50 protein-coding genes (2 of these 50 running past the window's edge) are annotated in these 57,671 nt (G+C 56.9%); 32 read left to right on the top strand and 18 right to left on the bottom strand.

Annotation, left to right across the window (positions count from 1 at the left end):
• The 4 genes from KTT_RS20580 to KTT_RS20595 form a co-directional block, all read left to right on the top strand.
• Positions 1–639 carry the 3' portion of an energy-coupling factor transporter ATPase gene (locus KTT_RS20580; RefSeq protein WP_126597775.1) on the top strand. Its footprint begins 270 nt before the window's first position, so 639 of the gene's 909 nt are visible here — the last part of the coding sequence; its start codon lies off the left edge, out of view; its stop codon occupies positions 637–639.
• A 300-nt stretch (positions 640–939) separates the two neighbouring features.
• On the top strand, positions 940–1,233 hold the full coding sequence (locus KTT_RS20585) for a helix-turn-helix domain-containing protein (RefSeq protein ID WP_126597776.1): 294 nt from the start codon (positions 940–942) through the stop codon (positions 1,231–1,233).
• A 33-nt stretch (positions 1,234–1,266) separates the two neighbouring features.
• Positions 1,267–1,788 carry a peptide deformylase gene (gene def, locus KTT_RS20590; protein ID WP_126597777.1) on the top strand — a complete coding sequence of 174 codons (522 nt, stop codon included), beginning with the start codon at positions 1,267–1,269 and terminating at the stop codon, positions 1,786–1,788.
• 35 nt (positions 1,789–1,823) lie between these two features.
• Complete coding sequence (locus KTT_RS20595; RefSeq protein WP_218030943.1) at positions 1,824–2,603, top strand: TIGR01458 family HAD-type hydrolase; 780 nt, start codon at positions 1,824–1,826, stop codon at positions 2,601–2,603.
• 41 nt (positions 2,604–2,644) lie between these two features.
• On the opposite strand, the gene KTT_RS20600 is transcribed toward KTT_RS20595, so the two are convergent.
• Entirely contained in the window at positions 2,645–2,974 is a 330-nt protein-coding gene (locus KTT_RS20600) for a hypothetical protein (RefSeq protein WP_126597778.1), read from the bottom strand.
• Positions 2,975–3,770: 796 nt separating this feature from the next.
• Here KTT_RS20600 and KTT_RS20605 point away from each other — a divergent pair.
• Entirely contained in the window at positions 3,771–4,805 is a 1,035-nt protein-coding gene (locus KTT_RS20605) for an energy-coupling factor transporter transmembrane component T family protein (RefSeq protein WP_126597779.1), read from the top strand.
• Positions 4,806–4,826: 21 nt separating this feature from the next.
• On the opposite strand, the gene KTT_RS20610 is transcribed toward KTT_RS20605, so the two are convergent.
• Positions 4,827–5,156: a LysR family transcriptional regulator gene (locus tag KTT_RS20610; protein WP_126597780.1), complete on the bottom strand. Its 330-nt coding sequence runs from the start codon at positions 5,154–5,156 to the stop codon at positions 4,827–4,829.
• A 112-nt stretch (positions 5,157–5,268) separates the two neighbouring features.
• Between KTT_RS20610 and KTT_RS20615 the strand changes: the two genes are divergently transcribed.
• From KTT_RS20615 to KTT_RS20635, 5 genes are all read left to right on the top strand, one after another.
• The gene (locus KTT_RS20615) at positions 5,269–5,613 is read left to right on the top strand and encodes an antibiotic biosynthesis monooxygenase family protein (protein ID WP_126597781.1); all 345 of its coding nucleotides are present in this window, start codon (positions 5,269–5,271) and stop codon (positions 5,611–5,613) included.
• Between the two features lie 538 nt (positions 5,614–6,151).
• A complete protein-coding gene (locus KTT_RS20620) occupies positions 6,152–7,126 on the top strand; it encodes a homoserine kinase (protein ID WP_126597782.1) in 975 nt (324 codons plus the stop codon).
• A 303-nt stretch (positions 7,127–7,429) separates the two neighbouring features.
• The gene (locus KTT_RS20625) at positions 7,430–9,097 is read left to right on the top strand and encodes a WD40/YVTN/BNR-like repeat-containing protein (RefSeq protein WP_126597783.1); all 1,668 of its coding nucleotides are present in this window, start codon (positions 7,430–7,432) and stop codon (positions 9,095–9,097) included.
• A gap of 136 nt (positions 9,098–9,233) precedes the next feature.
• Positions 9,234–9,830: an HD domain-containing protein gene (locus KTT_RS20630; protein ID WP_126597784.1), complete on the top strand. Its 597-nt coding sequence runs from the start codon at positions 9,234–9,236 to the stop codon at positions 9,828–9,830.
• A gap of 203 nt (positions 9,831–10,033) precedes the next feature.
• Positions 10,034–12,328 carry a glycosyltransferase family 39 protein gene (locus KTT_RS20635; protein WP_126597785.1) on the top strand — a complete coding sequence of 765 codons (2,295 nt, stop codon included), beginning with the start codon at positions 10,034–10,036 and terminating at the stop codon, positions 12,326–12,328.
• 384 nt (positions 12,329–12,712) lie between these two features.
• On the opposite strand, the gene KTT_RS20640 is transcribed toward KTT_RS20635, so the two are convergent.
• Positions 12,713–14,089, bottom strand: a complete 1,377-nt coding sequence (locus KTT_RS20640; protein WP_160146005.1) for a glycoside hydrolase family 32 protein — start codon at positions 14,087–14,089, stop codon at positions 12,713–12,715.
• A gap of 347 nt (positions 14,090–14,436) precedes the next feature.
• On the opposite strand from KTT_RS20640, the gene KTT_RS20645 reads away from it, so the two are divergent.
• The 3 genes from KTT_RS20645 (at position 14,437) to KTT_RS20655 (ending at position 19,686) form a co-directional block, all read left to right on the top strand.
• Entirely contained in the window at positions 14,437–16,155 is a 1,719-nt protein-coding gene (locus KTT_RS20645) for a glycosyltransferase family protein (RefSeq protein WP_126597787.1), read from the top strand.
• Between the two features lie 859 nt (positions 16,156–17,014).
• Positions 17,015–18,532 carry a cache domain-containing protein gene (locus KTT_RS20650; protein WP_126597788.1) on the top strand — a complete coding sequence of 506 codons (1,518 nt, stop codon included), beginning with the start codon at positions 17,015–17,017 and terminating at the stop codon, positions 18,530–18,532.
• Entirely contained in the window at positions 18,532–19,686 is a 1,155-nt protein-coding gene (locus KTT_RS20655) for a sugar ABC transporter substrate-binding protein (RefSeq protein WP_126597789.1), read from the top strand. The genes KTT_RS20650 and KTT_RS20655 overlap by 1 nt, the downstream gene beginning before the upstream one ends.
• A gap of 167 nt (positions 19,687–19,853) precedes the next feature.
• Here the strand turns inward: KTT_RS20655 and KTT_RS20660 are convergent, their stop codons facing one another.
• Positions 19,854–20,651, bottom strand: coding sequence for an alpha/beta fold hydrolase (locus KTT_RS20660; RefSeq protein ID WP_160146006.1), 798 nt, complete (start codon positions 20,649–20,651; stop codon positions 19,854–19,856).
• Positions 20,652–21,627: 976 nt separating this feature from the next.
• On the opposite strand from KTT_RS20660, the gene KTT_RS20665 reads away from it, so the two are divergent.
• Positions 21,628–22,887, top strand: coding sequence for a glycosyltransferase family 4 protein (locus tag KTT_RS20665; RefSeq protein ID WP_126597791.1), 1,260 nt, complete (start codon positions 21,628–21,630; stop codon positions 22,885–22,887).
• Between the two features lie 60 nt (positions 22,888–22,947).
• Here KTT_RS20665 and KTT_RS20670 read toward each other — a convergent pair whose 3' ends face one another.
• Positions 22,948–24,045, bottom strand: coding sequence for a serine hydrolase domain-containing protein (locus tag KTT_RS20670; RefSeq protein WP_126597792.1), 1,098 nt, complete (start codon positions 24,043–24,045; stop codon positions 22,948–22,950).
• A 432-nt stretch (positions 24,046–24,477) separates the two neighbouring features.
• On the opposite strand from KTT_RS20670, the gene KTT_RS20675 reads away from it, so the two are divergent.
• The 3 genes from KTT_RS20675 to KTT_RS20685 all read left to right on the top strand — a co-directional run bounded on the left by KTT_RS20675 (position 24,478) and on the right by KTT_RS20685 (position 29,477).
• Entirely contained in the window at positions 24,478–26,670 is a 2,193-nt protein-coding gene (locus KTT_RS20675) for a sensor histidine kinase (RefSeq protein ID WP_126597793.1), read from the top strand.
• A 45-nt stretch (positions 26,671–26,715) separates the two neighbouring features.
• Positions 26,716–27,195: a response regulator gene (locus KTT_RS20680; protein WP_126597794.1), complete on the top strand. Its 480-nt coding sequence runs from the start codon at positions 26,716–26,718 to the stop codon at positions 27,193–27,195.
• 293 nt (positions 27,196–27,488) lie between these two features.
• On the top strand, positions 27,489–29,477 hold the full coding sequence (locus KTT_RS20685) for a YjhG/YagF family D-xylonate dehydratase (RefSeq protein ID WP_126597795.1): 1,989 nt from the start codon (positions 27,489–27,491) through the stop codon (positions 29,475–29,477).
• Positions 29,478–29,617: 140 nt separating this feature from the next.
• Here KTT_RS20685 and KTT_RS20690 read toward each other — a convergent pair whose 3' ends face one another.
• The 3 genes from KTT_RS20690 to KTT_RS20700 all read right to left on the bottom strand — a co-directional run bounded on the left by KTT_RS20690 (position 29,618) and on the right by KTT_RS20700 (position 33,285).
• On the bottom strand, positions 29,618–31,198 hold the full coding sequence (locus KTT_RS20690) for a WD40 repeat domain-containing protein (RefSeq protein WP_126597796.1): 1,581 nt from the start codon (positions 31,196–31,198) through the stop codon (positions 29,618–29,620).
• Positions 31,195–31,740, bottom strand: coding sequence for an RNA polymerase sigma factor (locus KTT_RS20695; protein ID WP_126597797.1), 546 nt, complete (start codon positions 31,738–31,740; stop codon positions 31,195–31,197). Before KTT_RS20695 ends, KTT_RS20690 begins: the two co-directional genes overlap by 4 nt.
• Before the next feature lie 354 nt (positions 31,741–32,094).
• Entirely contained in the window at positions 32,095–33,285 is a 1,191-nt protein-coding gene (locus KTT_RS20700; RefSeq protein ID WP_126597798.1) for a sensor histidine kinase, read from the bottom strand.
• A 246-nt stretch (positions 33,286–33,531) separates the two neighbouring features.
• Between KTT_RS20700 and KTT_RS20705 the strand changes: the two genes are divergently transcribed.
• The 4 genes from KTT_RS20705 to KTT_RS20720 all read left to right on the top strand — a co-directional run bounded on the left by KTT_RS20705 (position 33,532) and on the right by KTT_RS20720 (position 36,524).
• On the top strand, positions 33,532–34,467 hold the full coding sequence (locus tag KTT_RS20705; RefSeq protein ID WP_126597799.1) for a helix-turn-helix transcriptional regulator: 936 nt from the start codon (positions 33,532–33,534) through the stop codon (positions 34,465–34,467).
• A gap of 96 nt (positions 34,468–34,563) precedes the next feature.
• Positions 34,564–35,355: an AlkZ-related protein gene (locus KTT_RS20710; RefSeq protein WP_126597800.1), complete on the top strand. Its 792-nt coding sequence runs from the start codon at positions 34,564–34,566 to the stop codon at positions 35,353–35,355.
• Between the two features lie 43 nt (positions 35,356–35,398).
• A complete protein-coding gene (locus KTT_RS20715; protein ID WP_126597801.1) occupies positions 35,399–35,818 on the top strand; it encodes a VOC family protein in 420 nt (139 codons plus the stop codon).
• Between the two features lie 289 nt (positions 35,819–36,107).
• Positions 36,108–36,524 (top strand): cupin domain-containing protein, encoded by a 417-nt coding sequence (locus tag KTT_RS20720; RefSeq protein ID WP_126597802.1) that lies wholly within the window; start codon positions 36,108–36,110, stop codon positions 36,522–36,524.
• A gap of 5 nt (positions 36,525–36,529) precedes the next feature.
• On the opposite strand, the gene KTT_RS20725 is transcribed toward KTT_RS20720, so the two are convergent.
• The gene (locus KTT_RS20725) at positions 36,530–37,132 is read right to left on the bottom strand and encodes a PadR family transcriptional regulator (RefSeq protein ID WP_126597803.1); all 603 of its coding nucleotides are present in this window, start codon (positions 37,130–37,132) and stop codon (positions 36,530–36,532) included.
• A 149-nt stretch (positions 37,133–37,281) separates the two neighbouring features.
• On the opposite strand from KTT_RS20725, the gene KTT_RS20730 reads away from it, so the two are divergent.
• Positions 37,282–38,100 (top strand): alpha/beta fold hydrolase, encoded by an 819-nt coding sequence (locus KTT_RS20730; protein WP_126597804.1) that lies wholly within the window; start codon positions 37,282–37,284, stop codon positions 38,098–38,100.
• On the opposite strand, the gene KTT_RS20735 is transcribed toward KTT_RS20730, so the two are convergent.
• Together KTT_RS20735 and KTT_RS20740 are read right to left on the bottom strand one after the other, a co-directional pair.
• Positions 38,079–38,672 carry an HNH endonuclease gene (locus KTT_RS20735; RefSeq protein WP_126597805.1) on the bottom strand — a complete coding sequence of 198 codons (594 nt, stop codon included), beginning with the start codon at positions 38,670–38,672 and terminating at the stop codon, positions 38,079–38,081. The two genes, KTT_RS20730 and KTT_RS20735, sit on opposite strands and share 22 nt — an antisense overlap.
• A 51-nt stretch (positions 38,673–38,723) precedes the next feature.
• Positions 38,724–39,950, bottom strand: a complete 1,227-nt coding sequence (locus KTT_RS20740) for a hypothetical protein (protein WP_126597806.1) — start codon at positions 39,948–39,950, stop codon at positions 38,724–38,726.
• 303 nt (positions 39,951–40,253) lie between these two features.
• On the opposite strand from KTT_RS20740, the gene KTT_RS20745 reads away from it, so the two are divergent.
• From KTT_RS20745 to KTT_RS20755, 3 genes are all read left to right on the top strand, one after another.
• Positions 40,254–41,732, top strand: coding sequence for an MFS transporter (locus KTT_RS20745; RefSeq protein ID WP_126597807.1), 1,479 nt, complete (start codon positions 40,254–40,256; stop codon positions 41,730–41,732).
• Positions 41,733–41,882: 150 nt separating this feature from the next.
• Entirely contained in the window at positions 41,883–42,494 is a 612-nt protein-coding gene (locus KTT_RS20750) for a hypothetical protein (protein WP_126597808.1), read from the top strand.
• Between the two features lie 19 nt (positions 42,495–42,513).
• Positions 42,514–43,659: an FAD-dependent oxidoreductase gene (locus tag KTT_RS20755; RefSeq protein WP_126597809.1), complete on the top strand. Its 1,146-nt coding sequence runs from the start codon at positions 42,514–42,516 to the stop codon at positions 43,657–43,659.
• A 138-nt stretch (positions 43,660–43,797) separates the two neighbouring features.
• Here KTT_RS20755 and KTT_RS20760 read toward each other — a convergent pair whose 3' ends face one another.
• Complete coding sequence (locus KTT_RS20760) at positions 43,798–44,205, bottom strand: DUF2267 domain-containing protein (RefSeq protein WP_126597810.1); 408 nt, start codon at positions 44,203–44,205, stop codon at positions 43,798–43,800.
• A 638-nt stretch (positions 44,206–44,843) separates the two neighbouring features.
• On the opposite strand from KTT_RS20760, the gene KTT_RS20765 reads away from it, so the two are divergent.
• The gene (locus KTT_RS20765) at positions 44,844–45,485 is read left to right on the top strand and encodes an acetate uptake transporter family protein (RefSeq protein ID WP_160146007.1); all 642 of its coding nucleotides are present in this window, start codon (positions 44,844–44,846) and stop codon (positions 45,483–45,485) included.
• A 101-nt stretch (positions 45,486–45,586) separates the two neighbouring features.
• Here KTT_RS20765 and KTT_RS20770 read toward each other — a convergent pair whose 3' ends face one another.
• From KTT_RS20770 to KTT_RS20785, 4 genes are all read right to left on the bottom strand, one after another.
• Positions 45,587–46,039: a cupredoxin domain-containing protein gene (locus KTT_RS20770; RefSeq protein WP_126597812.1), complete on the bottom strand. Its 453-nt coding sequence runs from the start codon at positions 46,037–46,039 to the stop codon at positions 45,587–45,589.
• Between the two features lie 719 nt (positions 46,040–46,758).
• Positions 46,759–48,279, bottom strand: a complete 1,521-nt coding sequence (locus KTT_RS20775; RefSeq protein WP_126597813.1) for a PDC sensor domain-containing protein — start codon at positions 48,277–48,279, stop codon at positions 46,759–46,761.
• Between the two features lie 17 nt (positions 48,280–48,296).
• A complete protein-coding gene (locus tag KTT_RS20780) occupies positions 48,297–48,896 on the bottom strand; it encodes a DUF4388 domain-containing protein (protein ID WP_160146008.1) in 600 nt (199 codons plus the stop codon).
• A 309-nt stretch (positions 48,897–49,205) separates the two neighbouring features.
• Complete coding sequence (locus tag KTT_RS20785; protein WP_126597816.1) at positions 49,206–50,402, bottom strand: MFS transporter; 1,197 nt, start codon at positions 50,400–50,402, stop codon at positions 49,206–49,208.
• 472 nt (positions 50,403–50,874) lie between these two features.
• Between KTT_RS20785 and KTT_RS20790 the strand changes: the two genes are divergently transcribed.
• The 6 genes from KTT_RS20790 to KTT_RS20815 all read left to right on the top strand — a co-directional run bounded on the left by KTT_RS20790 (position 50,875) and on the right by KTT_RS20815 (position 57,060).
• Positions 50,875–51,597, top strand: coding sequence for an SDR family NAD(P)-dependent oxidoreductase (locus KTT_RS20790; RefSeq protein WP_126597818.1), 723 nt, complete (start codon positions 50,875–50,877; stop codon positions 51,595–51,597).
• Positions 51,581–52,072 carry a RidA family protein gene (locus KTT_RS20795; RefSeq protein WP_126597821.1) on the top strand — a complete coding sequence of 164 codons (492 nt, stop codon included), beginning with the start codon at positions 51,581–51,583 and terminating at the stop codon, positions 52,070–52,072. The genes KTT_RS20790 and KTT_RS20795 overlap by 17 nt, the downstream gene beginning before the upstream one ends.
• A 384-nt stretch (positions 52,073–52,456) precedes the next feature.
• The gene (locus tag KTT_RS20800) at positions 52,457–53,338 is read left to right on the top strand and encodes a helix-turn-helix domain-containing protein (RefSeq protein ID WP_126597823.1); all 882 of its coding nucleotides are present in this window, start codon (positions 52,457–52,459) and stop codon (positions 53,336–53,338) included.
• A 534-nt stretch (positions 53,339–53,872) separates the two neighbouring features.
• A complete protein-coding gene (locus KTT_RS20805) occupies positions 53,873–55,270 on the top strand; it encodes an MFS transporter (protein WP_126597825.1) in 1,398 nt (465 codons plus the stop codon).
• 59 nt (positions 55,271–55,329) lie between these two features.
• Complete coding sequence (locus KTT_RS20810) at positions 55,330–56,196, top strand: alpha/beta fold hydrolase (RefSeq protein WP_126597827.1); 867 nt, start codon at positions 55,330–55,332, stop codon at positions 56,194–56,196.
• Positions 56,197–56,529: 333 nt separating this feature from the next.
• Complete coding sequence (locus tag KTT_RS20815) at positions 56,530–57,060, top strand: hypothetical protein (protein WP_126597829.1); 531 nt, start codon at positions 56,530–56,532, stop codon at positions 57,058–57,060.
• 12 nt (positions 57,061–57,072) lie between these two features.
• Here the strand turns inward: KTT_RS20815 and KTT_RS20820 are convergent, their stop codons facing one another.
• Positions 57,073–57,306, bottom strand: a complete 234-nt coding sequence (locus KTT_RS20820) for a hypothetical protein (RefSeq protein WP_126597831.1) — start codon at positions 57,304–57,306, stop codon at positions 57,073–57,075.
• Positions 57,307–57,500: 194 nt separating this feature from the next.
• On the bottom strand, positions 57,501–57,671 hold the end of the coding sequence (locus tag KTT_RS20825; protein ID WP_126597833.1) for a hypothetical protein. 804 nt of this gene lie beyond the right edge of the window; the window shows 171 of its 975 coding nt (coding positions 805–975); the start codon falls outside the window, past its right edge; it ends in the stop codon at positions 57,501–57,503.

Consider the following 57,671-nt stretch of genomic DNA (forward strand, 5'->3'; position numbering starts at 1 on the left):
TTTCAATTTCCCGAGTCGCAGCTGTTCGCACCGACGGTCTACGCGGATGTCGCCTTTGGCCCCCAGCGCATGAAGCTGGGCCGCCACGAGATCCGCGCGCGCGTGAAGGGGGCCCTGCGCAGCGTGGGCCTGCCGCCCGAAGAGTACGGCCACCGTTCGCCGTTCGCCCTCAGCGGCGGGCAGCGCAGGCGCGTCGCCCTGGCCGGCGTGCTGGCAATGTCGCCGCGCATTCTGATCCTGGACGAGCCAACCGTGGGACTCGATGGTGAGGGGCGCGCGGAGTTCTATTCTTATCTGCAGAAAGTGCGCAGCGAGCATGGCGTGACCATCATCCTGGTCTCCCACGACATGTCGGAGGTGGCGAGCATGGCCGGCTGGCTGTATGTCTTGCATCACGGGCGCATCGTCATGCAGGGGGAGCCGCGCCACGTCTTCGCGCGCGGCGAACAGTTGCGGGAATGGGACCTGGCTGTACCACCGCTGCACGATCTACTGACCCATCTGCGTCGCCAGGGGATCGCGCTCCCCGTGGAGATCTCCACGGTCGATGAGGCCTTCGACTTCCTGCAGGCACACAGACAAAAAAGCAGCTTCCAGGTTGTTTGCCCGGAAGCTGAGGCAGATCAACCTCGTCGTTAGAGTCGGTCGACCTGTAAGGATTGCTGCTCGTATGCCGCTCTTCTCCCTGGTGGAAGGCCACATGGCGGTGCGAACGAACTGGAACGCACCGGCCCCGTCGGCCAACGACCACAGGACGCGACAGGTGAACAGACAACAGCATCGTTCGAACAATTCGAACATTTGTATTATACAACATACTTATTCCTATTTCTATGTTGTCTCGCAAAGCCACACCAATGCATTGACATGTCAGTGCAGTAATCATAAAATGACGCCGTATACGGGCTACCAATCGCGATCCAAAAAGGAGAGGGGATCATGACTGTTTCATGTCGTCTTCGTATCTTGCTTGCGCAGTTGAATCTAGAGCGGGCGCAGCAGGGGCAGTCGGCTCTCAGCCTGCGGCGCCTGGCTCAAGAGAGCGGCGTCTCTCAAAGCGTGCTTGTCTCGCTGCATACCGGGCGTAGCCAGCGTATCGATTACGCGACCATTGATCGCTTGCTCTCCTATTTTAACCTTTTTATGCCCGTCACAATCGATGATTTATTGACCTGGGAGCCAGAAGTCGAGACGAACCGGGGGCATACCCTCCCGGCGGCCTTGCTTATGTGAGGCTTTTTTGAGATATAGAGGAGTGACTTCACCATGGCGGTACGTGATCTAATCTATTATGGAAATCCGCTGTTGCGGCAGAAGGCGAAGAAGATCCATCGCTTCGATGCTTCGTTGCCCAGGCTGGCTCAGGATATGTTTGAAACGATGCACGCCAATAACGGTGCGGGCCTGGCTGCGCCGCAGATCGCGCTATCTATCCGCTTCTTCGTGGTCGAACTGACCGATCCGGAGACCGAGAAGCATTATAAGGTGGCGATGGCCAATCCAGATATCGTCAAGTCCGAGGGCGAGCAGATCGGCCTGGATGGCTGTCTGAGCATCCCTGGCTACTATGGTGTCAACGTGCGGCGCGCGAACCGCGTGGTGGTCAAGGGCCAGGATGTGCGCGGTAAGCCTATGCGCGTCGATGCTCAGGGCTATTTTGCCTGGGCCTTGCAGCATGAGATCGATCACCTGGACGGGATTCTCTATCTTGATCTGTTAGAGCGGCCAGAGGATCTGCGCGAGATAGCTTCGAGCGAGGTTGAAGAGGCGCCCACCGCGCGTTCGTAGCGCGCTGGTGTGGACGAATCGAAAGGATTGATGTCATGCGGCCGATACGTGGAGTGTTGCTAGATATTGATGGTGTGCTACACGTAAGCATGCAACCCTTGCCTGGCGCCGCCGAGGTGTTACGCTGGCTAGAGGTGCAGGGTTACGCCACCTGTTTCGTCAGCAATACGACGACGATGGCGCGCGCCACGCTGGCCCGGCAGCTGCAGCGGATCGGCCTGCCGGTCTCTGAGCAGCGCATGGTCACGGCCCCGGTGGCGGCGGCGCAATATATCCGTCAGCATTTTCCCGGCAAGCGCTGCTGGCTTCTGACCAAAGGCGATACGGCGGCTGATTTCGCGGGTATCGAACTGGTGGAACATGATGCCGAGGTGGTGGTGATCGGCGGCGCCGAAGAGTTGCTGACCTATGAAGCGATGAACGAGGCGTTCCGCTGCATCATGGCCGGGGCTCCCTTGCTGGCCCTGCATAAGAATATGTACTGGAAGACAAAACATGGCCTGCAGCTGGATAGCGGACCCTTTGTGCGGGCGCTGGAGATCGCTAGCGGGAAGGAGGCGATTGTGCTCGGCAAGCCTACGGCCGCCTTCTTTGAGCAGGCGCTGCGTGCCATCGGCTGCGCGGCTAACGAGACCGTGATGGTCGGTGATGATATCGAGAATGACGTTGGAGGAGCTCAGAAAGACGGGCTACGTGGCATACTGGTCTGCACCGGCAAGCACCGGGCTGACTCTCCATTGCTGGAGCATGTTCAGCCAGAGGCAATTCTGCCCGCGCTGGCCGACCTTCCACAATGGCTGCAAAAGCAGTCCTGATGTGTTGCCGTGGCTTTATTGAGTGCGCGGTCTTGCGCGCCTCAGCCTTGTCTGGCGGGGTGCGCCGAAAAAAAAGCGAAGCGATGAAAGATGCGTTCGCCCAGCGGCTTGCGTGGTGTCTGACCAACCACTGCCGGTGCATCCGTATTCCACACCTGCTCGTGTAGCGAGATCACCTCTTCTACCTGTTTTTGAACAGACTCGGGGAGCAACTCAGAGACCAGCGACAATGTAACAACGGTGGCCGCGTCAACCTCGATCCGATTTAACGTAACATCGCTGCTGATTGCCAGGTCCCGTTCAAGACTTGCCCTGGTATCATCCAACTGTCGCCGAATGCGCTCTAATCGTTGTGATTGTGTTTCTACCATAGCAAAACGCTTCCTCCTCAATCTCGAAATGCGTGGCGTATCTCTTATAAAGTATACGTTTAAAAAGCGAATTTGGATAGCGCTTCCCATCCATGACCCTGAGTCTTCGTACCCGCGATGCTCACACGTCCGTTGTGTGTTGGTGCCTGGGGGCGCATTAGCGCCCCTTCAAGTATAGGTTTTCAAGGCTTTGCCCCTTGAACCCGCTTGTGCCGCCTGACGGCGGCACAAGGAGAGGGAAAATCAGGGGACACCCCTGAAACCCCGCCATGGGCTGCCGCCCCTGGACCCCGCTCCAAAAAACCTATACCTGTAAGGCATTAGCGCCCCCAGGCACCAACACACAAAATCGATGCGACCACCCAAAGATTTCTGTCTGGTTAGTCCGGCAGGGGCGCCCCTGCGCCCCACATACACCGACACACAAAACTAATGCGGCCCCCTAAAGATCTCTGCCCGGTTAGTCCGGCAGGGGCGCATTAGCGCCCCACATACACCAACACACAAAACCGATGCGGTCACCCCAAGACCTTTGTCTGATTAGTCCGGCAGGGGCGCATTAGCGCCCCAGGCACCAACACACAAAACTGATGCGGTCACCCCAAGATCTCTGTCTGGTTAGTCCGGCAGGGGCGCATTAGCGCCCCTGCCGGACTAACCAAAAAAACAGCGCGTCCGCGTAGCGGACGCGCGTGTGGGGGCGCTCGCACCCACGTCCCTCTTCTAGAGGTTTCAGGTGCTGACTCGCAATAGTATACTATTAGCGAAACAAAATAGAAGGATACACGCTACAGCTATGTTGGAAAAAATCTCTCTGGGCATCTTTTATCCAGGCACCAGTGTCATTCATCGCCTGCAGGCCCGTACCAAAGTGTTGATGATCGCCTGGCTGATCGGGACCTTACTGATCGCCAACCATCGGCAGTGGCACTTTATCCCTTATATCGTGGCGATCGCGCTGATGCTTGCGGGCGTGCTCATCTCTGGCATCTCGCTACGGGACTTTGGGAAGCGGCTCTGGTTTCTGGTGTTGATCGTTTTTTCGAGTCTGTTCATCTCGATTTTCGGCGCGGTCGGCGAGAGTCGGGTAATCTGGAGCCTGGGACCCTGGCGGCCCGGCTACGCGAGTCTGAAACAGGATCTGTTGTGGCTGTGTGTCGCTTCGCTGGTCTTTTTTGTGCTGGCCCTGCTGCCACCATTGCGCGGCTGGCGTAAGCGCCATTTCTGGTTGCGCTTCCCGCACCGGCTAGCGCTGCTGGCTGTGCTCGGCTCCTTGCTGTTTTTCTGGCTCACCAATGGCTATGCCGCCAATCGCCCCATGCAGGTTGGACCGCTGATCATTACCCAGCAGGGGGCCTGGCTGACGGTCGTTACCTTTGTGGCCTTCTGTGTGCTCTTTATCTCATCCACCCTGCTTACTATGACGACGCGGCCCGTCGCGCTGATCGAGGGCCTGACCCTGCTACTCGCGCCGCTGCGCCGCCTGAAGTTGCCCGTGGATGATTTCGCTCTCATGCTCCTGCTGGCTCTGCGCTTCATCCCTACCTTGCTGGAAGAGGCGGATCAACTCATGAAGGCCCAGGCCGCGCGGGGCGCCGATATCATGCATGGGACGGCGCGTGAGCGCTTCCAGAGCCTGGCCATGTTCTTTGTGCCTCTGGTGCAGGGGGTGCTGCGCCGTGCCTCCGAACTGGCTACCGCCCTTGACGCTCGTGGCTACCAGAGCGACGGGCAGCGCACCCTGCTGTATGAACAACCCCTTGGTCGCCTGGACTACCTGGCCCTCGGCCTCGTCATCCTTGTCACCACCGTCCCCCTTTTCCTGCCGTAGGTGCCGGGCTTGCTCGTTCCTCTATATCTCCTGTCTATCCTGCTCATCCCTTAGCTTCTCGATCAGCAAGCGGACCGCGTGGCCATCTTCAATGGCGGCCAGCACTTGCCGTGCATGGGGGAGAAATGCGCGCCCCACCTCACTCAGGCGGATACCGCTGGAGAGGCGCTCAAACAGCGGCACTCCCAGTTTACGCTCCAGCAACTCAATCCGCCGGCTGATGGCCGGTTGCGACAGGTGCATCGCCTCGGCTGCCTTCGTGCAGCTCCCGACCAGCTGAATGGTCATAAATGCTTCGATCTCGCTCAATTCCATGCCATCAGTATAACTGATGGCGATGATAAGTTCCATCTATTGGACATATGGGCACGGCCCACTTATACTTGTGCTGTGCCCGTGGCAGGCTTTCTATGTGAAAATGATCAGTAAGAGGGTTGTCTGACATTCAGAAAGGACAAACAGTATGATCGCCGTTATCTTCGAAGTCTTTCCCAGGAACGAGCGCAAGCAAGAATACCTCGATATCGCCGCGCACTTGCGGCCTTATCTTGCTGATATCGATGGATTTATCTCAATTGAGCGTTTTGAAAGCCTCACCAATCCCGGAAAGATTCTCTCGCTCTCCTACTGGAGAGACGAGGAGGCAATTGCGCGATGGCGGCAACTCGGTGCACATCGGGCCGCTCAGAGCAAGGGACGCCAGTCTATCTTTCAGGACTACCGCCTGAGAATCGCCGGGGTTGTGCGCGATTATGGCATGTTCGATCGCGAACAAGCACCGGTAGACAGCCAGGCCTTTCATCACTAGTAGCTGCCCATGCGTTCCCGATGGCCAGGAAAAAGCCGAAATCGAGCGTGATGTGTTTTTCTCAACCTTGTAATCAGCGCTCAGAAGAAATCTTCACGCCATCTCAACAAATTATCAACTGCATCTCAGTTGCCATCCTGTATCATCATGTACGGGGAAAGCGCTACCGGAAATGCGGTCTGGGGGGGCTTATATTTTGCGCGTAGCGTGGGCATGGTGCAGTGTCTGTTCCGCTGCTAACCAACGCCTGTGGGGGAGATCTGCTTGTTTGGTGCACAGGCACAGATCTCGCTTTCACAGTTTGGAGGCAAACTCTGCGGCCAGGTCTGCCTGTCAGCAGCCTTGCTGCCAGAAGTTTCTGGTGAACAGCCTGCCAACCGGATGTTTCCATTGCAATTCTCGCAATGCGGAATCCGCTCAGGCGGATTCAAGTGGGTCCTTGTACTCCTGAAAGGACTTCGCTCTGGGGGAACAAAAAAGGGGGGTCATGCGACCCTCCTTTTTGTCGTTTTCCTTGCTGTCTGATAGAATAGCTGCCATGGCAGTAAAAACATCGTTCTCGTCATCTGAGTTTAGCCAGATCCTCGCACGCTATGATCTGGGCGCGCTGCTGGACTTCGCGCCTATCGCGCATGGATCGGTACAGACGAATTTTCTCTTGCGTACCACACAGGGACGGTTTGTGTTCAGGTATTACGAGAATCGCTCACCCGGCTCCGTCTCTTTCGAGAGCCACCTGATCCAATACCTGACGGACCAGCACTATCCCTGTCCCGCCGTCTTGCTGGACAGATACGGGGAGGCGCTCGGGGTCTACCGCGAGAAGCCGTATCTTCTGTTTACATTCGTCGAGGGCGAGCACCTCGAACAACCAGACGAGCGGCAGCGGCGGCAACTTATTCAGCGGGTCGCTCAATTGCAGCGTATCACCAGGGACTACCAGCCTGTCAACAAGGACGAGCGCCTGAACTATACCGTTGAGAATTGCCGTGCACTGGCTCGGCAGCAGGCGCGGCGCATCGGCACCGCTAACGCACGTCAGAAGCTGGCGTGGTTCGAGCGCGTCCTCTCACGGCTCTCGCTGCCACCCTCGCTGCCGCTGGGCATCTGTCACTGTGACTTCCACTTCTCAAACATCCTCTTTAAGGACGGTGAGTTCGCTGCCCTGCTCGACTTTGACGATGCCAACTACACCTTCCTGACCTACGATCTCGCCACCCTGATCAATCCGTTTCTCCCCACCTTTGACTGGCACAGCTGGTCTGACTTCCAGCCGGGTGACAACATCCTCGATTTCAGCGCCGCCCGCTGGACTGTGCGCGAGTATGAGCGCTACCGCCCCCTTCATCCCTCTGAAAAGCAGTACCTTTTTGACGTCTTCCAGTTGAGCATCATGTTTGACTGTATCTGGTACTTTGAACGCGGCCCGGCCAGCGCTTTCTTCGAGAAACGCAAGATCGACGCCCTCGATGCCTTCGGCCGAGACGCCTTTTACCTGCACCTTTTTGGATAGGCACGCTAATCCACAGACGTAGTTGTCCGGTATCTTCCCTCATCCAGGTTATAATAGTGATTCTTATTACAGGTGAATGTGGTGCGAGATTCACTTTCTAGCGACTGGCGCAAAATTGAATAGAAATCGGGAAAAATGCCCATTGACGGAATATGTGCATAACGGTTATCCTTCTTCCTAGAACAAAATTTCTTTGCGGATCTATAAATCCAGTAAAAGGAACAAAGTGCGTCAGCGAAACGGCACTATAGATAGTATTCATGTAAAAAAGTTTGTTATAAAACTTTAAAAGGAAAAAAGATCATGCTGCGTTTCTTCTGTATGCTGCGCGGAGATGCGTATCATCCCTGTTTTCGATTCCTCGGCTTGCTACCCCTGCTTGGCGCGCTGATCATGCTTACCGCCTGTGGCGCGAACACAGATCAGACGTATACCGGTGGTGACAGCAAAACCATTAAGCCATCTCCGACCATGCTGGCGCCGGCGGCTGTATTAAAGGGTGTCTTTAAATCGATCCATATGATTACGATCACTGATGGCTGGGCGGTGAGCCAGTCCGTGCCGGGCTCGGGCAGCTATACTATTTTGCGCACCCGCGATGGCGGCGTTCACTGGCAGGCGATGCTGGACTGCGTATCGACGCAGGGGCAGGGCAAGGGATTTATCGCTCCCTGTTCCACTGATTTCCACTCGGCGACTGTAGCGACCGTGATGGCTCCGCAGTATAACGAGAAGACGCAAGCCTCCAGTTCTCTCATCTATCATACCAGTGATGGCGGCATGACCTGGCGGAGCTCGACCATTAGCGCGAGCAGCCTGGAAGCCCCTCCGGTATTTGTAGATGGGCAGCACGGCTGGTTCCTGGGGACCGACCATTTCCCCGGACGCGATCCTGGTAGCGCCTATATCGGCGGCCAGATCGCCCTCTACCGCACCTTCGATGGTGGACAGCACTGGCAGCGGGTCGTCAGCGGCCCTTCTACCTCGCAGTTGCCCACGACCAGCGACGATGCCTATGGCCTAGCGCCACTGACCGCCAATGCTCGGCTGCAATTTAGCTCGTCTCAGATCGGCTGGCTGGCCGGCAACACATACCAGAATGGCAACAACAGCCAGGGCTGGCTGTATGTCACCCATGACGCCGGCAGCAGCTGGCATCCCGTCCCGCTCCCCGGCAAAAGCACGGCAGTAACCTTCATAAGCCCACCCACTTTCTTTAGCGAGCAGAACGGTCTGCTACTGGCCTCCGCCAGTGGTCCAGCTCCAGCCTATACACCTGAAACACGGTTCTACACAACCAGCGATGGTGGTCAGAGCTGGCAGTGGAATGGAGCCAGCTCACAGCTTCAGCCGATAAACGAGAGCGTCGCGGATCTCCAGCATGCCTGGAGCCTGGGGGATAACAGCAATGATCATCTTCTCTATGCCACCTCTGATGGCGGCAAGAACTGGCAGAAGCACGCTCTACCGGCTCAGTTTAACCGCTATGGCCCGGTGTCCTTTGCCACAGCTCAAGCTGGTTGGATGATCGGTATGCATATCACCCATATGAGCTTTCCCGAAACCGGCGGCGGACTGCGCCCAGGGGATATCAGCGTGCTGCTGCGAACCAGCGATGGCGGTCAGAGCTGGCAGTGGAATGGAGCCAGCTCACAGCTTCAGCCGATAAACGAGAGCGTCGCGGATCTCCAGCATGCCTGGAGCCTGGGGGATAACAGCAATGATCATCTTCTCTATGCCACCTCTGATGGCGGCAAGAACTGGCAGAAGCACGCTCTACCGGCTCAGTTTAACCGCTATGGCCCGGTGTCCTTTGCCACAGCTCAAGCTGGTTGGATGATCGCTATGCATATCACCCATATGAGCTTTCCCGAACCCGGCGGCGGACTGCACCCAGGGGATATCAGCGTGCTGCTGCGAACCATCGATGGCGGCCAGAGCTGGCACGAGGTATCGCGCGCGAAGATTTAAGTGGATCACCGCGATTTATCTTGAGTGCAGAGGTGCCGTACAAAGGAAGGTGGCATCGATTTGAACGCGAAAAGCTGAGGCGCAGGACGTATGGTAGAATGAGGCGCGACACCAATTCATCAAGAAGGAAATTGTTATGATTGACACCACACGCCTCACACAAATTCTGCGTTTTCTGGAAATCATCGATCAGTTCAAGGCCATTTATCGCGCTAACTATCTGAGCTCACAAAACAGGCACGAGAACGATGCCGAGCATACCTGGCATATGGCGATGTTCGCCCTGCTTCTGCACAAAGAATTGAGCATAGAGGTGGATATCGAGCATACCCTCAAGCTGATTTTAACGCATGACCTGGTAGAGATCTACGCGGGTGATACACCTGCTTTTGATGTTGCTGGAAATCTTGATAGAGAGGAGCGCGAGGAGCAGGCCGCCCAGGCGTTATTCGCGCAGTTGCCTGAGGATCTGGGCACGCAGGTCCATGACTGGTGGAGAGAGTTCGAAGCGTGCACGACACCTGAAGCCAGGTATGCGCGCGCTGTCGACAAGCTGCAGTCGTTTGCTCAGAATATTTTCTCCCAGGGGCGCAATTGGCGCGAGAATGGCGTTTCCGCTGAGAGAAGCCGTGTTTTAAATGGAGCCGCGCGCCAGTTCGATCCAGCCCTGACCGAGGCCTTTGAGCTGCTCTACCAGCGTGGAGTCGAGGAAAATTGCTACGCGTCTTTGTAGACCCTTAGGATTGGATTTCCGTTGGAAAGGGTTAAATTTTAAATTTTATTTACAATTACCTGTGCGTTTATTGAGATTTTCCCTTTATACTTGGCTCATACAAGGAAATCATCCCTTCCTCCACACATGCTGCATTGCACAGCTCTGTGCAATGCAGCATCCAGATATGAATGGACTCCCAATTTAAGGAGATAGATTGAGCCATGGCTGATATCGCTGATGCTTCAACAGTATCGCCAATCGATACGACGTTGCCGCAGAGCAAGACGGAGATGCCGCGTCTCTGGAACCGCGTCGCGCTGGCGGCGGTTCTATTGCTTGCGGTGTTTATGGACTTTTTTCAATTGGGTCAGAATGGGTATGGGAACGCGTACTATGCCGCAGGCGTACGTAGTATGGCGGATAGCTGGCACAATTTCTTTTTCGTTTCCTTCGATCCCGGTGGATTCGTGACGATCGATAAACCGCCGCTGGGCTTCTGGCTGCAGACGTTGAGTACGAAGATCTTTGGCTTTACGCCGTTCAGTATCTTTTTGCCGCAGGCGTTGTGTGGCGTGCTGGCGGTCTGGCTGCTCTACGCCCTGGTGAAGCGCCACTTCGGGGCGGTCGCGGGACTGCTGGCCGGGCTGGCGCTGGCCATTACGCCGATCAGCGTGGTGACCAATCGCAATAATACTATCGATGGCACGCTGGCCCTGGTCCTGCTGCTGGCCGCGTGGGCGGTGATCCATGCCGCTGAAAGCGGCAAGCTGCGCTGGCTGCTGCTGTGCGCCGTATTTGTTGGTGTTGGCTTCAATGTAAAGATGGCCGAGGCCTATCTGGTGGTGCCGGCTCTGGGCCTGGCCTATCTGCTGTGCGCTCCTCGTCCGCTGTGGACGCGCATCTGGCATCTGGCGCTGGCCTTGCTGGTGATGCTGCTGCTCTCCCTCTCGTGGGCCCTGGCGGTGGATCTGACTCCGGCGTCGCAGCGTCCCTACGTTGGCTCGACGCAAGATAATTCAGAGCTGAGCCTGGCCTTTGGCTACAACGGTCTGAACCGTCTGCACATTGGCGGCAATAACGGCTTTGGTGGTCGCAATCGCAATGGCAATCCGTTTAATCAGAACACGCAGCGCCCCAATACAACCGGAGGCGGGCAGAATAGCACGGCCGCTCAACAATCTCCCCTGCCCGGTGGCGGCAATAACAATGGTAACACCGTTCCAGGCAATAATGGAACAGGTGGCACTGGCCCCGGCAACATTGGTAGCGGTAATGGCTTTGGCCGCAATGGCAATGTCGGTGGCAACGGCAATGCGGCGCGCCAGTTCGCGGGCGGCGCGGGTGGCTTCCAGACGGGTGCAGCCGGACCGTTCCGCCTCTTTAGCGCTACGCTGGGTGGGCAGATCGGCTGGCTGCTGCCGTTTGCGCTGGTGGCCATCGTGGCCCTGGCGGTGCAGCGCCGCTGGCGTCTGCAGGTAGATAATCAACAGCTGGCGATGGTGTTGTGGGGGATGTGGCTGCTGGCGATGGCGATTTTCTTTTCGATCGATGGCTCTTTCCATCAGTACTACATGACCGAGATGGCGCCTGGACTGAGCGCCCTGGTCGGTATCGGGGTGGTGGTGATGTGGCAGGCCTATCGCGGCCACGGCTGGAATGGCTGGCTGCTGCCGATCGCGCTGGGACTGACCGCGGTGGCGCAGCTGTATATGCTGGCCAGCTATCCTTCCTGGTATCAGTGGCTCAGCCCCATCATTGGCGTGCTGGCCGTGGTTGGCATCGGCCTCCTGGTTTTGCTGCGCCTGCCGTGGCGCTTACAGTTCGACCTGCCGCGTGTGCGTATCGCGGGCGGCGCGGTGGCGCTTGGCCTGCTGGCCCTGTTGATCGCTCCCACCATCTGGTCCGGCTACTCTGTAATCCGCAACACCGAGTCGTCGGCCCCGACCGCTGGACCCAGCGCGCAGGTTGCTTTTGCCCTTCCAGGTAGAAACAATGTGGCTGGTGGGAACAATGCGGCGCGCGCGGCCCGCAATAATCTGGTCAACGCCTTCCAGGGCGGCTTCGGTGATGGTGGAAACGCGGACCCGGCTCTGATCTCTTTCCTTGAGTCTCACCAGGGCAACACAAAATTTCTGGTAGCCACGCCAAGCTCCCAGACGGCTGATTCGATCATCCTATCCACCAACAAGCCGGTGATGGCACTGGGTGGCTTTAGCGGTGGCGATCCCATCCTGACTACCAGTGACCTGCAGAACCTGATCCATAATGGGACCGTGCGCTACTTCTGGCTGGGAGGGGCTCGCGGTGGTGGCCAGTTTAATATCAATCAACTGCCGGAGCAGTTCCGCCAGTTTTTCGCCAATGGCGCCCCCGGTGGCTTCGGCCGTCAGAACCAGGCTACCACCTGGGTTACCAGCCATTGTAGCGTCGTCCCCGCCAGCTCATGGCAGTCGGGCGGCTCTACGAACAACCAGGGAGCCAACCAGCTCTACGACTGCGGCACCCCGCAATCGTAATTGACATACATCCTCTCTTTCAGAAGAAAAGAGCGGCAGGTCAGCGTGGCCCTGCCGCTCCTCTCCCTTTTAGCCTTCCCTGGATGCGACCGTAGGTGCAGGAATCGCCCTCCATATGCTGAACGCAACGAGACGGACACGCCTCAAAAAACACAAAATACCATCAAAATCCAAACGAACCCCGGACATGAACACCCCCGAACATGAAATGCCCCTTCAAAACGAAACGCCCCTGTAGGGACCTTCAACGGTCGACTGGGCCGCCAGCGACGGCGGCCCCGGTACCCCCACGCTCCCGCCTCTCCTGGTATACACGCCGGCCCACGTGGTACCGGCACGCAACCTCGCGCACACGTACCCAAAAGCTCACCTGGGGCGAGTTCGTTATTGCCAGATCGTGTCCATCTCCCATACGTCCATCTGGTGAAGGGTGGCTTCGCCGCCGCTGGCGAAGAGGCTCAGATTGAGTTGCTGGGGAGCCGAATGGTAGAAACGCTCGGTCAGACAGGCGCGGCCATCGATGAAAACCTCCAGCACCGAGCCGTCCAGAAAGATGCGCAGCGTATGGCGGCCGATGACGAGCGAATATTGTTCAGCCTCCTGTGCGGTGTGGCCGTTGTTAGCCTCGATGTTCAGTCCCATTTCCTGCAGACTGATCGCGATGCTCTCCTCGGGATAGGCGCTGTCCCGCAGGATCAGTCCGCAGCTGGAGGCGGTCTGGCTATCGATATCGAGGTTGATCTCCAGGGCGTTGCTGAATAGCTGCTCAACCACGGTCTGCTGGCCTGTAATCGTTTGGGGTTCGACCGTGTGCCGCCTGAGACGGAGCTGCTCGATCTCGGAGGCCGGCTCGATGCCGAGCGTGCCCCCCGGTTGCAGCGAGAGGATGCGTGGCAGCGACATGGCCCCGGCCCAGCCGGCCTGCAGCAGATCGGTGTCGTCGCGTCCCTCGCGCAGCCAGCCGAACATCAGACGCCGTCCCTGGTCATCGCGCATGGACTGCGGGGCGTAGAAGTGCCGCCCGCCATCCAGCAGACCCTGGCTCTCGGGCGTAAAGGTAAAGTTTTGATAACTACCGATAAAGTAATAGACCAGGCCATCGGGGATCGATGAGACGGTCAGGAGGTGCTTGTCGCCGAGGGGAAAGAAGTCGGGACATTCCCACATGGTGCCGCTTTCGTCTTTGTTGCCCACGCATAGCGGCTGCAGGTATTCCCACCGCAGCAGGTCGGGCGAGCGATAGAGCAGGGCGGCGCCACCGACGCCTTTAAATCCCGAGCCGATCACCTGGTACCACATCTCGCCTTCCTGCCAGACGCAGTGGTCGCGGAACTCGACGATATCCAGCTCGGCCGGCCAGTCAGCCACGACCGGATTGCCGGCGTATTTGTGCCACGTGCGCAAATCGTCATCCTGACTCGTTGCGACACAGGGAAGCTGGCGACCGTGCGCGTTGCCGCTATAGACGATGGTCGCGACGCCCTGATTGTTGACTATGCAGCCGGACCAGCAGCCGTCCTCGTCGGGTCCCCCCTCGGTGGGTGAGAGGGCGATGGGCAGATGGGTCCAGTGCAGCAGGTCCGCGCTCATGGCGTGCCCCCAGTGGATCTTACCAAACAGGGGACCATGCGGATGATACTGATAGAAGAGGTGGTAGTTGCCCTTCCACTGCACCAGTCCATTGGGGTCGTTCATCCAGTTGGAGGGGGCCTGGAAGTGATAGGCCGTACGATGGTGATCGGTCAAGTGTTTTCTTTGCATGTATGTCGTCATCCTTGGCTGCGAGATAGATTTACAGAGTGCTAGCGATAGGGCTCGGCCGCAATCAATCACAGCATAGCGTCAAAAGTGCTACTTGTCCATAATTATTTTTACCCTTGAGGTCGGGCAAATTTGGTAATGGCGTTTTTCAATCTGGTATAGTAAAGGGGGTAGGTAATCTTTTTCTTGTGCTATAGCATATTTCACTATGAAGTATGCCAATTTGTTGACGGCCATTTTGTAGGTAGGTAAAATGAGTACGCATAACAACTCTAATTATGGCCTGCTGATAAATTAGTGTAAACAGTGATGCATGCCTTTAAGTTATTTAAATTGAGGAGGCAAATTTGCCCGGTGTGCGCATTTTGAAGTACATAAAAAAGAATACCTATGGAGTGGCGGCCGCCGCCATTATCGTGTTTGCGGTCGGCTTGCGACTCACTCTGATAGCCTTGCACTGGCCGCCTACCAATGGCGATGAAGGCGTGATGGCCACCATGGCTTATAACATCGCGTATCGTGGTGAGCATCCGACGATTTTTTATGGGCAGAATTATATGGGGGTGCTGGAGGCTTATCTGGGCGCCCTGTTTTTTCACATCTTTGGTGGCCCTTCACTGACCGCCCTGCGCCTGGGGGTCGTGCTGATGGTGGGGCTCTTTTTCGTCTGCATGTACTGGTTGACCAGTCTGCTCTTCTCAAAAAAGCTGGCCCTGGTGACGCTGGGCCTGTTGAGCGTTGGCTCTATCCCGTACCTGACGCGTCAGACCATCGCCACCGGTGGTTCTTCACAAACACTCCTCTTTGGTTCGCTGGCCTTTCTTATCGCGGCATGGCTGGCCCGGACCTATCAACGGCACGCCACGGTCCGTACGCGGCTGCGGCGCCTGCCCCTCTATGGAGCGTTCGGCCTGGTGGCGGGACTGGGCATGTGGAGCGACATGATCGTGCTGCCATTTCTGGCTATGGCTGGCCTGCTGATCCTCGTTTTCTGCTGGCGTGAACTGCTGATCTGGGGCGGCTGGCTGCTGGCCGGTGTGGGCGCCCTTGTCGGTCTCTACCCATCGCTCTTGTTTAGCATGAACCGGGGATTGAATCCTTTTATAACCCTCTTCAACCTGGTACAGGGAACGGGATACGATCCGACGGCGTCGCTGGGACTCTGGCACAACACCGTGGAGACCGTGCAGGTGACCATTCCGACCGCGACGGGCTTCCCTTTTTGCCCGGTGATCGAGTATCCGTTCCTGGGAGATAATACGCCTCGTACCTTGCAGTGCGGCATTATCCATACCGCCTGGGGTGGCGGCTATCTCTTGCTGATCCTGACGGCGTTGATCTTTACCCTCCTGCTCTTGCAGCGCGTGATTCGGTATAGACAGGAGGTGACCGCCGAGGAGCGCCATCACCTGCTGGTGAGCCGCATCGCGCAGTTGCTGATGATCGGCGCCGCGATCGGCGTGATCGTCGTCTTCATTCGCAGTACCGGCCCCTTCAATCAGCCGGGCTATCATGCACGCTACTTCGTTGGCCTGTTGATTATCTTGCCAGCGCTGCTTGATCCCCTGTGGAGTGCCGCCAGCAAACTGCATCCGCAGGCTCTCTGGCAGCGCGTGCGTACCTATTTTTGCCGCGCCATCCTGGCTATTGTGGCGCTTATCCTGATCATTGGTACGGTAATCGCCTTTAGCGAGGTGCCCAATGCGCAGACCTTCAATGCTCAGCGCAGCGACCTGGCGGCGCAGCTGGAGCACCTCGGGGTCAAGCATGTGTATACGGATTATTGGACCTGCTACAGCCTGGTTTTTGCCAGTCAGGAACGGGTCATTTGTGGCGTGATCAACCACCATCTCAATCCCTCGCACAACCGCTATCCGCCGTTCTATACCGCCGTTCATCAGGATAAGGCCGCCTCCTGGATGTGCCCTAAAGATCCCAATATGACCACAACCGAATATGACTGCCTCGACTGGTTGAATAAACGCATGGCGAAGCAGCCGCCCGGTAAATACAAGCGCTATGACATCGACAACTATGTCCTCTACCGCTACATGCCCCAGCATTGACCCGCACCTGGCGCGCCAGGTGCCTGGGGAACGCAGGCGTCCCCACCCTGTTTTTTGAGGCGGTCGAGGGCGCATCCGCGCCCTCGACCGCCTCAAGCCTGACTGTTGAGCACCCCAAAAGAGCAGGCACCCACCTCCTTCGCCTGCTAGAACGCATGCGAGCAGACGCTCCCTACTTCACATATTGGTACCCATGCGAGCAGCCCCTACCCGCTTTACATGCTGGCATTGGTGCGAGCAGCCCCTACCCGCTTTACATGCTGGCATTGGTGCGAGCAGCCCCTACCCGCTTTATATGCTGGCATTGGTGCGAGTAGCCCCTACCCGCTTTATATGTTGGTGTATCGGGCGCGCGAATGCGCGCCCGATACACCAACATATAAAATTCGCGCGTCCGCTTGCGGACGCGCGAGTGGACGCGCTCACGCACACCACCCCCATAGCACATATATGAATAGTCCTATTTCATAGTTACATACTATACGAGTAAGCTGTTATGATGTATAGTGTATACAAGAAGAATTTTATGGTTATTTATGAATGCTCGCGCCTTCATTCTGAAAGAGGACCAGCCGGAGATTCGCGAAAATCTCATGGTGCAGCAGGGATGTTCCCCCCTTCTCCTCTTAGTGCATGTCGTGTGAGCTGGCGATCGGTAAAAAAGAGCGTTTTAGCTTTTGACAGGATGTCGATTGAAAGTGTAAATATTTATCGTTATCTATTTTACCTCTGCCTTAACCTGTCGCCGTTAAGATGCTTCCTCGACACGTTTACCGGGACGTACCAGCCGTAAGGATGTTGTTCACTATATGTGCGTGTCTGTGGTACTTATTTTTGTTATGTCAAAAGGAAATCGTCTATGGTCCTATCGAAGCGTCTATTGCCTCCTTATCGAAGACTTACGTTGACGGCCAGGTTCTCTGGCCTGTTAGTCCTTGCTGTGGTTCTTCCTCTGATTATTACGGTCGTGGCGAGTGAGTTTTCGCTGCGCCCGACGTTGATCGCGCAGGCCAGTGATCAGATGGGGACCGATGCGAGCTCGCATGCCCAGGCTATTGATGCCCTGCTGATTGCCCGGTTGCAGGATTTACAGTATATCAGCCAGTACAAGGCGATTAAGCGCTTCCTGGCGGGTGATGCTACATATCGCGACCAGGCCCTCAACGAGATGGCCGTCGGTAATCACCTGGACCCCCACTATGGCAACTGGACCCTGTTTGATGCGACCGGGAATCTGGTGCTCTCCTATCCGGGCGCCCTGGATCGTGGGCAGGATAAGATTCCGCTGCCGATGCTGGCTCGCCTGCAGAATCATAGCAATTCGTTGATCTCCGATGTGCACCTGGATACACGTACGCAGATGGCGTATGTGGACATGTATACGCTGATTACGTCTGAGCAGAATAATCTGGTGGGCTTTGGGCGCGCCACTTTCTTGCTCAATGATATCTGGACAGCGGTCAACAACGAGAATAGCGCGGCCCCCGGTAGCTATGCGATGATCCTGGATGGCAACGGTGTGCGCATCGCCTATACCAATCCCGATAAGACGTTGACGACCTTCCCCGCTCCCCTTTTCAAGCCGGTCGGTAATCTGCTGCCCGTCGTTCAGCAGCAGGTGAAAGATGAAAATCTGTATGGGAACTCGCTGAACGCGGTGCGGCCATTGGGCGATCCTTCGCTGGCAAATATGCAGCAGGATCCGAACTGGCCTGCCGCCTTTAACTTTACGCCCGCTACCAAAACTGAGGATTACCAGGCCTACCAGGTGAAGACTCACGTGGTGCCCTGGACGTATATCGTGCTGCGACCGACGAGCACGATTACCTCGGCCGCCGATCGGCAGAACCTCTATCTCTATTTGATCGCGGCTGTGGTGATGGTGATCGCGGCCCTGGTCGGTATGCTGGTTGGCCGTACCATCACACGACCGATCCTGTCGTCCGTTAATTCGCTGGTGAGCAGCAGTGAGATGCTCAATACCCTGGCGTCGCGCGAGCAGGTGACGGCGACGGAGCAGAAGTGGATCGTCGAATCGTCACAGACCGCGCTGCAGTCGGTGCAGTACTATACGGAGGCGACCAGCGTGGCGGCGCGCAAACTGGATGAGATCGGTGAAGATCTCAGGCGCAACTGGAACCGTAATGATCCTCGGCTGGCCGCGCAACGCCTGAATGAGATCCTGTCGGCAGCCCATTATATTGAAAAGGTGTCCGAACACCAGGATAAGAGTAATCAGAGTCTGGGGACGGCGATCCGCATCGCGACCCAGGTGACGGATCAGTTGATCGCGGGCGCTACCTCGGCCAGCGAGGCGTCAATCCAGCTGCAGGAAGTTATCAGACAGCTGCGTCAGGTTGTAGGAGGAAACAAATAATGGGAAGAGCAGTCATCAAGCGTTCGGGTCAACGGACCCTTGTGTGGTATCAGCTGGCGGCCGTCCTGCTCTTCTGCGGTCTGCTGCTGACCTCCTGTTCCCTCGGCGATACGGCGGGCACGGTCAATATCCCCTCCGGCAACGGTGGCAAGGATTGTACCCGCGTGGGCGTTTTTCTGCCCGATAGGACGACCTCCGATCGCTGGGAGCACAACGACCATCCTTTGCTGGAGGCGGCGATTACAAAGGCCATCCCCGGCGTGCATTTTGACTATCATAACGCCAACGGTGATAGCGACGCCCAGATGGCCCAGGCTACCACGGGTATGGAGAATGGAGATTGTATCCTGGTGGTGGCGGCCCACGATAGTATCGCCGCCTCCTCTATCGTGACCCTGGCGAAGGAGCATAATATACCGGTTATCGCCTACGACCGCCTGATTCAATCTCCTGACCTGAATTACTATATCTCTTTTGATAATATCAAAGTGGGGGTCTTGCAGGCGCAGTATATCGTCAGTCATTACCAGCAGTATCGGCGCGGCTTCCATACCAATATCACTATGATCAGTGGTTCACAGACCGATACTAACGCCCTGATGTTCAGTATCGGGGCGCATTCGGTGCTCGATCCCATGCTGGCGCAGCATACGCTATCGATCGTCAACGAGGTCTTTACTCCTGACTGGAGCAATGCGACGGCCCAGACCGAGATGGAGGCCGCGCTGGCGGATCAGAAAGATGATATCCAGGTGGCCTACGTGGCGAACGATGGTATGGCCACTACCGCTATACAGGCCCTGGATAACGCCGGCCTGTCCGGCAAGGTCCTGGTCACCGGCCAGGATGCGACCGTGGGCGGCCTGCGCAACATCTTGCAGGGTAAGCAGAACATGACCGTCTACAAGCCGATCGCCAAAGTGGCGCTGTCGGTTGGCGATCTGGTCAAGGCTCTGCACGATGGCAAAGATGTGAAGAATCTGACGCACGGAGCAATTACTTCTACCTACAATGGCGGTAAGATCCCTTCTATCCTGGATGAGCCAGTCTCCGTGGATATCCACAACATCTCCCAGACGGTGATCAAAGATGGGTATGTGAGCAAAAAGGATCTCTGCGCCGGCCTCCCGGCTGGCACCGGCAACTTCTGCTAGCCGCCCGTCGCTTCTAAGCCGGGTCAAGCCCGGCACCTGGCGCGGCCGCATTAAATTTAAAGGTGTTGCAGCAATTGCGCATTCGCGCAATTGCTGCAACACCTTTAAAAAAAGATTGGGGGCGTCAGCGCCCCCAGGCTGGCTTATGGGGCGCATCCCGCCAGGGATTATTCTTGTGGCTGCTTGCGCAGGAAGACTTCGGCGGCCGGGTAGACAACCTCAATCTCGCTGAGCTCCTGGGCGTGGTCAATATGATCAAAGATGCGCAGGAGGATGCTCGCCTCATCGATCTCTTCCTGGCGTTGCAGCAGGGGTTTGGTGATGCGATGATCGTCTGAGCCAGAATACACATACAGCGGGCAGCGAACCTCACCCGGATTGACGATTGGCCAGGAGACCGTGGCCTGCCAGCAGGCCATCAGCGCGGGTAGCGAACGTTCCTCGACCCAGCGTACGTCTTCGTTATCCAGGCCGAGCTCCCGCAGAGTCCCATCCTGCTGAGCCTTGTAGAGTACCTGTAGCTCCGATACGATCTGGTTGATGCGCTCTTCAAAGTAGACGCGACCAAAGAAGCTCCCGGCGGCGATGGCGCGACTGACGCGCTCAGAGCGCGCGGCGAGCTGTAGGGTCAGTGAGGCTCCAAAGGAGTGACCCCAGACCATGAACTTCTGGGCTTCACAGGCGTCAGCGACCGCAGAAATATCCGCCAGCATCTGCTCCAGACGATAGGCGCTGACGCTTGTTGGCTTGTCGCTCTCGCCAATGCCCCGGCGATCCATCGTCACCACGCGAAAATGCTGGCTCAGGCGCTCAACATAGCCCAGCTCATGCCAGATCTGACGCGCCTCGTCAAATCCCTGTAGCAGAATCAGGAGCGGGCCCTCTCCCTGTGCATCGTAGGCAATCTTTATTCCATCAGTCGCGGTAAGAAACATCCGTTTTTGCTCCATTTCCACATCAAACATATGTAAATGTATCCTCTCGTAGTATATCATGGGCAACCGACAACCACATAATTCCTCCCTCCTCTCTCGAATGTTGACATATTCTGTTTTCACGCCTCATTTATCCGCCCGAACGCCTGCTTTTCCACTCACCTGCGATGCTCAATCGTTGTTGTTGATGATCATGCAAGCAAGGGCTCATCAGCGCCCTGTTCGCACCATCACCACCAACAAATGCGACCGCACATGCGTCTCATGAGCTGATACTGAGCAGGCAGGTGCGAAGCGCAGCAATCTATTACAGGATGGTGCAGCAGGGGCGCCGCGGCGCCCCTGCTGCACCATCCAAAAACAAACCAGTGCGGCCGCGCATGCGGACGCCCGAGCGGGGGCGCTCACGTACCCCACACAGCAACATCCCCGCACACACGCGGGAATTCTTCTATTCATCTGCTTATTTGCGTTTTATCTTTAATGCTTTTCGCGTTTTTTTGGACAAAAATGGCATTTATAGTGTATACTATATATAGCGATGAACGGTATGATAGATCCGGGTTGAACCTATGCCTATGTGGAACATAGCATCTTTGTCCTCTTTCATACGCCTGCCGCTTCTTTTCTATGTTGAAGGTAGATGCTCAGAAGCATTGCCAGCTTTTTGATTTGCTTTGCTGACCTCACTTCGATGCTGAGTTTTGGCTGCTATAGACGCCATTTTATGGTTGTAAGCAGCTTTACTATCCTGTGGCATTTTTTAGCTGTGATGTAGTGATTATTAGTACAGAAGATTTGTATAGAATTATTGTATGTTAATAGTTTAATAGTTACTATAGCGTTGCTATAGATTTAGCAGGCAGGGCATACTTTTTTTGCGTAGTCTCTAGTTTAATAGTATGTAACTTTTTTACCTCGCAATTCGTGTACCTATGGGGAGTGGTTCCCATTGCATACATTGATGTGTTATGTGGGGTATAAAAATTAGCGCGAAAGGTCCAGTATGAAAATAGCACATATAGCACCGCCCTGGATTACCATCCCACCAAAGAACTATGGTGGAACCGAGAACGTTATCTATAATATTGTTGAGGAGCAGGTGGCGCAAGGCCATGATGTTACCCTGTTTGCTCCAGGTGATGCCCGTACATCCGCCAAACTGGTCTCTTTTTTCCCTCATTCGTTGATCGATGCTGGGGTCCCCTGGCAGGCTCATCTCAAGGCTTTCTATCATACCTATAAATCTATTGAGTATATTAAAGAGCACCATTTTGATATTGTGCATTCCCACCTCTCTTCCAGCGCTGATATGTATGCCTTTCCTTTGACGCAGCAACTGGGTACCCCACATGTGTCGACACTGCATAGTCGCTTCCCCTTTGATCGTGTGCAGGACTGGACCGGCGATGCTGACCAATATTTTCTCGAATGGATGCGACAGGTGCCGATAATCGCGATCAGTGAGAACGCGCGTGCGGAGGTGAAGTTGCCGCTGAACTTTGTTGGCGTGGTCCATCACGGTTTGCCGATGCAGCAGTTCAAGCCAACGGTCAGGCAGCCGGAAAACTTTGTGGTCTGGCTGGGACGCTTTGTGCCCGAGAAGGGCGCCCACCACGCGATCAAGCTGGCGAAGGCAGCCGGACTCCCCCTGGTCCTGGCCGGGACCATCGATCGCCATGTGCAAACCTCGATCCATTATTATGAGGAGGTTATCAAGCCGCAGTTGAACGGTCATGACATTAAATATATTGGACCGGTCAATACCAGGGAGAAGATCGACCTGCTCAGTCGTGCCCGCGTGTTCTTGAATCCGATCGAGTGGGAGGAGCCGTTTGGCATGGTGATGATTGAAGCGATGTCGGTTGGTTGCCCCGTGATCTCGTTCGCCCGTGGGGCCGCTCCAGAGGTGGTCGCGCACGGCAAGAGCGGCTACCTGGTCAATAATCTGAAAGAGATGAGGCGCGCCCTCGACCAGGTCGATCTGCTTGATCGGGCCGTGGTGCGGAAGCATGTCGAGGACAATTTCTCGGCCCGCGTGATGGTCGAGAAATATGTCCGTATCTATCAGCATATCCGCACCGCGCAGGTGATGAAGAGCGCTTCTCTCAAGCGTCCAGTCGTGGATACCCTGGTGTCCTGTGTGCCCCAGGTGAAGACCACTTCCCCGCTGTTGCCTCCGGTAGAGCCTGTAGCAACGCCCAACTATTCCCTTTCTCTCCTGCCTCAACAGAGCCGCGAGATCGATTCGGAAATGTTGCAGTAGCCCGCGTATCCGTCTTCTTCTACCCAGGCTATTCAACTCGCCGCCCGCGGGCGGCGAGGTTCACAGGATGGGATCGATGTCCGGCCTGATCTGCATGGCCGGGATGACAAAGTCCTTGATGATGAAGCGGTTGGATATCGCTTCCTGCTCAAAGGCACAGGTAGAGGCAACGACGATGTCGAGCTCGGGAATGATCCCGATCAACTGGCCCCCATAGCCAACGGCGCAACTGGTTCTCCTCCCATGATAGTCGGGTAGAAACCAGAAGTAGCCATATTTTTCTCCCCGTTCGGTTCTGCTGTGCCCCCGCCACGATTCCTCGATATACTCCGCCGGGAGGATGCGTTGCTCGTTCCAGATGCCCTGGTTGAGGTAGAGATAGCCGAAGCGCGCCATTTCACGCGTGGTGAGCTGCAGACCGAAGCCGCCGATCTGATGGCCCTGGGCGTCGTTGCTCCATAAGCCAGTCTGCTGCGAGGACCATGTTCCATAGCGGTGAGGCGCCTCGGCGCTGGCCTGGTTGTTCTGCCAGGGATCGCGATGGCGCTCCTCATCTTGCCAGATGCCAAGGGGATCGAAGAGATGGCGCCTGGCAAACGTGTGCAGGGGCATGCCGGTGCAGCGCGTCAGGACCAGGGCGACCAGGTGGGCCCCGATGTCGTCGTAGGCGTAGTGGGTACCCGGCTCGTATTCCAGTGGGCGGTCCAGCATCCTTTCGATGGATGAGGTGTCCTCCAGAAACGTTTCGATGCCGCCCGGCGCCAGTGCGTAGCCGCTGGTCATGGTCAGCAGGTGGCGCAGCGTGATCTCTTGCTTGCTGGGATCCGGCCGGCGGGCGTGGTATTCGGGGAAAAATGAGAGCAGGGGTTGATCGACACTCTGCAAGTGCCCTTCCCGCAAGGCGATCCCGACCAGGGCCGAGGTGACACTTTTTGTGACGGAGTTGACATTATGGTAGTGGTTGGGCCCCCAACCGTGATAGTATTCCTCAAAGATAATGATGCCGGAACGCACAACTATAATGCTAAGCAAGGCCGGTGTGCGCCGCGCATGCTCGTCCAGTTGTTTAAGACGTTCAATGTCGGCGCTCAATTCGTTCGGGGTGGCCGTCTTCCATGCCAGGTTTGGCCAGGAGCCTGTTACCTGCTGCTTGTCCATGCTGCTGCCCTCGTGTCTGGTGTTTGTTAGCGGGTTCCGATAAGAAAGAGGTATCGATAAGATGAATCAACTATACCATAAATCGAATGCCTGCGGGCGTGGGAACGTAGACGTCCCCATACTCTTATTTCAGTGGAGCTGCAACCGGGATGCGATTGCATCCCGGTTGCAGCTCCACTGAAATTGTGAAAGATAGGGTGTGCCGGGCGAAAGTTACCCATGCGAGATGTTTGATGCATACTTAGTTCGGCTTGCACAGGTTGACGTGCTCGTTGCTTAGAACTATTGGCCACAACGACATAGCCAATGGCGGCATCTGATATAATAGGATGTGTTGATTGATAGCGGGGAGCGCCAGGTTGAATCGTGGCGTTCCCAGAGCTAGTAGATGTGACAGCGGATTTCCCAAGTCAGTAAGGATAGGCCTGCCGGATGGAGCATGTGACAGATCAGGAACAAGAGAATAAGCATTTGAGGGAGCGCATTGAGCAGCTTGAGGCGGAGCTGCAGCATGTACGTGAACGCGAGGAGCGTGGTCGCGTCCTGCTGCAACTGACGTCTGATTATGCGTATATGTACCTTTTGCTGCCAGATGGCTCGTACCAATCCTTGTGGACGACCGAGGCGTTTACCTCCATTACAGGCTTTACTCCTGAAGAGTTTGATCGGCGTGGCTGGGAGAATCTGCAGCATCCCGATGATCGCTGGATGCATGCGCCGCGCATGGAGGCGATGCGCCAGGGGCGACAGGATACGCGCGAATGGCGCGTGATTACGCGCAGTGGCGAGATACGCTGGCTGCAGGATACCTGCTATCCGATCGTGAATCAGCACCCGTGCGATGATGATACTGTGATCCGGGTCTATGGGATCGTGCGCGATATTACGCAGCGCAAGCAGGCGGAGCTACAGCGAAACCAGATCGAGCAGCGTCTCTCTACCACCTTTGAGTCGATCGCTGACGCGGTCGTTATTTATGATCATGAAGGTCGCCTGATTCAGTATAACGATGCCGCCGGGTTATTACTGGGCTTCAATGAGCGTCCTGAATATCCTATGCAGTCGTTACAGGAGCGCTTTCAGACCATGCGGGTCACGAATGCGCATGGGCGGCCGCTGGCTGTTGATGAACTGCCGCCATCGCGTATCTTGCGGGGTGAGACGCTGCGCGGCATCACGGTCGAGGATCTGTGGATTACGACGCTGACCGGTCGTCAGATCGTTATCAGCGTGAGCGGGGCGCCTATCTATGATGCGCAGGATGGCTTGATGGGTGCTGTGCTGGTCTGCCGCGATGTGACGGCGCGCCGCAATCAGCAGTGGCGCACCAGCAAAGCGCTGGAGACCCTGCTGTCCATGGCGGAGGTCCTGGTTCGTTTGCCTGTAGCGGGTGATGGGTCCGCGCGTACAACCAGGCGTGAGAACGCTGAAGAACTGTTGCGCCTGACCTGCGATCTGCTGGGCTGCCAGATGGCCTCGATCGTTGATATCGATCCCGAAAAGGGCTTGATTCGACCGATCGCTGGCGTGGGAATGCCCGAAGACCTGCGCCAGAAATTCTGGGAGAGGGTGCCTTCCCTTTCTCTATCCGATTATATTCCTGCTCCTGATATGGCGCGCCTGCAGCGCGGCGAGCCAGTCTTATTCTCCCTGCTCGATACGCCGTCCGGTACGGTGCCTACCTTCGGTGTGGAGCAGGTGCTGGGCGCGCCGATCCGCCTGCGTGACCATCTGGTGGGCTTCCTCTCGATCAACTATGGCACCGCCGATCACCATTATGCACAACAGGATGAGTTCAGTCTGATTACGGCCATCGGGAAACTGGCCTCGCTGGCATTTGAACGTGAGCGGCTGATCGATCAGCGTTCCGCTGCCCAGGCGGCCGAAGTCGCCAGCGACCAGGCGCGTCAGCAGATGGATGCCTTCCTGGGCATGACCAATCATGAACTGCGCAACCCGCTGGCCACTATGAAGGCAAGCCTGCAATTGATACGTCGCCAGCTGAAGCTGTTCAATAATGATACCGTCTCTGTTCCAGAGGTGGCGGCCCGCATCCAGGAGCTGGTGGAGCGGGCCGAGCGGCAGGTCTCGGTTGAAACCCGGCTGGTCAATGATCTGCTGGATGTGTCACGTATTTTAGAACATAAATTGGAGCTCAAAGTACAATTCTGTAACCTCGTTGACCTGGTATCAAGGGTGGTCGCCGATCAACTATCTCTCGCCCACACCCGTACTATAGATATACATTTGCCACAAGAGGATATGGTGCCAGTGGTGGTGGATATCGATCGCGTGGGACAGGTATTGACCAACTACCTTACCAATGCGATCAAATATTCTGAGGATGACAGGCCGATTGAGGTGAGCCTGAGCGTAGAGGGTGAGCAGGCCCGTGTATCTGTCAAGGACCAGGGACCGGGCCTGACTCCAGAGGAACAGCGTCGGATCTGGGAACGCTTTTATCAGACGCCTGATCGCCAGCTCTATAGCGGCTCCGGTGGTCTTGGCCTGGGACTCTACATCAGTCAGAGTATTATTCAGCAGCATTCTGGCCGGGTCGGAATTGAGAGTGACCCTGGGAAGGGATCGACCTTCTGGTTTACACTTCCTCTTGTACGTGATTAGCAGCACATTTCCTGCTGGAGGGATGTGTAGAGAAGGATAACTGTGATGGCGATAGCCCACGAAAGTCCACTTTTGTTTATAGAAGATAATGACGATGACTACGAAGTTGTGCTCTGGGCTATGAAGAAGCTGTCGTTATCCATCCCTATCGTACGCTGTATTGATGGTGATGAGGCCCTCGATTACCTCTATCACCGCCAGGAGTTCACCCCACCCGAAACTTCTCCGCGCCCGGCACTGATCCTATTGGATCTGAATTTGATCTCCGTGGATGGCCGCGATGTCTTGCAAGAAGTCAAGAGCGATCCCGATCTGCGCATGATCCCGGTCATCATCTGGACCTCCTCCGAAGACCCTAAAGATATCGATGTGAGCTTCCAACTGGGGGCTAATAGCTATATATTGAAACCAATGAACATGAGCCAGTTGCTGGAAGTAGTAGAGACACTCAACAAATACTGGTTTGGCGTCGCCGTAACCTCCCCGGCTGCTGCACCCGAGCCACTGGATCAAAAAAGAAAATAGTTAAGTAAAGCGACGCACTACCAGACCCGCGAAACGGACATAAGGTTGCCCATCGCGCCGTGGGAGGTGCAGGAGGGCGACGAGCCCGCCTGCCGGGGGTCTGGGGGTGTCCCCCAGCCCTCCCTTCTCCCTTCTTTTCCGCGCCGCCGCAGGCGGCAAGAAAGAAATAGGGCGAACGCAAATGAGGCATTATCAATGTTCACGCTAGCGTGAACATTGATAATGCCTCATTTGCCATGTATACTTTTGGCATTCGATGATGTAGCCTGATGGTTAGAAGAAGGTAAGAGGCGATGGAAGATTTTGACGTCTTATCGACGCTATTGCAGGCGCAGGAGCCCGAGCTATACACCATCCCCACGCACGCGCAGGGGCCGCAGGGCGAACTGCCCCTGACCCCAAAGATGCTGCGCGAGTGGGCCAGCGGCGATCTCTTTGGCCTGACGCAGAACGTCGGTATGGGCTGGGAGCCCGCCAAAGTGGCCAATAAGCATATTTTGATGATCAGCACGCAGGGCGGTATCCGGGCGGAGGATGGCAGCCCGATCGCCCTGGGCTACCACACAGGCCACTGGGAGGTGGGACGCCTGCTGCGTGCCGCCGCCGGCGAGTTCAAGCACGCGGGCGCGGTCCCCTTCGCGGCCTACGTCAGCGATCCCTGCGATGGCCGCAGTCAGGGGACGGCCGGCATGTTTGATTCGCTGCCCTACCGCAACGATGCGGCGATGGTGATGCGCCGCCTGATTCGCTCTCTGCCGACGCGTAAGGCTGTGCTGGGTGTGGCGACCTGTGATAAGGGGCTGCCCGCGACCATGATGGCGCTGGCCTCACTGCGCCAGATGCCGGGCATCCTGGTCCCAGGCGGCGTGACGCTGCCGCCGGAGCATGGAGAGGACGCCGGCAAGATCCAGACGATCGGCGTGCGCTACGTACATGGGGACATCTCGCTGGAGGACGCGGCCCAGCTGGGCTGCCGAGCCTGCGCGACCCCCGGCGGCGGCTGCCAGTTTCTGGGGACGGCCGCGACGGCCCAGGTGGTGGGGGAAGCGCTCGGTATGGCGATCCCGCATTCAGCGCTGGCCCCTTCCGGTGAGCCGATCTGGGAGGCGCTGGCCACCCAGTCGGCCCGCGCGCTGCTGCACCAGGTGCAGTTGGGCATGGGCATGCAGGATGTAGTGACCGATGCCGCCGTTCGCAACGCCATGGTGGTACATGCCGCCTTCGGGGGCTCGACCAACCTGCTGTTGCACATCCCCGCCATCGCCCACGCGGCCGGCCTGCGCACCCCGACCATCTCCGATTGGCAGGAGATCAATCGCCAGGTGCCGCGGCTGGTGAGCGTGCTGCCCAATGGTCCCGTCGATCATCCGACGGTGCGCGTCTTCCTGGCTGGTGGCGTGCCCGAAGTTATGCTCCACTTGAGGCGCCACGGCCTGCTCGATACCAGCGTCAAGACCTGTACCGGCCATACACTGGACGATGTGCTCAGCTGGTGGGAGCAGTCGGAGCGTCGCCAGAAGGTGCGTGCGCGTCTGCTGGAGGCTGATGGCGTCCAACCAGATGATGTGATTATGACGCCGGAACTGGCGCGTGAGCGTGGGATGACCTCGACCGTCATGTTCCCGGTCGGCAATATCGCGCCCGAGGGCTCGGTCATCAAATCCACGGCCATCGATCCCAGTGTTGTGGATGAGGATGGGGTCTATCGCCATACCGGGCCCGCGCGCGTCTTTACCAGCGAGCGCGCAGCTATGGCCGCGATCAAGGAGGGCTCCATTCAGGCCGGTAACATTATCGTCTTGATGGGACGAGGACCCGGAGGGACCGGCATGGAGGAGACCTATCAGCTGACGGCCGCGCTCAAGTACCTGCCCTTTGGCAAGCACGTGGCCCTGGTGACCGATGCCCGCTTTTCGGGCGTCTCAACCGGCGCTTGCATCGGCCTGGTGGGACCCGAAGCCCTGACGGGCGGACCCATCGGTAAGGTGCGCGATGGTGATATCATTCAGATTGTGCTGGATCGCGAGAATCTGCATGGGGAGATCAATGTGATCGGTGATGGCGAGCGTACCTTCACTCCTGGCGAGGGGGCGATCCTGCTCAGGGAGCGCCCGCCGCATCCCGACCTGGCCCCCGATCCACTGCTGCCAGACGATACCCGGCTGTGGGCCGCTCTGCAGGCCGCCAGCGGTGGCGTCTGGCGCGGCGCCATCTACGACGTGGACCGCATCATCGCGGTGATCGAAGCTGGCCGCAAGGCATTGGATATGCCAGCACCATAGCTGAGGGAGGGCAATAATTAGGCTACACGGCTTCATGCCCAATCGGGACATACAAGGCGATAGCACGATTTGAGCACATCAGGATTTTGCCTGAAACAAACCGTGCCACGCCTTGTATAGAGCCAGCTGCCACGCGGTGGTTACGCGGCCCAGATGACGATCTGGTTGTTGGTGCTATTGATACCCGAAGACTCTCTGGTGACTATAGAGTGGCCATCAGGTGACCAGGACGCTGAGAAGATCATCCGGTTCTGGCTGGTATAGAGTCCAACCTGCGCTCCGCTGCCCGCGTCGAGGATGGTCACTTTGCTGGTTTTTGCCTGGAAGAATGGACCAGTGAAAGGCGAGGTGTACGCCGCCAGTTCCTTCCCATCAGGCGACCAGGCGAAGCCCGAAACCCCTTTATAGGTCTTGAGTAGCTTTTGTGCGTCTACATCCCAGAGCTCCATCGAGGTAAACGTACTTCGCGCCAGGTTATGGGTACCAGGCTGCCACGCAATCGCCATGGACTGGGCTTTGCCCAGCACAAAAACAACCTGTTGCGTAGCAACGCTCCAAACCACAATTTTTGAGTCATTCGAGTAGGATACGGCCAGGTACTTTCCATCGCTGGAAAAGGCCAGCGCGAGTCCGATGGGCGCCGCCTGCGCGCTGAACGTGGTTTTTACTGTGCCGGTCAGCGGATCTAGCAACACGACTTTCCCCGAGTTGGTATTGGATACATCGACCGCCAGAGATGCGCCATCCGGGCTCCAGGCCACGGAATAAAAGCCAACCCCGCTACCAAGCGGGACGGCACTGGAAAGGAGGGACTGATGCGTGCCAGAGACGTGGAGGGCCGTCGGCGTCGGGTCGTTGATGGTTTTGACGACCGCACCAGTCTGGCTGTCGACAATCACAATGCTCTGCAGATTGTTCAGCGCCAGGTATTTGCCCGTTGGTGACCACTGCACCTCACCGAGATCCGCCGCCTCTAGAGGAATCGTCATGAGATTCTTTCCGCTGGTGACGTTCCAAATGTACAGCAGCGTCCTGGCATTTTTCAGATCTATAGCCAGAGCGGCCATGCGCGTGCCATCTGGCGACCACGCGGCTGAGTTGAAGTTGGTTCCCGCCGGGGATTTTCGCGTAGAGAGTATCGTGCCGGCGGACACTGGCGTAGGCGTAGGCGTGGGCCTGGGTGCGTGGGTCGCAGTCGCCTTTGTTTTGCCAATATCCTGGCTGCCCTGCTGACTGTGATTGAGGGTCAGCATCACAGCCAGTGTGCTCACTAGCAGTCCTGCTACCAGGACAGCAGCCAGCAGACCGAGGCTGCGAGACAACCTTCTGCCCCTGGATTGCTCCGCTGAACGGGGAGATTGCATCTTACGAGTCCTTTCTTGAGAAAAACGTAGCATAGGAGCCGAATCCATCGGGCTCCGCGCCTGATTGACATCATTTTTAGCGACCTGGTGAGCCGCGATCCGCCGCCTGGCGCGCGCGAGGAAGGCCTGGTTTTGCTCGTAATCAGCCTGGTAAAAGGCCTGAAGATCCTTGACCAGGCGCGCCGATGCGCCCTGCTCATCCTCGTTCGCCGGGAAATCCCTGACGCGGCGTGTTTCTGCTTGAGCAGGCGTTGCGCCCGGTTCCAGGAGCGCTGGTTCGCCTGGCTGGTGCGAGGAGAACTGCTCAATCTGCTCATCCACGCTCTCGGGTGTGAAAAAATCGCGATTCTGTGTCATAAATGCGCCTCTTCCTGCTCCTTGTCGTAGAGCGTGCGCAAGAAATTGAGCGCGCGAGCCATGAGCGAACGCACGCTCCCCTCGCGTTTGCCCATCAACGTCGCAATCTCCGAACTGCGCAGGCCATGGGCGAAACGCAGCTGGATAGCCCTCCTCTGGCCAGGAGAGAGCCGATCCAGGTAGGTCTGTAAAAGCGTTGATTCCTCTCGCTGCAGCATGATTAGCTCAGGAGAGCGTTCCTTATCGTCGATATAGTCAGCCACCAGGCTCAGATCTAGCCCGCGCCTGACCTGTGAGCGGCGATAAGCGTCCACCGCCTTGTTCCGTGTTACCCGCCAGAGCCAGGACACCTGCTCTTTTTCGCTCATCCGGACAAACCTCTCCGTCTCAAGCGCGGCCATGAAGACTTCTACCAGTACGTCTTCTGCGGCCTCGCGCGAGCCGGTCTGTTGACTCAAATAAGCAAAAAGCGCCGGACCATGTTGTTCATAGAGACGGCCCACCGGCGAGCCATCCGCAGCGACTTTATGTGAGAGTTCCATGCTTTTCCTCTCAGTGTTTTTGAGATCTCATCTTTCCATCGCACAAAGATAAAAAAACGTTGCATCCCTCCCCATCTGTCTTTTGCTTCTGCCAAAAAGAGGAAGCATAAACAGCGATAAATACGCTTCAATGAGGGAATTGGTGAGGGGAGATAGCGTGCGTACAGGATTGTCATTGCTACATTCGGTGCCAACGAGCGGCATTTGAGGCGTTGGGGCGATGCCGCGCACACGCTTCTCTGCAAATCTTTTATCGCATGGCTCATGTGCAATTAGAGGGAAATGAAGAGCTTACTGGATGTTGCCCTTTCAAAAATGTGCCGCGGACGCTTATTGTGCTGCGCCTTTGCAAATTTAATCCGATGTCACGGCAGGCAGGCTGAGGCAGAAGCAGCTTCCCTGGTCGGGCTGGCCGCTGCTCTCAACCCAGATGCGCCCTCCCATCGCTTCCATCAGTTGCTTGCAGATGTAGAGCCCCAGTCCGGTTCCTCGTGTGGGCCCACCTATATCCCGCTTGAGGCGCACGAATTTCTCGAAGATCAGGGAGAGCTCATCGGCGGGAATACCGGGCCCCTCATCTCTTATATGTATATTCACGAATGAAGAGGACTTGCTCTGCACGCCCTCGATATGGATCTCGGTCCGGGTCGGGACGTATTTGAAGATGTTGGAGAACAGATTGTGCAGGACCTGGCGCAAGAACTGGGGATCTGCCCAGACCATGAGCTGGTCGGGCAGCTGCAGGTGGATGGTGTAGGCGGCGATCTCGGGAGCCTTGAGCTGCGTGAGCACATCCTGTAGAAAGTGGCGCACGTTGATGGCTTCAGGTCTGGCGCCTGGGATATCGCTGATGATCTCGGTGGCGTCGAGCACGCGATCAACCAGGGCGGCCAGGTCTTCCTGGCTCTCGATGGCGTGTTTCATATATTGTGCCCGCGTCGTCGGGTCCAGTCGCTCACCAAAATCGTGGAGGATCTCTAGCGAGCCCCCCAGTACGGTCAGGGGGGTGCGCAACTCGTGGCTGACGTTCAGGAGAAATTGGTCCTTGAGGGCGTTGATTTTGCGCTGCTGCTCGTAGGCCAGCGCGATCTGTTGCTCCTGTAAGTGAATGCGTAGCTGTTCCTGCTCGGCGGCCTGGACTCGCTGGCGTGCCATCCGCACCTGGTCGACCGCCGCGCGCAGCCAGCAGACGATAATACCCAGGCCCAGCGAGGTGATGAAGCCGACGATGCCCCCGACTACGAATGCCTGGTCGGGCAGTAGTCCGCGCAGGAGGAAGATGTAGGTAAGCTGGAACGCGATGCCGTTGAGCACCATGGCGGTGAGCAGGCCCCGATAGCGAAACAGCCAGCAGGCAATCACAATGGGCAGGAACATGCTGGACCCGTTATGGGTGGGAGGAAACAGCAGCCACAGACCGCTGATCCCGACAACATAGGAGAAGGTTACGAGGAGTAGTTGCGATCCCCAGGAGAGGTTCAGCCAGGTAAGTGGGATCATACGCAGTTGATGCAAGAGGATACCGATGCGCGCATAATACTTCATATATCTTCCCCTCTTATCCTAAGATCCCTTAACATAAGAATGTCTATATGTTCCGATGATCTGCATCCCTGTGCTACAATCCCCTATAATATGCACACTGCTCAGTATACCTGTTCCATGCCAAAAATGTCAAAGATTAATCGTATTAGATAGTATTTTTTTCTTCTATACATAGAAGCTGTACAGTATTTGCGGGTGTGCGTAGAGTTGATACAATATCAGTGGAGAAGGAGGGCTGTGGTATTTATGAATCGCATGGATCGGCTGACCGCTATCGTGCTGCTGCTGCAGGGGGGACCGCGTACCGCGGGAGAGCTGGCACGGCGCTTTGAGATCTCGCGGCGGACTGTGTTTCGCGATATCGAGTCGCTGTGCGAGATGGGTGTGCCGATCGTCACTACTTCGGGCCCACGGGGTGGCTATTCTTTGATGCCCGATTATTCGCTCTCTCCACTCCAGTTGACGGTCAGCGAGTCGTTCCTGCTGCGTCTGGCCTTGAGCAGCGTGGCGCGGCTGGCTGATACCCCTTTCAAGCAGGAGCGCGAGTCCCTGCTGGCCAAGATGGCGGCGGTCATGCCGGAGAGACATGCGGCTGAGGCCGAGCATCTGCTGCGCACTATCGAGCTTGAGGTGCCGCAGCGCCGCTATACGACGCCGTTTATGGGGCAGCTGATCGCCGCCGCGCGGGCGCAGGCGTGGCTAGATGTCGAGTATCGCTCTGGCCAGCGTACGTCTCGGCAGACGCTGCGCCCGCTGCTGCTCTCTTCTTCTGGCGGCTTCTGGTATTGCCGGGCCTATTCGCACGAGCGTCAGGAGGAGCGCACCTATCGCGTGGACCGCTTCATCAGCGTCAATCCCACTGACGCGCCCCCTCCCATGCTCTCCGAGTCCGCGGCGGATGTCGCTCCAGCTCTGCCCTATGGGCATCCCTCTCTACCGGAGGTGTGCATCCGCCTGACCGCCTATGGCGCCATGATCATGGAGCGCGATCCCCACCTGGGCGACTCCATCCAACCTGCCGAGGATGGCGGCCTGCTGCGCTTTCGCTGCCCGCCCTCTGAGTATCCCTGGCTGCTGCGTACCCTGCTCAGCCTGGGTCCCGACGCCGAAGTGCTGGCCCCCCAGGCGCTCAAAGACCAACTGCGCGCGGCCGCGCTGGCAATCGCTCAACGCTACTCCTAATGGTGACATAAGGTTGTCACCATTGCTGCTGTAAACTCTATCTATCAGCCGTCAATGCGCTGATCATCATCGAGTTGAATTGAAGGAGCTATGAGCATGGTTGAATCCACCTACGCGCGGCAGCGCCTGCGCAACTGGCGCCAGACGCCCGAGGACCGTTTAACGGGAAGCGAGCAGGCGCCGGAATTCATTGATCGCATAGGGATCGTGACGCTCTATCCCGCCTCGCCGGAGTTCCCCAATCTCTTTTCCGCCTATGTGGGCGATCCTGCCGCGAAGACGGATTCGGCCTGGGATACGCCCAGCGGCGAGATCTACACCTGGCGCTGGGCGCTGGGCAGCCAGGAAGTCGCCTACTATTCGGCTCTGATCCGGCGCCGGCCTACCTGGATCTCCTGGTCGCTGTTCCCGGCCATGCTGCGCCTGTGCGGCGAGCTGCGCAGTCCCCACGAGCTATATCACGCCGGCAAGCTCTCCGCGCAGGCCTATCACATCGTCGAAGCCCTGGAGTCGGTCGATGAGCCGTTGCCGACCAGTGAACTGCGCGATCGGGCCGGCTTCCCACGCGGCACCGCCTCGCGTAACCTCTACCTCAAAGCCGTCGAAGAGCTAGAGTCACAGATGCTGCTGGCCAAGGTCTTCCTGGGTGACGACCATACTATGTACCACACCCTCGTCAGCCAGCGCTACCCCCAGCACGTCGCCGCCGCCGAGCGCCTGAATCCGCAGGAGGCCCTGCGCGCCTTCCTGCTCAGCTACCTGCCCCACGCTCTCTACGCCGATCCAATCAGGCTGGCGAAAGATCTCAAGCTGCCCCAGGACCAGTTGAAAGCGGTTCTCACTGAAGTACAGAAAGAGCAGCGGTTGAGCCCAACCTCTTCAATTTAAGGACGAGAGACACATACGACAAGAAAAAAGGAGCGCGCTTGATATGAAACCACGCATTACAGTGATGACATTGGGAGTCGACGACCTGGAACGCTCGCTCGCCTTCTATCGCGACGGCCTGGGCCTGCCCACGCAGGGCATCATCGGCAAAGAATTCGAGCATGGAGCCGTCGTCTTTTTCGATCTGCAGCCCGGCCTGAAGCTGGCCCTCTGGTCCCGCGCCGACATCGCCCACGACACCCACCTCTCCCGGACGCCCCACAGCCCGACCGAACTCACCATCGGTCATAACGTCGGCAGCAAAGAAGAGGTGGAAGAGGTAATGGAGCAGGCCAGCAGAGCTGGCGCCCGCATCATCAAGCCTCCCGCCGAAACCTTCTGGGGCGGCTACTCCGGCTACTTCCAGGACCCAGACGACCACCTCTGGGAGGTCGTCTGGAACCCCGACCTCCTGCCCGAATAACGGCCCTGCCCGGTCGCGCAAACGGTCGCCCGCTCAAAGGGAACGCCCCTGTAAGGTCGACCTTCAACGGCCGACCGGGCCGCCAGCGCCAGCGACGGCGGCCCCCGTACCCCCACGCCCCCGCTTCTCCTGTCTTCCAGGCACGCCAACGTGGTACCTCCACGCCAACGTACCACACGCGTACCCAAACGCACCGCATAGGACAAAATACCATCCATGAAGAAAGGAATAACATCAGGCTTGTGTTCGTTAAGGAATAAGAAGTAGAGAAAACCAGAAAGGACTCTTGATGCAGATACGACGTTTTAGCTCCGATGTGAAATCCAAAGTGCCCGGCGGCCATGCCGGCCTCTACGCAGTCCCGATCTTACATGAGGATGCGCACTCCTCACCCGAGCAGCTGGAGACCTATGCCCGCAAGGTCAATGGTCTGCCGCTGTTCAGCGAGGGCGCGCCCCATGTGGTGGCCCTGTACTTTGAGCCCCACGCCACCATGGATGAGCACAGCGCTCCCCACCCGATCCTATTCATGGTCGTACATGGAAGCGGTTTTGTGCGCATCGGCGGACCGCAGGGTGAGACGCAACCCGTGCGGGCCGGCGACGCTATTCTCTGGCCACCTCATGTCGACCATCACGCCTGGACCGACGACTCCGAGCTGCACGCCATCGTCATCGAAGGATGGGGCCCGCCATCACGAACATAAATGCTTTATTCTTCATTCTGCTCCTCCAGGACCTCCATCGCCTCGTAGAGCCAGTTCAGGTAGGTCTGCTCGAAGTTGATGGCGAAGCGCGAGACGAGGCGGAAATAGATGTCCTCCTCCTCCTGGCTGGCGTAGGGATTGGGGCGGCCGCTGGCCTGCCGGGGCTGGTCGCGCACCGGCAGGTGCTGGGTCGTCTGCCGATACTGCAGCAGGCGCTGCTCGTGCAGAGCGATGCTGGCGCGGATGTTCTCGCTGATGGCCTCCGGCGGCGCGAACGATCCAAACATCATCTTGAGCAACAGCTCGTCGCGCAGCTGCAGGACCGCCGGTGGCTGCTGTTGCCACGACTCCAGCGCCGCCCGCCCGGCCGGCGTAATCGAATAAACTTTGCGGTCCGGGCGCGACTCCTGCTCCTCGCGCTCCATCTCCACCCAGCCCAGCCCCTTCATGCGCTTCAACTCGTTGTAGATCTGACTGTGCGCCGCCGACCACATGGCCGAGAGCACATGATCAAATAGCTGCTTCAGATCATAGCCGGATAGCGGCCCCCAGTACGCGAGCAGCCCCAATACCCCGTAGGTAATCGGATAGGCCTCAGGTCGATCCATAATTGCACTCTTTCCTCTTACAATTCAAAATACCGCTCCCTATGATATCACGTCATATTTCTGCTTGACAAAATTCTCCTCTCCACACTATACTCTTTATAGTTATATGTCTTCCAGTCATATGATTAGAAAATATAAGGAGAAATGAGATGGCACTATCGACACAGGATGTGTCTATCCATATGATTGAGCGTGGGCAGGGAGCTCCCACGCTATTCTTACACGGGGCGCCCGATTCGGGTGAGATGTGGAGTGGGGTCATCGAGCGTCTGCAGGATCACTATCATTGCTATGCGCCGGACCTGCCGGGCTTTGGTCGTTCGGGGGTTCCGGCCGATTTTCAGGCCTCGCTGGACTATATGGCCACGTTTGTAGAGCGCGTGATTGAGCGTTACGGGATCGCGACGCCGCTCAACCTGGTGGTGATGGATTTCGGGGCGACGTATGGCCTGGCCTGGGCGGCGAGTCATCCGCAGCAGGTGGCGCACCTCGCTATCGCGGGCGGCTCGAACTTCTCGTCGCGCTACCAGTGGCATGGCACCGCGCGTATCCTGCGTACCCCCGTGTTGGGAGAGCTGATGATGTCGGCCGTTAGCCTCTCGGCACAGGAGAGGATGATGCGCCAGAACGCGCCGCTGGTCAGCCCCGAGTACGTCCGTTCGGCGTATGAGCTCTCGCTGAGCAAGCCGCAGACGCGGCGTATGATGCTCAAGCTGTACCGATCGATCGATCCCAAAGACTTTGTGGGCTGGGAGGATCGCCTGCGCGAGCTGACCGCGCGCGTCCCCACTCTGATTCTGTGGGGAGATGAAGATCCCTTTATTACACCAGACTACGCGGAGAGCTTTGGCACCAGCAACGTCGAGCATTTTCCGCGGAATGGACACTGGCTGCCTCTGGAGATCCCCGAGATCGTGGCGCGGCGCCTTGGGGATTTTTTTGCCGCCTACGGGGACTCCTGGCGATAATGGCTGCCGGAGATGCATTGCCATTTCCAGGTACGCTCGGGGAAATCGTTCCATGGACCCTGCTCGTGAAAGATGATGGCCAGCCCCTCAGGCAGATAGGCCCGGAAGTCGGGCGCCTGAATGGAGCTGACCAGTCGGTTGGCGATCTCTAGCGATGCCTCCTTTTCATATATTCTTCCCGCCGTCCGCCGAAAGCGGCCAATAGTGCGCACCTCGATCTCGTCCCATTCGTAGCCCTGATTAACCATTGAGCGCGTGGCGCGCACGATCTCGGCCATGTTGGTGAGCTCTGGCTTGCATTCAAAGAGCGTGATCACCCCTTGCAGCACATTGATGCCCAGGTGCATGACGCTGTGGCAGGCGGGACAGACCGTCTCCAGATTTTCCAGGCGATGATCGTCCTCGGCCCCGATATGGTTGACCTGCATGAAGCGGCGGCAGCTCAGGGCGCAGTAGACGCAGGTGTAGCGGTCCCTCTGCAGCGCCTGCTGGCGAATGCGCCGCCACTGCTCAGGATCGCGCTCCTTGAACCACTCGCGCGCCGCCATCACCGATGGCCGTAAAACTTTCATCACTCCTCCTCCTCATTGCCATATGCGTAAAAGCCGAGACAGGCCCGGCACCTACGAGCCTCGCTGGGATGGAAAATCTTGCTGCGGCACCTGCGTGCGCTCCTGCTGGATCGCGTTGATGACCGGTTCTCTCAACCTGAACGGCAGAGAAAGTACGTATTTCCCCAGCAATTCCATGACGATGGTGTCTGCCGGGGTCCCGTTGTTGTTGATCTGTATCGGCTTGAGCTCCTCGTCCGATGCGTGGATGGCATCCGCGAGCTGCATCACGGCCGCCTGCAGGCGCTTGTATTCATGATCAATCTGCGCCGCGCGCTGTAGACGTGGCACCAGTCGCTGCAACTCTATCTCACTGTTTTGGAGCCGCTGCAAGCGCGAGAGCAGGTTGTTCAGCGAGACGGCGACTGGCCACAGGGTCGCCCCCTCCTGGAGGGGCACGCGCGCCGCCAGGTTGCCGTTACTGGCGGCTGAATGGACCGCCATGATGTCCTGGATGCTGTTGTCCAGCGCTCGCTTTTCATCGGCGATGGCGTGCTCCTGCGCCGCGATGTCGTGCTGCAGCTTGGCGATCTCTTCGGCGCGATCGGCGCGCTGAATAGCACGCGTCGCGCTCGCCACCCAGAGATAGAGTACCACAGATACAATCAGGTGAATCTGAATGGGGCGTGAGACGACGGTGAAGTAACCGCCGCCCTGCATGATGTGGTTCAGTGAAGGGGTACGAGGCCAGTACGTCAGCACAACATACGAAAAGATGATATTCATCAATGCATCAGGTATAACCCAGTTTACGGGGAGCAGTGATACTACAAATACTTCAGAAAAGACCAGCATGTCAAATATTGCAATAGTTTCAGGTGCCAGGCCACCAGGACTACGCAAAATACTAGAAAAGATACCCAGGTTTACTGATAGTGAAATTATTAAACCTACAGCGGTGACGTGCCCCCTCTGATTTAGCGGCGCGCAGATCGCTATCAGCACTAAAATACCCAGGGCGACGAACAGAATCTGGTGGTTCGGGCCGAAAACACCTATTGGACCTACCAGGGCAAGGAGTATAAAGCCCAGCGCCAACATGATCGTGCTGGCCAGGCGACCGCGCCGTACGACTTCGCGCTGCTCGAAGCTCGCCCCCGGCTCGGCTGGCGGCGGCGCTGTAAGGCGGTACCAGGGGGTGAACACTGCGTGGAGTACACGGGTAAAGAATCCACGCGGTTTTTCAGGCGCCGCCTGTATATAGGCGGGTTCGGTTGCTGAATAGTTCGGACCCATCATCGTGGATATCACTCCTTTTAGTAAAATAATCTACATGACACTCATGCGTTCGCTTGCATTATACTTTTTAATAAAAGCATAATACAATGCTATAGGACGATTATAATATTTGGTGTTATACTATCTGAGAGATTAAGTGATTGCTCTCTGTCTATAGCTAGTTCTTTCATATAGATAAATGCTATTCATGAATGTGTTTATCTGTGGAGTAATAGGTATAGAACTTGAGTATATCTGCTTGTTCGTTTTTATTTGTGCCTGGAGCAGATTATTTCACCATGTTATTTTGGAGGCAGGAAAAGTATGACGCCTAATGAAGGCATGACGCCCGAGGCTCTTTCGAGCACGGAGGTTACCCCGGATGGTGGTGAAGGCCCACAGCTTTCCACCCCTGTTGCTGAAGTAAGTTCGCTCAACCCCATGACCGTTACTGATGACAATGATATGCCTGAGAGCACGACTCTATCACAGGAGAGACCAGACATGCCGGCCGTGCAGGCCGCGCAGGATGCCCTGGTGGCTGAGTCGGTCAGCACTACTGATACCGCTGTGACATATACAAATCTGGGATGGGCGTTTCGCATCGTTTTCGCGCTGGCGAGCACGGTCGGGGGCCTTTCCAGCATCGCTATTAAACAACTCCTCCTACCGCTGCAAGTGAGTATGCTGGCACCGACCACGACCAATACGTCCTTTGCTATCGTGGCCTCGATCGGTGCCTTTGCCGGTCTGATCGTCTCTCCCTTTACGGGTGCGCTCAGCGATCGTAGCGTAGCCAAATGGGGGCCGCGCCGTGTCTGGATCGTGTTTGGCCTGCTGGCAGGTGTGCTGGGCCTGGTCATTATGGCCTTTGCCGCCAGCATTCCTGTGCTGCTCCTCGGCGAGATCATCGCCCAGATCGGTGTCGATACGGTGCTCTCGACGGTGGCGGCCATCATCCCGGACCAGGTTCCGGCTCCGAAACGAGCATTCTTCAGTGCCTTGAATGGTATGGCTCCGATCGTGGGTGGTGTGCTGGGCCTGCTGGCGGTCTCGCGTCTCACCAACACGCACGTGCCGGAGCAAGGCTACCTGGCCTTGATTATCCTTTCGGTTCTGTTTATCGTCCTGTTCTTGCTCGTCTTTCGTGATCGACCCGGCGTGCGCCGGCAGGACGCGCCGGAGTTCCAGATGGGACCCTTCCTGGCTGGATTTGTGCGGCCGCTGGCATCTGGCGACTTCGTCTATACACTTATTTCGCGCTGCCTGGTGTTTTTGAGCTTCCAGATCCTTGGCGCCTATACCCTTTTCTATCTGCGCGGTGTGCTGCATTTTAGCGCTCCCCAGGCCGCCAGTGGCGTGGCGAACTTCCAGTTGATTTCAACCGCCTGTCTGTTGATCGGCTCGCTTATCGTGGGCAGCATCTCCGGCAAGAGCGGCGGACGCATCAAGCCATTCGTCATCCTGGGAGCATTATTGATGGCGATCAGCCTCGTGGTCATCGCGCTGGTCCATGTCTGGACCGTCATGTTGTTGATCGCGGTGGTGTTCGGCTTCGGCTTTGGTATCTACCTGGCGGTTGACATGGCCCTGGCGATCCGCGTCCTGCCAACCACTACCGACAATGGTAAAGACCTGGCCATCATCAACACGGCCATCTTCCTGCCGCTCATTATCAGTCCCATTATTGGCGCGTTTATCCTCAATCTTTCCCACAACAACTTTTCCCTGTTATTCCTGATTGCCGCGTTCTCCAGTGTGGTCGCGGCCGGCTTGATCCTACCCATACGCGGTGTGCGTTAAAACGATGTTCTGGTAGTTCGGTATATATGTGTTGTGTATGGTGCGGCTCTGCCGCACCATACACAACACATATATACCACTGGCTTTTTCTTGAAGGTAAGGCGATGAAGCACATAAAACAATAAGGTGAGAGTAAGAGAGAAGACGAAAGTGGCTGAGTATTATTTAGACATGGCGACGATGATAGGAGTTCTTCAATCTCTGGGGCAAACTGGACAGATTGAGGCCGATCTGGCGGCCATCTCGCTGCGCGGCAGGGAAAGCCTGCCCGCTGGTCATCTGGTCATCGGTGTGAAAGCTGGCCGTATCTATGCATGGGCCTTGCTGGGGGCGAACGGACAGCAGATTCTGAGCGGAACCGAGCAAAATGTCAATGCTTTGTTGCGCTATTATGGCCAGCAGAGGATTCGCTGGACATTTGTACAGCAAACACTTGAACAGTCAGCCTCATTACATGCCGGGCCTCCCGATTACCAGGTTTCTCCTTCGTATCAACCATCCCGGCCCCCTTATGCTGCCGGGAACTCGTCTCATGGGGGATCACCGGCTGGCTCTCAGGGTCGAGCGCAGGTTCCGTATCGCAAGCAGAATCTCGCCGCGAATATGCTTGCGACCATGCCCCGGCAGCATAGGCTGATCTATGCACTCGTCAACGGCGTCAATACAGTCGAACGTATCTGTGAGCTTTTGCCTTCTCTATCGCATAGTGACATCGTGCAGATTCTGAAAGAGCTGTACTCTTCCAACATCATTAGTTTCTAAATGCTAGAGAGATATTTGGATGAAGATATTAATTATTGGCGGCGGTATTAGTGGCCTGGCGGTCGCGCTGGCCCTGCATCGAACCGGCCAGGATGTAACGGTCTTTGAGCGTTCCCAGGAGATACACGAGGTCGGGGCGGGCCTGACGATCTGGCCCAACGCGATCCGCGTTCTTGAGCAACTGGGATTGGGTGAGGTCATTCCGCAGATTGGTATGCCAGCGCACTATCGTACGATCCGTACCTGGCGGGGCGCGTTGCTCTCACAGATCGAGGTTGACGCCATCGCGGGCAGTCCGATGCGCCTGATGCACCGGGCCGACCTGCAAGGAGCGTTATTGAACGCCCTGCGCGCGGCGTCTGTCCCCATCGTGCTTGGCGCGCGCTGCACCGGCTTCACGCAGGATGAAGAGAGTGTGCACGCGAGTTTCGCTGATGGGCGCAGCGCCGACGGCGATCTCCTGATCGGTGCCGATGGTATCCGTTCGTCCATCCGCGCGCAACTCTTCGGGACTCCCAATATTCACTATACGGGCTATACCTCGTGGCGTGGCATCGCCGAGGTTGAGGAACGCTATATCCCGCTGGGCATCTCCAGTGAGACATGGGGGGTGGGACGGAGGATCGGTCTCATTCCGCTGATACATGGACGCATGTACTGGTTCGCGGCCTATACCACGCCGGAGGGGCAGGGCAAGGAGCAGTCGCCTGAGGAGCGCAAGCAGCAGGTGCAGTCGCTCTTTCAGGGCTGGCATGATCCTATCGCACCGATCCTGGAGGCGACAGAGGCGTCGCGCTTCATTCGCAACGACGTCTACGATATCGAGCCCCTTACTCACTGGAGCCAGGGACGCGTCGTCCTGGTCGGTGACGCGGCGCACGCCATGTCCCCCAATATGGGCCAGGGCGGCTGCCAGGCGATTGAGGACGCGCCCGTGCTCGCTGAGTGCCTGCAGTCCGGCTCGGACCTCCCAACGAGCTTGCGCGCCTACGAAGAGCGACGTAAGCCGCGCACCTCGCGCGTCGCTCGACAATCACGGCGCATCGGCCAGCTCTCGCAGGTCAACAATCCTCAGCTCTACACCGTGCGCAACGTCCTGGTCAAAGCCCTGTATACACAGGCGCTATCCAAAGAGCTCAAGTGGCTCCTGCAAAGCACCATTTAATGGAAAGCGCGCAAGCTCGCTTTCCGCTTCCCCGGCGCAACCTGGTATTAGAGATAAGTGACAGGGGATGGCTACCTGGACCGCGACCCGACCCCTCATTGATCGCTGTTCGCCATCCCCTTTCTCTATATGTGCCGGTTATTGCACCTGTGGCATCGTTCCTTCGCTGCCCGCCTCAAACAGCCGATTGAACTCGGCAGGGAGCTGGGCGCGGGCATCTTTTATTTCACCCTGTGAGACGGATTCTTTGAGCACATCGATCACTGCCCGCGCATGAAACGTGGCCTTTTGTACATCGACCCGCTCCCGCAGGCTGACACGCTGGAAGAACTCGTGCAGGGAGAAGCGCTCTCCCTTCGCGGACCAGGTGTCTCGGAGATAGTCCCCAATCTCTGGCGGTAGTTGCGCCGCCAGGTCCTGAGCCTCGCCACCGGCCAGGCGCTCGGCCAGGGTCTCAAGTGTCGCGCGGGTCGCTCGCTCCGCCTCGCCTCGCGAGCTTAATCGTGCGCGGTGTTGTACCTGTCCTATAAATTCATCGTGTTTCATAACGTCCTCCGTATCTCTGTAAATGACGATTGCTTGTTATGTTGTTCCCCACTAGCAGATTCTGTCCCGGTAACTCTTATGGACAGAGTTGATGCTACGAACATAGGCCGCCAGGTTTTCATCGCCATCACAGGACGAAAAAAGGTATCACAAAGACGTCACAGATGGTATCTCAGCGCTATCCAAACGTGGGGTGAGCTACGCGCAATGAGCCAAAAAAACCTGAATACAGAATGATACAGACAGTGTGGCCGTCTTCAGAGGCCTCGCCAAAACACAGGGGATGGAGAGCCCTCTGATCGGTCCTTTCGGTAAAAAAGAGGATTTTTACCCTTTTCTTACCGTGCTGAGTCATACTGATAGTGTAGAGGATAGCAACTATGCTTTCACCCCTTTAGATACATAGGACGGATGGTATTGAATTATCACTATCCTCTACATCCACTACTGTCTATGCCCCTGAAAATGCCGCCAGGAAATGAGTCATTCCCTTACTAAAGTTTAACTTTTGGTGTATATAATAATTAATAATCCAGGACAGAGTAAACTAATAGTAGCGATTGTCTACTTTTAGTAGTGATTAGTGTGGGCGCAAGCTGGTAGTTTGTTGCTACAACCACATGAAAGGAGCACATGAAATGGCTCAATATGCCATGCCTCACAATCAGGACGTTAGTACCCATACGGATGTCGTCACGCAGGATGCCCGGCTGGCTATCCCGAATATGCAGGCGTTTGCATTTACGACGATCATCTGGGGCGCTGTCTTTGCGGGTTTCCTGATTCGTCCGTTTTCCGCTGGCCTTGGATTGCTCGCAGTTGTTGCTTTCTTTGGCGGCCTGGCCTTATTCCTGGGTGGCATGCACGAGTCGGCCCGCGCGAACCCCGAGATGGGGACCTTCTTTGAATCGTATGGAGTGTTTTTGCTGTCTTTAGGCGCGCTGGTCGCTCCGACGTTTGGTATTCGCTCGCTGCTTGGCGTCCATCTGAATGTTGCGATGGGATTCTTGTTCCTCACCTGGACGGTTTTTTGCGCCATCTACATCGTGACGGCCATAAGAACCAATCCGGTCTGGCTCGCTGTTTTAGGTCTGCTGTTTCTGGCGTCGCTGGGTGTAACCCTTGGCGCGCTGCTCAATGTACCTGTACTCGCGTTAATTGGAGGATGGCTCGCCATCATCTCTGGATTGGTGGCCTGGTATGGTATGTTTTCACGCCTGATGGAGACCGGTCCCGCGAAGATTGAATTACCCCGTGGTAGCTTTCAGCATACGCACTAGGGTCATGCGTGGAACAATGCTGTTCCACCTATGCTTTAACCAGGTGCAACCCCTCGTCCTTTTACATATGGGACGAGGGGTTATTTATCTGTGCTATCAATCTATTTTTTGACGGTGATTGGAATTACGATGCCTGGATTATCGATCGAGCCAAGCTGGGTGGCGAGCTGCACGGTACTCTGGGGTGTGGAAAGCGGAAATGTGTATGTCACACTCCTGGTTGCCCCCGGTGGCAGTTTGGACTGGTCGATCATAAACAGTATTCGATTGTTGGCTCCCTGTGAAGTTGGCGCGTCCCTACGGGTGTCGATAATAAAGTTATGTGGCGCGGTCCCTTTGTTGGTCACCACGAAGGTGTATGCACGACCAGCGATAAAAGTTGTACGCGAAGACTTCAAATTCTTGTCCTGCAAGGTGACCTGCACGCTGTTGCTGGTCGCAACACCAGAGGGCGCACCTGAGGCTTTGCTCGTTGCCCCGTTACTCCCACTACAGCCACCGAGAATGGCAAGTAGGAGCCCGAGAAATACTCCAAGAGCAGCATAACGTTTCATAAAAATCCCCTTCTGTCTGTATGATAGGCTACTTTTTTAGAATGTGTCTGACTCTCGTCACCATAGGGGCACATGAGCGCCCCCACACGCGCGTCCGCTGCGCGGCCGCGCCGGTTTTAGTTGTTGGTGCAGCGGGTGCGCGTCCGCGCACCCGCTGCACCAACATATGGAAAGATAGTGAGCTCGCCAAAATCAAAAGCTCATGAGGAAAGATGGTGCACACGACGCAAGTCTGACACGCTCTTTGAACGTGTCTGATTCTCATGATCATCGCTTGCAGCACACACGAGTCCATGGTGTATTGGTGCAGCAGGGGCGCGAAAGCGCCCCTGCTGCACCAATACACAAAAACAATGCGGCCGCGTAGCGGACGCGCGTGCGCGTGCGCTCACGTGCCCCCAAAGTGGTGGGAATAAGACACGCTCTTTAGTCCGTCTCTCCAACGCATGGGTTTGCGTGACATGCACTTCTGAATATCATTGCCTCACATTCGGAGCCATCCACTACTGCCGTACATCATGTCGATCGTTAGTCATGTTCTATGTCAGAGATGGTCGCGAATATGCAGCCTGGAGACACATGACGTTTTCTCTCTTTATCCCTATGTGTATTTATACTATGCTGCGGTTAAAAATATGTAAGAGGTAGGGGAGGGGTCGCTGACCGGGTGCAACCCCTCGCCCCATTTGCACCGGCACGAGGGGGTATTTGTTGTTTATCTATCCGCCGACGACGTGGCGCAGGTCGGTGACGACGTTCTGGAGCTGGTGTGACGCCTCATCTGCCCCGTTTGAGCCGGCGACGAGCTGTTCGTTCACCTGGTTCATGATGTTGATGGCGGTCGCCAGCTTCTCATTGCTGGCGTTTTGATAGTGGATGGCGCGCCTGGTATATTGAGAAGTTTCGATCATTTGCTCGATGGCTTGCCTGAGCGTGGCTTTATCGAGCCGGTCCCAGTTGTCCAGGAGCCGGGTGGCGGTGGTGTTGATATGCTGGATCGCGACCTCGGCGGCATTGTTGTAGTATTGCACGGTCTTTAAGCCCTCTTGCGAGGAGTCGATGACCCATACTTGCTCGGTGACCGCGTTCTTCTGCCGCGAGGCCAGCGTCGCCAGCGATTGACTGTTTTTGCTCAGATGACCGACTGAGCGCAGGATCGGATAAGAGATGCGCCTGCCTATCACCAGGCCGAACAGGGCCGCCAGGATGATTACACTGAGCGTGACGACGCCGGTGATGATGAGCTGCTGATTGGCTACGGTGATAATGGTATTGATGGGACTGAGCACGATGTAGTTCCAGGGCACGGCGCTCAGCGTCTGCCGTACCACCTGGTAGGAGCCGCTGTGTCCCGTGGGCTGTAGCGTGAAGCTGGTGGATGCATTGGGTCCCGTGAGCGCCTTCTTCAGCCCGTCGTCGGGGACCACGCGGACCGTGCTCTGGCTTCCGTAGCGCTGCTCGTTGAGGATCCTCTGCTGCGCGTCTTGTGGCAGGGGCGCGATGGCCGTAAATTGCTGCTTGCTATTGGTGGGATCAGCGATGCGTACGTTATTTTCATCGAGGATGAACGCATCGCTGCCATTGCCGTTGGCCCCCGTCTCGCTGTTGACGATGCTCCAGATATAGTCCAGTCTGAGGGTGGCGCGTACGATGCCAACGACCCGCTTTAAGGCCATTGAGAAGCTGGGTACATAAATATCGACTGCGGCCTTCTTCGTGGCGGGATCATAGTAGACCGGCGAGATAAATGGTTTGCCGAGGAGCAGCTTCTGCGCGTCCTCCGGCGGAATGATGTACTTGCCGTGCGGCTGGAACTTTGCGTTGGTGTGGTTGGTGGAGTAGGAGAGTAATGGCTTGCCCTGGGTGTCGAAGAGTACCCATAGCGTGTAGTTGGGATCAAGATAGGAGCCAACGACCTGTCCGTTCTGAATGATGAGGGGGGCATTCGCCTGGTTTCCGACCGGGTCGCGCAGAAAGTCCTGGGCGAGTGGGACCTGTGCCAGGCTCTGAACGTCTAGCACGCGATCCTTGAAATAGTTGTTGATCAACTGCGTGCGCGTATGGGCGTCGGTCTCCATCGCCAGTCGCGCCTGGTTCGTTAAGGTGGGACGCGCGAACCATTCACTGATCCCGACGGTGATCAACAGGGGTAAGATGGCCGCCGCCAGTAGCCAGGTTGAGAGGCGGATAGATAATGGAATGCTCCTGCGAGGCGCCAGTGCCTGCTGCGATTGAGCCATAAAGTTACATCTCCTTTTCAGCGTGTCTGCCGTCGAATAACACCGATCTGCTCCAGATCAGTGAGTTGTGACGCTATCTCTGATAGCTGCCGCCCGGTCAGGCGGACGAATTCGGTCAGGGTGCGTTCTCCATTCACCAGCATAAAGAGGTGCTTGTGCGCGCGCGAAAGTCTGGCCGCCTCGATCGCCTGCAAACTATAGGCGGGTTCAAGGATTTTCTGATAAAGGATCTCGTTGTGAAAGGGGAACTGTGGCGCCTGTTCCCCTCCCTGATTGGGCGAGGGGCGCGCCCCGGCTGATCGAGCGCTATGATCAGGACCCGGCGTGGTTTCAGGCTGGCGCAGTGGCGCCGATGGCGCATCCCACCCCGACGCCTGAGGGTGAGGGATAAAGGCAAATTTACACCTGGTCCATGTATATAGCTGGTTGCATGCATCTATCCCGTTGAGATACCCTGTCTTCGCGCTGACGATATTGCCATAGGAAAAAACCAGCATGCCCTCCTCAAAGGTCGGACCCTCGCCGCGTTCGACGGTCAGGACGCCGGTCTTGCGCCCTAATTGCAGGACTTGAATGACCTTTATAAGCTGGTCGGCTGCCGTATCTCGTTGTGTCAACACAGCACTCCACTCTACTTTGTAGCCATCCCCTCCTCTCCGGAAGACATGGGGATTTCCTATACCCATTGAGCAGGTTCTGCCATCCCCTCCTCGCCGCCCCCTGATAAAGAACGATGCACATATTCTAACGCTACAGGACACAGAGTTTTACATGCCCTATGCCGGTAATCTCATCAAGTTAGAGCAAAACATACATATTAGTAGAATAATAGAGCGGCTGTCGTTTGTAAAGCGATGGATCTTCTTTTGAGCTTGACATAACTTTTCGTTAAGGAAAATAGGGGACGGTCCGAGGATGACCATCCCTCAACGTTGTTCCGCTGGCTGTGTGAGCAGGATGAGCAGCGCGATCAGCGCCAGGATAGCCATGATAATGCTGAACGCGATGCCCGCCACCTGTAATCCGAAGAGTTGCGCGGCTATGCCTACGCCGATGACGGGGATGGAGATGGCGACGTAGAGGACGACGAAGTAGCTCGATGAGATCCCACCGCGTTGCGTGGCGGGACTCTTCGCGTTGATCGCTGCTAACCCCGCGCGTAAGCTCAGGCCCTGCCCCAGACCGGCAATGATGGCTCCGACGACCAGCAGGGTCAGCGAACGGGCCAGGAGTCCTCCGGCGACCATAATCAGCCCGATGATCAGTCCGATACAGGCCAGGGGGAGCGCGCGTCGTTGGGAAATGTGTTCAAGCAGCAGTTGACCACAGGTGGAGGCGGCGAAGACGGCGAAGACGATCAGGCCGGTGAGCGCATGGTTGGTGATGTGGAGCATCTGGCTCAGGAATACAGGCGCCACCGCCGTAAAGAGACCAAGCATCGCGAAACCGGCAAAGCCGGGGATCACCACGCGGATAAATGTCGCGCGTACCTGCGCGGGGACCTGCAGACCCTGCGGCCGCCAGCGCGCGTGTTCCTTGACCTCGACCGGCTCGGGTATGAGCCAGGTCCCTATGATTGCCAGCAGGAGCAGTACGATGTTGACGATGAATACGAGCCGCAGTGGCTGCGGCGCGTACTGCGCGAGGATGCCGGCGAGCAGCGGCCCACAGCCCAGTCCACCCATATTGGCGCCGGCGGCGATCAAGGTGGCCTGGCGCTGCTTCTCCTGCGGTGCCAGGTCCACCAGCGTGGCCGTCGCGGTACCCGTAAAGATGCCCGCCGACAACCCCGAGAGCAGGCGACCCACGAACAGCAGGGGCAGCCCGCTGGCGAACAGAAAAGCCAGCGCGCTGGCCACCGCCAGCAGCAGTCCCCCCAGCAGCACCCGGCGCCTCCCGATCTCGTCTGAAAGCCGACCAAACAGCAGCAGTGCCGCGATCACCCCCACGGCATAGGTGGCGAATATCACCGTGACCATCAGGCTCGAAAAGCCAAATGTCTGCTGGTAGATCGGGTAGAGTGGTGTGGGCAGCGTCGTGCCCAGCATCGCGGCCACAAAGGCATAGGCGGCCAGTGCAAAGCCGGGGGAGCGCCCGACAGGCGCTTTCACTGCGATTTTCATGCATCTATTTCCTTTCTTCCATCATCTCCTTCCTTTTCTTTTACGGCTACTGACGCCTGCCTCCCGCAGCAAAGTTCATCACGGCCAGAAATGCCGTGATGGTACCAACAATAATTATCAGGTCAAACATGCGATCCTCCTTATAAATATGGTATCATCCTCATCCGTTTATGACACGCGATTGCGCGCCGCGTCGTGACATCTGCCAGAATCTGCTGTAGGTCAATCGCGGCATGCTATCTATTATCCCTCACTTTGTTGGGGTGCGTAGACGGCGCAAAATTCTGTTTATTGTGCGCAAGAACATGGGCGCCTGTTCTTTATTTCTAAGGTATCTTTATGCCATGAGAAAGGTGGAGAACTCAAATATCTTCCTTTCTCTCGCCATATGTCTATGGAAGCAGGCGTAAGGAAGCAGCCTTGCTCTCCATGGGCAGTCATCGTCAGGATAGCTTGAAAGAAGAGAACCACCATGTCTGAGAAAAAAATAGCCATAGTAACTGGCGCTTCATCGGGAATCGGCCTTGAATTGACCAATACTTTACTTGCCCGTGGATATCAGGTTGTCGCCAACTCGCGCAGGATTAGCAGCGCGGGCACCCTGATCGCTTCTGATCATCTTGCTCTCGTTGATGGCGATATCGCCGAGCAAGAAATCGCGCAAAAAGTGGTGCGGACAGCTGTCGCGCGCTTTGGCAGGATTGATCTGCTGGTGAATAATGCCGGAATCTTTATCCCGAAACCCTTTACTGACTATACCGTCCAGGATTTCAATAGTTTGATCCGTACGAACCTGCTTGGTTTCTTGTTTGTGACGCAGTATGCCGTTGGGCAGATGCAAAAACAGCATGCGGGGCACATTGTAAACATTACAACCACGCTGGTCGATCAGCCTGTGGCCGGCGTTCCGGCATCCCTTCCTCTTATCACCAAGGGTGGCTTAAACGCGGCGACAAAAGCACTGACCATGGAGTATGCGGGCGAAGGTATTCGCGTCAACGCTGTTGCGCCGGGTAACATTGAGACCCCTATGCACCTCAACGATGATCATGACTTCCTGCGCAACATGCATCCGATCGCCCGTATGGGGCAGTCATCGGAGGTCGTAGATGCTATTATGTATCTGGATGCGGCAACCTTTGTAACTGGAGAAGTCATACACGTTGATGGAGGTGCACATGCCGGCAAATGGTGATCGAACCGGGTCGGGTAAGTATCGCGAGAGGCTGGATGCGCTTGGCATCCAGCTTCCAGCGCCCCCGACCCCCCTGGGAAACTATGTGGAGACATCGCTGGTTGGGACCCTGCTCATCACCAGTGGCATCCTTCCCTTCGTCGATGGGAAGCTCATGTATACAGGCCGGCTGGGGAATGACCTGACCGTGGAACAGGGACAGGAGGCGGCCCGGTGCGCGGCACTGAAGGCTCTGGCGGTGGCCAGCCATTTCCTGGGCGACCTGGATCGGATTCAGAAAGTGGTACGCGTCGGCGTAACCCTGATGACGAGCGAGACATTTACGCAGCATGCGGCTGTGGCCGACGGCGCCTCGGATCTGTTCGCGCAGATCTTTGGGAAGCAGCCAGGGCATACCCGTCTCGTGACCGGGGCCTATAGCCTGCCCGTGCGCACCCCGCTGGTGCTGGACGCGATCTTTGAAGTTGTTGCGTAGGTTCGGCCCTTGCGGCCGATTTTTCCTCGCCGCACGAAAACGTCCCCCGTAGGTTCGGCCCTTGCGGCCGATTTCCCGTTGGCGTACGTCCATGTCCCTTACGCATGTAACGTTCGCCCGCTTTCCCTTCACGTTTGAAAACGGAGCATTTCGTACGCGGAGAGGAAATCGGCCGCAAGGGCCGAACCTACGGAAGCATTTTCATTGTTCTTGTTGCCTTTTTTTCTCTTTGCAAATATATGAATGATACCCTCGTTCGCCTTCTGACCAGACAGCGAGCCACAAGTATGTTATATTGGTATCAGTGTATGCCGAAGGGACTTATTCATTACGGTGTGTGGCATAGCGCGTGTTTTCTCCGAGCCGGCCGAAAGGAGCTGGACCATGGAATCGTTGTCTGTGAAGGATGATTCTTTGGAAAGAACATTTGATGTTCCGCCTGAGCATATTATTCAATCGAGCAGCGGCAAGGGCTGGAATGCGCTTGATATTGCTGAAGTCATCCATCCACATGATGATTTTGTCCTGCCCGCTATCCCGCGTCATGTCCTCGTTGTCAATCTTGGTTCTCCTTCTCAGATCCGCGAACAGTATGTTGGGCGCCAGGGACTTCTCAAGACCGGCAACCTGGTCATCATGCCTGCGGGCGCGCCGTCAAACTGGCACCTGGAGCGAGAGGAGGAAGTACGTCATCTGCATCTCTACCTCTCTCCCACACTCATCCAGAATATCGCCGCTTCGGCGGACGTCAACCCTGATCGTGTAGAGCTTATTGATACCATTGGTGTTTTCGATCCGCAGATTGAGTCTATCGCGCTCTCGTTACTCGCGGAGCTGCGCTCAGAGGGCCTGGGTGGCAAGCTCTATGTGGAGTCTCTGGCCACCATGCTCGGTATCCAACTCCTCAGGCATCACTCTTCGCTGCAACAGCCCTCGCTCGCAACGTCTGCCCATCTGGCCAGAACGACGCTCAGACCCGCTATCAACTATATCGAAGAGCACCTGGCTGAGGATCTCTCGCTGTCAGATATCGCGGCGGTTGTGCATCTGAGCCCCTACCACTTCGCCCGCCTCTTCAAGGAGTCTACCGGCCTGCCACCCCACCGCTATGTCATCCAGCGCCGAATTGAACGCGCCAAACTGCTGATGACCACCACAAACTGGTCTTTTACCACCATTGCCCACGCGGTCGGCTTCTCCAATGAAAGCCACCTGGCGCTGCACTTTAAGCGCCTCACCGGCCTCGCTCCCCGCACCTACCGCTAAGCGCGCAAGAATGTGTCGCTTTCCCGCAAGAATATATGCGCCTACCCTGCCCCGCTCATGTTATCGTAGTAAGTGTCGGGCTATCACGATCATGTCCCCCCGTAGGCGGCATAGGATTGCGATCTGACTGACACGCAAGATGCACGAAAAGCAGCAATCCGGCCTTGTGCATGCCGCCCTGTTGGCGTACGAAATGCCGCCCTGTTGGCGTGCGAAATGTTGCATGTGCATGGTCATCTGGCCGCTCTCATCGTTTTTTAGGAGCAGAATCGTACGTGAACGGGGGCGGCATGCACAAGGCCGGATTGCTGCTTTTTTGAAGAAGGAAGGGAATCGAAAAGACCGCAATCCTATGCCGCCTACAGGGAACGTTTTCGTGACGAGGGACGTGCATCTACTCCGCTGGGGCTTTTCGTGTTTCTTTGCGCCTGCTCTCAAGCGGCGCTCACCTGCCCCCAGCGTGACGAATTCTGACACATTAACATTAAAGGAGTGGAGTATATGCTTCATACAGCACAGGAGGCGCGATAAGACATGCTAATAGAACAACAGGCCGCGCCTGCCCCTACAGAGAATAGAGGCCTGCATGCCCCTGGCTTGATCGCCATCTGTTTCGGCTTCTTCATGGTTATTCTCGATACTTCGGTCGTCAACGTGGCGCTGCCAGCTATGCAGCACGATCTGCATGGCTCGCTTGAGGGATTGCAGTGGGTGGTCAATGGCTATACCCTGACCTTTGCCAGCTTGTTGCTCAGCGCGGGCACGTTTGGGGATCGGCTGGGGCATAAGCGCGCGTTCCTTATAGGATATGGGTTGTTTACCGGCGCATCGCTACTCTGTAGCCTGGCGCCCTCGCTCAATATGTTGATCGCTGCGCGCGTGCTGCAAGGTGTGGGGCCCGCGCTCCTGGTTCCAGGCTCCCTTTCCTTGATTACCCACGGTTTTCAGCATCCCGCCCAGCGGGCCAGAGCCGTTGGCATCTGGGCTGGCAGCTCGGGCATCGGTCTGGCGGGAGGCCCTGTCATAGGCGGAATGCTGATTGAAGCGCTGGGGTGGCGCAGCATATTCCTGTTGAACGTGCCTCTCGGCCTGCTCGCCCTCGTCCTTACCATGCGTTTTGTCGGCGAGACGCCGCGTACGACCGTGCGCAAGCGTGACCTGTGGGGACAGCTATGCGTAATCGTCGCGCTTGGCACGCTGACGTACGCGCTGATCGAGGGCCGGGGCCAGGGATGGCTCTCTACGCAGATCATCAGTATGTTTCTGCTGTGTATAGGCGCGACGAGCCTCTTCCTGCTCATCGAAATGAGGCACAGTACGCCGATGCTCCCTTTGCGCCTCTTCTCATCGGCGGCCTTTAGTATGCCCATCCTGATCGGCAGTGTTCTCAACTTCGGCCTGTACGGGGTCCTGTTTGTCCTTTCGCTGTTCTTTCAAGATATCTATCATTATCCGGCCGTGCTGGCGGGGATAGCGTTGCTGCCCATCACCGTTGCTACCGGGCTGACAGCCCTGATCTCTGGAAGGATCACCGCGCGACTGGGCACGCGCCGACCAATGATCGCGGGACTGGCGGCGAGCTGTCTTGGCACGCTCCTGCTCCTGTGGGGCCAGAGCGACAATGCCATCCTGTTGCTGGCAGGTGGAGAGATCGCCATCGGTCTTGGCTGTGGCATGACGGTCCCAGCCATGACAACGGCCATCCTGAATGCTGTTCCCAGCAGCCAGGTGGGTATCGCTTCCGCGCTGTTGAACGCGAGCCGCCAGGTGGGTGGCGTGCTCGGTGTGGCCATCGTGGGCTCGCTGCTCGGCTCTTTAAACGAACGGAGCGCGTTTCTGGCTGGCATGCATAGCGCGCTCCTGCTTGTCGCGCTCCTGTTCCTGCTGGGTAGCGTACTAACCTCAACTACACTACTCTCTAAGAGTAAGTAATAGAGATTGACCTGTTGTTGTTTGCTGACTTATCATCAATTGAAGAGGAGAAGTTTACCATGAAAAATCCTGTGTCGTATCGTACCATCCAGATTGATGGCCTGTCCATTTTCTATCGCGAGGCCGGGCCGCAAGACGCCCCGATCCTGCTTTTGCTGCATGGGTTGCCATCATCTTCGCGCATGTTTGAGCCGCTTTTGTCGCGCCTGGCCGATCGCTACCACCTGATCGCTCCCGACTATCCAGGCTTCGGCCATAGCGATTGGCCCGATCACACGCAGTTCGCCTACACCTTCGACAACATCACGAGCGTGATGGAGCATTTTACGGAAGCATTGGGCCTGGAGAAGTACACCCTCTATATGCAGGACTATGGCGGACCGGTTGGCTTTCGCATGGCGCTTGCTCATCCCGAGCGCGTGCAGGCACTTATCGTCCAGGATGCCGTGGCGCACGATACCGGCCTGGGTGAAAACTGGGCCACCCGCCGCGCCTTCTGGGCTGACCGTGTAGCGCATGAAGCTGCCCTGCGCACAAATCTACTCTCGCTCGCAACCACGCGCACCCGGCACGTGGGGAACGATCCCCAGCCTGAGCGCTACGATCCTGATCTATGGACCGATGAGTTCCGCTTCTTGAACCAGCCCGGCCAGGCCGACATCCAGAGCGATCTCTTTTACGATTACCAGTCGAACGTCGCGTCCTACCAGCAATGGCAGGAGTGGATGCGTAAAACGCAGCCTCGCCTGCTCGTTATCTGGGGCAAGTACGAACTCTCGTTTGACGCCTCCGAACCCGAATCATACCGCCGCGACGTACCCCAGGCCGAAATCCACATCGTCGATGGCGGCCACTTCGCGCTCGACACGGCAGCCGACGAAATCGCCCAACTGGTGGACGGTTTCCTCGTCGCTTCGGGCCTATGATCTTTCCTATGCCCCTGCACAGGTGTCCGCTGCGCGGCCGCACCGGTGCAACAATATACAAAGAACTCTTGAGCACCGCAGGTGCGAAAGCTCACATGTCCATGGTATATTGGTGCAGCAGGGGCGTGGATGCGCCACTGCTGCACCAATATATAAAAAAAGTGCGGCCGCTAGCGGACGCGAGTGCGGGGGCACTCATGTGCCCCCAACGTGACGAGGATCAAACACACTCTAAATATCATGCGCCCAAACGGGTCGGGAACTTTTTGGGACTCCAGATCGTCTCCTGTGGTAAGTACAACTAAAGCAGGAGTTTTAGAGGAGTTACAAAAAATGGTATCCAGATGGCAACGTTCCTTTCAACGCAGTGGCTGGAGCACGAGGAGATGGGTAGCAACCCTGCTCTTTTGTGTGCTGATGGTGGCGGCCCTGGCCGCGTGTGGCGCTGATTCTACTTCTACGACGGCGCAGGGTGCTCAGAGCCCGACGCCAACCCCGACCAGCACCTCGATGAAAACGCTACAAGCACGCAAATGCGGTAGCATCCAGACGAATCCACGTGGTCTTCCTGTGGATTCGGCCAGGGCGAAACAGTCCGCTACGTGCTTCTGGCAGGCGTATCAGAAGTGCCAGCCAGCGATGCTGGAGTTCGATCACACATCCGTTGATGCGCTGGCCATCCACACGTTCAATATCCGTACCAGCGACCAGCATTGCTCCGTTACCGATGACGTGCAGCACTCGGTTCTGCCCGCCAAACCCGTGGGGAGCAAAACGTATACCTGTACCGCCGTCAGCTCAAAGCCGGATGGCCTCCACTTCTCCGCATGCGGCGATGCGGGCGACGTCACCGTGCCAATGTAGGCCTATAAATAACTAAGCAGGTACAAAACGCAGGCAGGATGGGCTAATCGCCCCTCCTGCCTGCGTTTTGGGGATATTCCCCGTTGGCGTCAACGTAAGGGGTGTAAAATCCTCCCAGCCGGGATTGTTGTATGCTCCCATAGGCGTCAACGTAAGCAGAATGCCACCCCCTGCCCTCCCAAAGCGGGAGGTGCAGGAGGGCGACCAGCCCTCCTGCCGGGGTTTGGGCGAGCATGCTGGGAGCATGATCAAGTCCCCAAAATCTCTTTTTCTCTTTTTTTCGCCGCCGCAGGTGGCGCGAGAGGGAAAAGGTAAGGTGGAGACTTGAGCATGCTCGCCCCCACCAAAGATCATTCATAAGCTATAGAGAACGAAAAAAAGGGATCGCCACCATTGGCGATCCCTTCGTATACTGTACGGACGATGTACAGACAGTAGGATTAGTATGACAGAACGCATCCACCAGTGTTGTTATTGAATGCATTGCTCCACAGCGACTGAACGGGGAAGGTGCCGGTGCTCAGGCTGATGTTGGCTGAAGCGCCCTGGCCAGAGCTGATCCAGGCGCATTTGTCGCCGTTCTCACTGCCGCCGCTGTCAACCCAACCAGT

Origin of the sequence: Dictyobacter aurantiacus (genome assembly GCF_003967515.1) — a bacterium.
Taxonomy (GTDB): Bacteria; Chloroflexota; Ktedonobacteria; order Ktedonobacterales; family Ktedonobacteraceae; genus Dictyobacter; species Dictyobacter aurantiacus.

What these genes read in the sequence shown, in the direction of transcription:
- KTT_RS20585 (WP_126597776.1), top strand. Translation starts at nt 940, where the DNA reads ATGACTGTTTCATGTCGTCTTCGTATCTTGCTTGCGCAGTTGAATCTA.
- def (WP_126597777.1), top strand. Translation starts at nt 1,267, where the DNA reads ATGGCGGTACGTGATCTAATCTATTATGGAAATCCGCTGTTGCGGCAG.
- KTT_RS20595 (WP_218030943.1), top strand. Translation starts at nt 1,824, where the DNA reads ATGCGGCCGATACGTGGAGTGTTGCTAGATATTGATGGTGTGCTACAC.
- KTT_RS20600 (WP_126597778.1), bottom strand. Translation starts at nt 2,974, where the DNA reads ATGGTAGAAACACAATCACAACGATTAGAGCGCATTCGGCGACAGTTG.
- KTT_RS20605 (WP_126597779.1), top strand. Translation starts at nt 3,771, where the DNA reads ATGTTGGAAAAAATCTCTCTGGGCATCTTTTATCCAGGCACCAGTGTC.
- KTT_RS20610 (WP_126597780.1), bottom strand. Translation starts at nt 5,156, where the DNA reads ATGGAACTTATCATCGCCATCAGTTATACTGATGGCATGGAATTGAGC.
- KTT_RS20615 (WP_126597781.1), top strand. Translation starts at nt 5,269, where the DNA reads ATGATCGCCGTTATCTTCGAAGTCTTTCCCAGGAACGAGCGCAAGCAA.
- KTT_RS20620 (WP_126597782.1), top strand. Translation starts at nt 6,152, where the DNA reads ATGGCAGTAAAAACATCGTTCTCGTCATCTGAGTTTAGCCAGATCCTC.
- KTT_RS20625 (WP_126597783.1), top strand. Translation starts at nt 7,430, where the DNA reads ATGCTGCGTTTCTTCTGTATGCTGCGCGGAGATGCGTATCATCCCTGT.
- KTT_RS20630 (WP_126597784.1), top strand. Translation starts at nt 9,234, where the DNA reads ATGATTGACACCACACGCCTCACACAAATTCTGCGTTTTCTGGAAATC.
- KTT_RS20635 (WP_126597785.1), top strand. Translation starts at nt 10,034, where the DNA reads ATGGCTGATATCGCTGATGCTTCAACAGTATCGCCAATCGATACGACG.
- KTT_RS20640 (WP_160146005.1), bottom strand. Translation starts at nt 14,089, where the DNA reads ATGCAAAGAAAACACTTGACCGATCACCATCGTACGGCCTATCACTTC.
- KTT_RS20650 (WP_126597788.1), top strand. Translation starts at nt 17,015, where the DNA reads ATGGTCCTATCGAAGCGTCTATTGCCTCCTTATCGAAGACTTACGTTG.
- KTT_RS20655 (WP_126597789.1), top strand. Translation starts at nt 18,532, where the DNA reads ATGGGAAGAGCAGTCATCAAGCGTTCGGGTCAACGGACCCTTGTGTGG.
- KTT_RS20660 (WP_160146006.1), bottom strand. Translation starts at nt 20,651, where the DNA reads ATGTTTGATGTGGAAATGGAGCAAAAACGGATGTTTCTTACCGCGACT.
- KTT_RS20665 (WP_126597791.1), top strand. Translation starts at nt 21,628, where the DNA reads ATGAAAATAGCACATATAGCACCGCCCTGGATTACCATCCCACCAAAG.
- KTT_RS20670 (WP_126597792.1), bottom strand. Translation starts at nt 24,045, where the DNA reads ATGGACAAGCAGCAGGTAACAGGCTCCTGGCCAAACCTGGCATGGAAG.
- KTT_RS20675 (WP_126597793.1), top strand. Translation starts at nt 24,478, where the DNA reads ATGGAGCATGTGACAGATCAGGAACAAGAGAATAAGCATTTGAGGGAG.
- KTT_RS20680 (WP_126597794.1), top strand. Translation starts at nt 26,716, where the DNA reads ATGGCGATAGCCCACGAAAGTCCACTTTTGTTTATAGAAGATAATGAC.
- KTT_RS20685 (WP_126597795.1), top strand. Translation starts at nt 27,489, where the DNA reads ATGGAAGATTTTGACGTCTTATCGACGCTATTGCAGGCGCAGGAGCCC.
- KTT_RS20690 (WP_126597796.1), bottom strand. Translation starts at nt 31,198, where the DNA reads ATGACACAGAATCGCGATTTTTTCACACCCGAGAGCGTGGATGAGCAG.
- KTT_RS20695 (WP_126597797.1), bottom strand. Translation starts at nt 31,740, where the DNA reads ATGGAACTCTCACATAAAGTCGCTGCGGATGGCTCGCCGGTGGGCCGT.
- KTT_RS20700 (WP_126597798.1), bottom strand. Translation starts at nt 33,285, where the DNA reads ATGAAGTATTATGCGCGCATCGGTATCCTCTTGCATCAACTGCGTATG.
- KTT_RS20705 (WP_126597799.1), top strand. Translation starts at nt 33,532, where the DNA reads ATGAATCGCATGGATCGGCTGACCGCTATCGTGCTGCTGCTGCAGGGG.
- KTT_RS20710 (WP_126597800.1), top strand. Translation starts at nt 34,564, where the DNA reads ATGGTTGAATCCACCTACGCGCGGCAGCGCCTGCGCAACTGGCGCCAG.
- KTT_RS20715 (WP_126597801.1), top strand. Translation starts at nt 35,399, where the DNA reads ATGAAACCACGCATTACAGTGATGACATTGGGAGTCGACGACCTGGAA.
- KTT_RS20720 (WP_126597802.1), top strand. Translation starts at nt 36,108, where the DNA reads ATGCAGATACGACGTTTTAGCTCCGATGTGAAATCCAAAGTGCCCGGC.
- KTT_RS20725 (WP_126597803.1), bottom strand. Translation starts at nt 37,132, where the DNA reads ATGGATCGACCTGAGGCCTATCCGATTACCTACGGGGTATTGGGGCTG.
- KTT_RS20730 (WP_126597804.1), top strand. Translation starts at nt 37,282, where the DNA reads ATGGCACTATCGACACAGGATGTGTCTATCCATATGATTGAGCGTGGG.
- KTT_RS20735 (WP_126597805.1), bottom strand. Translation starts at nt 38,672, where the DNA reads ATGAAAGTTTTACGGCCATCGGTGATGGCGGCGCGCGAGTGGTTCAAG.
- KTT_RS20740 (WP_126597806.1), bottom strand. Translation starts at nt 39,950, where the DNA reads ATGATGGGTCCGAACTATTCAGCAACCGAACCCGCCTATATACAGGCG.
- KTT_RS20745 (WP_126597807.1), top strand. Translation starts at nt 40,254, where the DNA reads ATGACGCCTAATGAAGGCATGACGCCCGAGGCTCTTTCGAGCACGGAG.
- KTT_RS20755 (WP_126597809.1), top strand. Translation starts at nt 42,514, where the DNA reads ATGAAGATATTAATTATTGGCGGCGGTATTAGTGGCCTGGCGGTCGCG.
- KTT_RS20760 (WP_126597810.1), bottom strand. Translation starts at nt 44,205, where the DNA reads ATGAAACACGATGAATTTATAGGACAGGTACAACACCGCGCACGATTA.
- KTT_RS20765 (WP_160146007.1), top strand. Translation starts at nt 44,844, where the DNA reads ATGGCTCAATATGCCATGCCTCACAATCAGGACGTTAGTACCCATACG.
- KTT_RS20770 (WP_126597812.1), bottom strand. Translation starts at nt 46,039, where the DNA reads ATGAAACGTTATGCTGCTCTTGGAGTATTTCTCGGGCTCCTACTTGCC.
- KTT_RS20775 (WP_126597813.1), bottom strand. Translation starts at nt 48,279, where the DNA reads ATGGCTCAATCGCAGCAGGCACTGGCGCCTCGCAGGAGCATTCCATTA.
- KTT_RS20785 (WP_126597816.1), bottom strand. Translation starts at nt 50,402, where the DNA reads ATGAAAATCGCAGTGAAAGCGCCTGTCGGGCGCTCCCCCGGCTTTGCA.
- KTT_RS20790 (WP_126597818.1), top strand. Translation starts at nt 50,875, where the DNA reads ATGTCTGAGAAAAAAATAGCCATAGTAACTGGCGCTTCATCGGGAATC.
- KTT_RS20795 (WP_126597821.1), top strand. Translation starts at nt 51,581, where the DNA reads ATGCCGGCAAATGGTGATCGAACCGGGTCGGGTAAGTATCGCGAGAGG.
- KTT_RS20800 (WP_126597823.1), top strand. Translation starts at nt 52,457, where the DNA reads ATGGAATCGTTGTCTGTGAAGGATGATTCTTTGGAAAGAACATTTGAT.
- KTT_RS20805 (WP_126597825.1), top strand. Translation starts at nt 53,873, where the DNA reads ATGCTAATAGAACAACAGGCCGCGCCTGCCCCTACAGAGAATAGAGGC.
- KTT_RS20810 (WP_126597827.1), top strand. Translation starts at nt 55,330, where the DNA reads ATGAAAAATCCTGTGTCGTATCGTACCATCCAGATTGATGGCCTGTCC.
- KTT_RS20815 (WP_126597829.1), top strand. Translation starts at nt 56,530, where the DNA reads ATGGTATCCAGATGGCAACGTTCCTTTCAACGCAGTGGCTGGAGCACG.
- KTT_RS20820 (WP_126597831.1), bottom strand. Translation starts at nt 57,306, where the DNA reads ATGCTCCCAGCATGCTCGCCCAAACCCCGGCAGGAGGGCTGGTCGCCC.